Annotated in this window: 47 protein-coding genes, 1 tRNA gene and 1 pseudogene (1 of these 49 running past the window's edge); 33 read left to right on the forward strand and 16 right to left on the reverse strand. The window is 46.4% G+C overall.

From position 1 onward, the window contains the following. The first annotated feature begins 3 nt into the window (after positions 1–3). From HUU58_06630 to mutS, 4 genes and pseudogenes are all read left to right on the forward strand, one after another. Positions 4–399: a hypothetical protein gene (locus HUU58_06630; protein ID NUN45342.1), complete on the forward strand. Its 396-nt coding sequence runs from the start codon at positions 4–6 to the stop codon at positions 397–399. Positions 400–537: 138 nt separating this feature from the next. Continuing rightward, entirely contained in the window at positions 538–1,254 is a 717-nt protein-coding gene (locus tag HUU58_06635; protein NUN45343.1) for a hypothetical protein, read from the forward strand. Between the two features lie 798 nt (positions 1,255–2,052). Further along, positions 2,053–2,136: pseudogene (locus tag HUU58_06640) on the forward strand (peptidase M4). 197 nt (positions 2,137–2,333) lie between these two features. Further along, positions 2,334–4,943 (forward strand): DNA mismatch repair protein MutS, encoded by a 2,610-nt coding sequence (gene mutS, locus HUU58_06645; protein ID NUN45344.1) that lies wholly within the window; start codon positions 2,334–2,336, stop codon positions 4,941–4,943. Here mutS and recG read toward each other — a convergent pair. Then, positions 4,940–7,054, reverse strand: a complete 2,115-nt coding sequence (gene recG, locus HUU58_06650) for an ATP-dependent DNA helicase RecG (protein ID NUN45345.1) — start codon at positions 7,052–7,054, stop codon at positions 4,940–4,942. The genes mutS and recG overlap by 4 nt on opposite strands. A gap of 94 nt (positions 7,055–7,148) precedes the next feature. Between recG and HUU58_06655 the strand changes: the two genes are divergently transcribed. Continuing rightward, the gene (locus HUU58_06655) at positions 7,149–7,553 is read left to right on the forward strand and encodes a response regulator (GenBank protein ID NUN45346.1); all 405 of its coding nucleotides are present in this window, start codon (positions 7,149–7,151) and stop codon (positions 7,551–7,553) included. A 6-nt stretch (positions 7,554–7,559) separates the two neighbouring features. On the opposite strand, the gene HUU58_06660 is transcribed toward HUU58_06655, so the two are convergent. Both HUU58_06660 and serS read right to left on the reverse strand, forming a co-directional pair. Beyond that, entirely contained in the window at positions 7,560–8,720 is a 1,161-nt protein-coding gene (locus tag HUU58_06660; GenBank protein NUN45347.1) for a hypothetical protein, read from the reverse strand. A gap of 52 nt (positions 8,721–8,772) precedes the next feature. Further along, complete coding sequence (serS, locus tag HUU58_06665) at positions 8,773–10,047, reverse strand: serine--tRNA ligase (protein NUN45348.1); 1,275 nt, start codon at positions 10,045–10,047, stop codon at positions 8,773–8,775. A gap of 233 nt (positions 10,048–10,280) precedes the next feature. Here serS and HUU58_06670 point away from each other — a divergent pair, with 233 nt between their 5' ends. Then, the gene (locus HUU58_06670) at positions 10,281–12,167 is read left to right on the forward strand and encodes a M1 family metallopeptidase (GenBank protein ID NUN45349.1); all 1,887 of its coding nucleotides are present in this window, start codon (positions 10,281–10,283) and stop codon (positions 12,165–12,167) included. A gap of 11 nt (positions 12,168–12,178) precedes the next feature. On the opposite strand, the gene HUU58_06675 is transcribed toward HUU58_06670, so the two are convergent. Further along, positions 12,179–13,492, reverse strand: coding sequence for a DUF58 domain-containing protein (locus HUU58_06675; protein NUN45350.1), 1,314 nt, complete (start codon positions 13,490–13,492; stop codon positions 12,179–12,181). 110 nt (positions 13,493–13,602) lie between these two features. Here HUU58_06675 and HUU58_06680 point away from each other — a divergent pair, with 110 nt between their 5' ends. After that, the gene (locus tag HUU58_06680) at positions 13,603–14,007 is read left to right on the forward strand and encodes a hypothetical protein (GenBank protein NUN45351.1); all 405 of its coding nucleotides are present in this window, start codon (positions 13,603–13,605) and stop codon (positions 14,005–14,007) included. Positions 14,008–14,065: 58 nt separating this feature from the next. Here HUU58_06680 and HUU58_06685 read toward each other — a convergent pair. Continuing rightward, a tRNA-Ser gene (locus HUU58_06685) sits at positions 14,066–14,152 on the reverse strand. Positions 14,153–14,383: 231 nt separating this feature from the next. On the opposite strand from HUU58_06685, the gene HUU58_06690 reads away from it, so the two are divergent. From HUU58_06690 to HUU58_06700, 3 genes are read left to right on the forward strand one after another with little or no spacing between them, the layout of a single operon-like run. Further along, positions 14,384–15,361, forward strand: a complete 978-nt coding sequence (locus HUU58_06690; protein NUN45352.1) for a YihY/virulence factor BrkB family protein — start codon at positions 14,384–14,386, stop codon at positions 15,359–15,361. Beyond that, positions 15,358–20,229 carry a sigma 54-interacting transcriptional regulator gene (locus HUU58_06695; protein NUN45353.1) on the forward strand — a complete coding sequence of 1,624 codons (4,872 nt, stop codon included), beginning with the start codon at positions 15,358–15,360 and terminating at the stop codon, positions 20,227–20,229. The genes HUU58_06690 and HUU58_06695 overlap by 4 nt, the downstream gene beginning before the upstream one ends. A 13-nt stretch (positions 20,230–20,242) precedes the next feature. Then, entirely contained in the window at positions 20,243–21,967 is a 1,725-nt protein-coding gene (locus HUU58_06700; GenBank protein ID NUN45354.1) for an ATP-binding protein, read from the forward strand. Positions 21,968–21,998: 31 nt separating this feature from the next. Here HUU58_06700 and HUU58_06705 read toward each other — a convergent pair whose 3' ends face one another. Beyond that, entirely contained in the window at positions 21,999–23,207 is a 1,209-nt protein-coding gene (locus HUU58_06705) for a cytochrome-c peroxidase (protein NUN45355.1), read from the reverse strand. Positions 23,208–23,272: 65 nt separating this feature from the next. Beyond that, positions 23,273–24,193 (reverse strand): hypothetical protein, encoded by a 921-nt coding sequence (locus HUU58_06710; protein NUN45356.1) that lies wholly within the window; start codon positions 24,191–24,193, stop codon positions 23,273–23,275. Positions 24,194–24,533: 340 nt separating this feature from the next. Between HUU58_06710 and sppA the strand changes: the two genes are divergently transcribed. The 12 genes from sppA (at position 24,534) to umuD (ending at position 35,071) form a co-directional block, all read left to right on the forward strand. Continuing rightward, positions 24,534–25,421, forward strand: coding sequence for a signal peptide peptidase SppA (sppA, locus tag HUU58_06715; GenBank protein NUN45357.1), 888 nt, complete (start codon positions 24,534–24,536; stop codon positions 25,419–25,421). A 4-nt stretch (positions 25,422–25,425) separates the two neighbouring features. Further along, positions 25,426–25,722, forward strand: a complete 297-nt coding sequence (locus tag HUU58_06720) for an integration host factor subunit beta (GenBank protein ID NUN45358.1) — start codon at positions 25,426–25,428, stop codon at positions 25,720–25,722. A gap of 234 nt (positions 25,723–25,956) precedes the next feature. Further along, positions 25,957–26,274: a hypothetical protein gene (locus tag HUU58_06725; protein ID NUN45359.1), complete on the forward strand. Its 318-nt coding sequence runs from the start codon at positions 25,957–25,959 to the stop codon at positions 26,272–26,274. A gap of 35 nt (positions 26,275–26,309) precedes the next feature. Next, positions 26,310–28,490, forward strand: a complete 2,181-nt coding sequence (locus HUU58_06730) for a TonB-dependent receptor (GenBank protein NUN45360.1) — start codon at positions 26,310–26,312, stop codon at positions 28,488–28,490. 163 nt (positions 28,491–28,653) lie between these two features. Further along, positions 28,654–29,382: a tRNA pseudouridine(38-40) synthase TruA gene (gene truA / locus HUU58_06735; protein NUN45361.1), complete on the forward strand. Its 729-nt coding sequence runs from the start codon at positions 28,654–28,656 to the stop codon at positions 29,380–29,382. A gap of 149 nt (positions 29,383–29,531) precedes the next feature. Beyond that, complete coding sequence (locus HUU58_06740) at positions 29,532–30,122, forward strand: lysophospholipid acyltransferase family protein (GenBank protein NUN45362.1); 591 nt, start codon at positions 29,532–29,534, stop codon at positions 30,120–30,122. Between the two features lie 41 nt (positions 30,123–30,163). After that, complete coding sequence (locus HUU58_06745) at positions 30,164–30,583, forward strand: BlaI/MecI/CopY family transcriptional regulator (protein NUN45363.1); 420 nt, start codon at positions 30,164–30,166, stop codon at positions 30,581–30,583. Further along, positions 30,580–31,512: a M48 family metalloprotease gene (locus HUU58_06750; GenBank protein NUN45364.1), complete on the forward strand. Its 933-nt coding sequence runs from the start codon at positions 30,580–30,582 to the stop codon at positions 31,510–31,512. Before HUU58_06745 ends, HUU58_06750 begins: the two co-directional genes overlap by 4 nt. Before the next feature lie 51 nt (positions 31,513–31,563). Continuing rightward, on the forward strand, positions 31,564–32,028 hold the full coding sequence (locus tag HUU58_06755; GenBank protein NUN45365.1) for a hypothetical protein: 465 nt from the start codon (positions 31,564–31,566) through the stop codon (positions 32,026–32,028). Between the two features lie 10 nt (positions 32,029–32,038). Next, complete coding sequence (locus HUU58_06760; GenBank protein ID NUN45366.1) at positions 32,039–33,304, forward strand: hypothetical protein; 1,266 nt, start codon at positions 32,039–32,041, stop codon at positions 33,302–33,304. 82 nt (positions 33,305–33,386) lie between these two features. After that, entirely contained in the window at positions 33,387–34,628 is a 1,242-nt protein-coding gene (locus tag HUU58_06765) for an MFS transporter (protein ID NUN45367.1), read from the forward strand. A 47-nt stretch (positions 34,629–34,675) separates the two neighbouring features. Further along, positions 34,676–35,071, forward strand: a complete 396-nt coding sequence (umuD, locus tag HUU58_06770) for a translesion error-prone DNA polymerase V autoproteolytic subunit (protein NUN45368.1) — start codon at positions 34,676–34,678, stop codon at positions 35,069–35,071. 74 nt (positions 35,072–35,145) lie between these two features. Here the strand turns inward: umuD and HUU58_06775 are convergent, their stop codons facing one another. The 3 genes from HUU58_06775 to HUU58_06785 all read right to left on the reverse strand — a co-directional run bounded on the left by HUU58_06775 (position 35,146) and on the right by HUU58_06785 (position 38,392). Further along, positions 35,146–35,613: a hypothetical protein gene (locus HUU58_06775; GenBank protein ID NUN45369.1), complete on the reverse strand. Its 468-nt coding sequence runs from the start codon at positions 35,611–35,613 to the stop codon at positions 35,146–35,148. Continuing rightward, complete coding sequence (locus tag HUU58_06780; protein ID NUN45370.1) at positions 35,597–36,202, reverse strand: hypothetical protein; 606 nt, start codon at positions 36,200–36,202, stop codon at positions 35,597–35,599. The genes HUU58_06775 and HUU58_06780 overlap by 17 nt, the downstream gene beginning before the upstream one ends. A gap of 102 nt (positions 36,203–36,304) precedes the next feature. Beyond that, positions 36,305–38,392 (reverse strand): T9SS type A sorting domain-containing protein, encoded by a 2,088-nt coding sequence (locus tag HUU58_06785; protein NUN45371.1) that lies wholly within the window; start codon positions 38,390–38,392, stop codon positions 36,305–36,307. A gap of 434 nt (positions 38,393–38,826) precedes the next feature. Here HUU58_06785 and HUU58_06790 point away from each other — a divergent pair, with 434 nt between their 5' ends. The 11 genes from HUU58_06790 (at position 38,827) to HUU58_06840 (ending at position 50,627) form a co-directional block, all read left to right on the forward strand. Then, positions 38,827–40,101 carry a Y-family DNA polymerase gene (locus HUU58_06790; GenBank protein ID NUN45372.1) on the forward strand — a complete coding sequence of 425 codons (1,275 nt, stop codon included), beginning with the start codon at positions 38,827–38,829 and terminating at the stop codon, positions 40,099–40,101. A 169-nt stretch (positions 40,102–40,270) separates the two neighbouring features. Beyond that, positions 40,271–42,691 (forward strand): hypothetical protein, encoded by a 2,421-nt coding sequence (locus tag HUU58_06795; protein NUN45373.1) that lies wholly within the window; start codon positions 40,271–40,273, stop codon positions 42,689–42,691. Positions 42,692–42,775: 84 nt separating this feature from the next. Next, the gene (locus HUU58_06800) at positions 42,776–43,831 is read left to right on the forward strand and encodes a helix-turn-helix transcriptional regulator (GenBank protein ID NUN45374.1); all 1,056 of its coding nucleotides are present in this window, start codon (positions 42,776–42,778) and stop codon (positions 43,829–43,831) included. Between the two features lie 110 nt (positions 43,832–43,941). Beyond that, positions 43,942–45,444 carry a dienelactone hydrolase family protein gene (locus tag HUU58_06805; GenBank protein NUN45375.1) on the forward strand — a complete coding sequence of 501 codons (1,503 nt, stop codon included), beginning with the start codon at positions 43,942–43,944 and terminating at the stop codon, positions 45,442–45,444. Positions 45,445–45,590: 146 nt separating this feature from the next. After that, complete coding sequence (locus HUU58_06810; protein NUN45376.1) at positions 45,591–46,271, forward strand: SUMF1/EgtB/PvdO family nonheme iron enzyme; 681 nt, start codon at positions 45,591–45,593, stop codon at positions 46,269–46,271. A gap of 215 nt (positions 46,272–46,486) precedes the next feature. Then, entirely contained in the window at positions 46,487–46,645 is a 159-nt protein-coding gene (locus HUU58_06815; GenBank protein NUN45377.1) for a hypothetical protein, read from the forward strand. A gap of 30 nt (positions 46,646–46,675) precedes the next feature. Next, complete coding sequence (radA, locus tag HUU58_06820; GenBank protein ID NUN45378.1) at positions 46,676–48,094, forward strand: DNA repair protein RadA; 1,419 nt, start codon at positions 46,676–46,678, stop codon at positions 48,092–48,094. 1 nt (position 48,095) lies between these two features. Continuing rightward, positions 48,096–48,443 carry a hypothetical protein gene (locus tag HUU58_06825; protein ID NUN45379.1) on the forward strand — a complete coding sequence of 116 codons (348 nt, stop codon included), beginning with the start codon at positions 48,096–48,098 and terminating at the stop codon, positions 48,441–48,443. Between the two features lie 16 nt (positions 48,444–48,459). After that, the gene (locus HUU58_06830; GenBank protein ID NUN45380.1) at positions 48,460–49,167 is read left to right on the forward strand and encodes a YebC/PmpR family DNA-binding transcriptional regulator; all 708 of its coding nucleotides are present in this window, start codon (positions 48,460–48,462) and stop codon (positions 49,165–49,167) included. Positions 49,168–49,191: 24 nt separating this feature from the next. Beyond that, positions 49,192–49,737: a DUF4416 family protein gene (locus HUU58_06835; GenBank protein NUN45381.1), complete on the forward strand. Its 546-nt coding sequence runs from the start codon at positions 49,192–49,194 to the stop codon at positions 49,735–49,737. After that, entirely contained in the window at positions 49,734–50,627 is an 894-nt protein-coding gene (locus tag HUU58_06840) for an ATP-binding cassette domain-containing protein (GenBank protein ID NUN45382.1), read from the forward strand. The genes HUU58_06835 and HUU58_06840 overlap by 4 nt, the downstream gene beginning before the upstream one ends. 249 nt (positions 50,628–50,876) lie before the next feature. On the opposite strand, the gene HUU58_06845 is transcribed toward HUU58_06840, so the two are convergent. The 6 genes from HUU58_06845 to HUU58_06870 all read right to left on the reverse strand — a co-directional run. Next, on the reverse strand, positions 50,877–51,287 hold the full coding sequence (locus tag HUU58_06845; protein NUN45383.1) for a hypothetical protein: 411 nt from the start codon (positions 51,285–51,287) through the stop codon (positions 50,877–50,879). Positions 51,288–51,542: 255 nt separating this feature from the next. Then, positions 51,543–52,991, reverse strand: a complete 1,449-nt coding sequence (locus HUU58_06850; protein NUN45384.1) for a 2-oxoacid:acceptor oxidoreductase family protein — start codon at positions 52,989–52,991, stop codon at positions 51,543–51,545. Beyond that, the gene (gene vorB / locus HUU58_06855; protein NUN45385.1) at positions 52,988–54,376 is read right to left on the reverse strand and encodes a 3-methyl-2-oxobutanoate dehydrogenase subunit VorB; all 1,389 of its coding nucleotides are present in this window, start codon (positions 54,374–54,376) and stop codon (positions 52,988–52,990) included. The genes HUU58_06850 and vorB overlap by 4 nt, the downstream gene beginning before the upstream one ends. Before the next feature lie 10 nt (positions 54,377–54,386). Beyond that, on the reverse strand, positions 54,387–55,691 hold the full coding sequence (locus HUU58_06860; GenBank protein NUN45386.1) for an acetyl-CoA hydrolase/transferase family protein: 1,305 nt from the start codon (positions 55,689–55,691) through the stop codon (positions 54,387–54,389). Between the two features lie 194 nt (positions 55,692–55,885). After that, positions 55,886–57,295, reverse strand: a complete 1,410-nt coding sequence (locus HUU58_06865) for a HAMP domain-containing protein (protein NUN45387.1) — start codon at positions 57,293–57,295, stop codon at positions 55,886–55,888. After that, positions 57,296–57,671: the 3' portion of a response regulator transcription factor gene (locus tag HUU58_06870; protein ID NUN45388.1), read on the reverse strand. 296 nt of this gene lie beyond the right edge of the window; the window shows 376 of its 672 coding nt (coding positions 297–672); its start codon lies off the right edge, out of view; the stop codon is at positions 57,296–57,298.

A 57,671-nucleotide genomic window follows, 5' to 3' on the forward strand; every position in this document is an offset into this window, starting at 1 on the left:
TTTATGATAGTACGCACAGCATATATGTTGATATGGTTTAGCATGATGACGCTAACGGCGTGTGATATAGGTGAGATGTTTTCGGATGAAGGAACGGATGATTTTTTAGAATCGCAGCTTGGCGGCGGTTCCGGCGGAGACGGATCGGCAACATTTTATACGGAGATCAATTATTCCAGCTATATCTATATTTATGTGGACAATAATTATGTTGGTATGTTGACCCAATATTATAATTCAGGAAATTCACCGTCTTGTGGTGCGAATTCCGGTGGCGCAGTGACAATCACCAATGTCAGTTCGGGATCGCACAACTGGTCAGCGTCGGATGGCTCTTACTCTTGGTCAGGAACCTTTTACGTGTCCGATAACACGTGCTCAAAAATTAAGATACAATAAACGTTAACTAAGTATTTTTACGTAATTCTAGTTTGGTGTGATAGTCGTCACACTAAGTATTTTATTAACGCATACCTTGTAATTGGTTACTCGTTATTATCATTCGGTTCATCCATTTGAATTACTAAGGAACTCCTCATGCGTCTTGCGATGAAGACCTCGATTGTTTCAGCACTAATCATGATGTCAATTTTAGCTTTGTCTTGTGCCGATGACCAATCTGTCGATAATAATGTATCGGTAAGTTTTGCGGGTGATATACCGCCGCTATTGACTAAAGGATTAAAAAAATCCGCTTCGCATGTTACAATTGACACAGCCAAAATTCTTATCAAATCTATCAAATTAGGCGGTTCGGGGCCCAGCGATTCGTCTGATTTTAAAACAGGTCCTTATGTTCTTTTTATGACCGAAGGTGCATCGCTTAAAACATTAAGCGCAGCAAATGTGCCGGAAGGCGAATACGATCAGGTTAAATTTGAAATTCACCTGCCTTCACAAAACGAATCTGTTCCGGATCCGGATTTTCGCGACGGTTCGGGAGGAAATGAAAGGTATTCTGCAGTGATTATCGGTCATTATAACGGCATTCGTTTTGTTTTCAAATCAAAAAGCACAGTCAATGTTCAGTCCGATATTTCACCTTCCGTTATCGTTGCCGACAGCGTGGGCACAGCTAATTTGACGTTGGGAGTGAGTACGTCAATTTGGTTTACTGACGGTGAAGTCAATCTTGATCCAACGAATACCAACGCCAGCAATGTGGCAAAGATCGAACAAAGCATCCGTAATTCGTTTTATGGATTTCGAGATAACAATAAGGACGGTGATGCCGATGTACAGATTGAGAGGTAGAATTTGTCTGCTGTATTGCTAACGCGCAGCATTCGTATTATTATGATGCATCGTAAGTAAGTGTGTTGATAGGATCGGGGGTTTACCTGTTTACACGCAGGTGAATGTATTTCACGCTATTAAAAATGAAAAGGAGTTTGTATGAAAGCGTTTCGTTTGTACTTGTTCACCACAGTGTTTGCAGCGTTTGTTGTTTCGTGTGGTGACTCTTCATCGAAATCGTCACAAAAAGAGGGAACGACGTTGAGCATGAAAGCCGACATGAGTATTCCTTTAGCCAAATCGGCCGCCGGTGACACAGTGACATTAGATTCGGCGAAAGTTCTGTTAAAACGTATGAAGTTTGAAAGCACTACGGATGAAGATTCCGCTGATTTTAAAATTGGACCGTTTATCGTGCGTATTGATTTGACGGGTGGTGTAACCAATATTACCACAAGTAAAATCCCTAACGGAACGTACGATAAAATCAAATTCAAAATTCACAAACCCGAAGACGATGAAGACATCGCCGATCCTGATTTTAAGACAGGAACATCGGATGACGAGCGCTTTTCGATTGTGGTTTTTGGTAAATACAACAATGTTCCTTTCGTCTACAAAAGTAAAAAAGACGTAGAACAAAAATTGGACATTAATCCGCCGCTGGTAGTTTCAGACAGTACGACAAATACCAATGCCACGTTACTTGTGACGCCGGCGGTTTGGTTTTTGAAAGACGGTCAATACCTGAATCCGAACGCCGAAAGCGATCGTGATGATATCGATGACAATATCAAAAAGAGCTTTAAAAAAGTGTTTAAAGATAACGATCATGACGGCGATGAACACGATGATGACGATGACCACGATGATCATGATGACGATCACGGCAATGATTAGTAATTGTTGATCGATATTTTTCCAGGTCTAAGCGAGTATTTTAAATAATACTCGCTTTTTTGTTTTATAGCGGGGATTTCAGTAGAAGCGTCGGCGTATGCTTTTATATTTTGAATAAATCCGTCTTTGTAGCTATACTGGCCTTCCAAAAAATAGAGAAACAGGTAATGTCCGCTCCCAAAGATTCGACGCCGCTCATGCGGCAATATTTTGAGATCAAAGCCAAGTATCGCGATACGATTCTTTTGTATCGCATGGGAGACTTTTACGAAACGTTTGACGAAGATGCGCGTACAGTGCATAAAGTTCTCGGTATCACTCTGACCAAACGCTCCAACGGCAAAGCGTCCGAAGTAGCGCTGGCAGGTTTTCCTTATCATGCGCTGGATAGTTATCTGCCTAAATTGATACGTGCAGGATTTCGGGTCGCCGTGTGTGAACAAATGGAAGATCCGAAAGCGGCTAAAGGCATAGTCAAACGTGATGTGACGGAAATCGTCACGCCGGGTACAACGCTTTCCGAAAAAATATTAGACCAAAAGACCAATAATTTTCTCGCTACGGTCGTCACCGAACGTCGCGACGACCAAACAATATTTGGCTTGGCGTTAGCTGACGCTTCGACGGGGGAGTTTTTTGTCGGAGAATTTCGTGAAAAGGAATTTCTGGATCAGCTTAATTTGTTTATTCCGGCAGAAATGGTTGTTCCTTTTTCTCTGTATGAAAACATGCGCATGTTGCTCAACCGCATCAAACATCGTAGTGTTCTCACGCGTCAGGAAGATTGGTTATTTTCTTTTCAATATGCGCACGACGTTTTGATGGCGCATTTTAAGACGCATTCGCTCAAAGGGTTCGGCGTGCAGGATTTTACGGTCGGCCTCTGTGCCGCCGGAGCCGGACTGCATTACCTGCGTGAAACTCAACGTACCGATGTCGGTAATGTTCGTCACATTGGTCGATTGGATGATGCAACCTACATGACCTTGGATGCGGTCACTCTGCGTAATTTGGAAATACTGCAAGCTACTGCAGACGGTTACACGCACGGAGGGCTTTTTTCCGTACTCGATCATACCGAAACGGCCATGGGTGGCCGCATGCTCAAACAATGGGTAGTGCGTCCTCTGAAACATACCGAAAATATTCGGAAAAGATTGGATGCGGTAGAAGAATTGACCGCCGAGCATGGCGCACGGGACAAAGTGCGACAAACGTTGTCGCGCATCATGGACCTCGAAAGAATCATCGCCAAGGTGTGTGCCGGGCGCGTCAATCCGCGCGAAATTCGTGCGTTGTGCGAATCGCTCAAGCAGATTCCCGAATTGATAAATAACCTATCCAATTTTAAATCCGACGCGATACGCGGTGCAGTGCAGGCGATACATGTATTAGACCAACTGACGGATCATATTGATAACGCCTTGGTGAACGAACCCTCGGTACAAATCAAAGACGGACAGGTTATTCGTGAAGGGTACAATGAAGAATTGGACGTGTTGCGTCGAATGGCTTTTGACGGGAAAAGTTATATAGCCGGTATTCAGCAACGCGAACGCGAACGTACAGGGATCGCATCGTTGAAAGTACAATTTAATAATGTCTTCGGTTATTACATAGAAATCACCCACACGCATAAAGACAAAGTGCCGCCGGATTATATCCGTAAGCAAACGATGACGAATGCGGAACGATTTATCACACCGGAGCTGAAAGAATACGAAGAAAAAATTCTTACCGCGGAAGATAAAATAATTCGCATCGAAACGGAATTATTTGATGCAATACGCAAAACCGTGGCGCAAACGGCAGCAGAAATTCAAATCAATGCACAACGGATTGCAGAACTGGATTGTTATGCTTCGCTGGCCGAAGCGGCGGTACAAAATAAATATGTCAAGCCTGTCGTTGACGATAGCGCAGCACTTGTCATCAAAGCGGGACGTCATCCTGTAGTCGAACGTATTCTTCCCCCGGATGCGCCTTTTGTTCCCAACGATCTGCAGATGAATGAAGAAGAGCAAATACATCTGATAACCGGCCCTAACATGGCAGGAAAAAGCTGTTATCTGAGGCAAGTAGGATTGATCGTATTACTGGCGCAGGTTGGAAGTTTTGTGCCGGCACAGTCGGCGGAGATCGGCATTACGGATAAAATCTTTACGCGCGTCGGGGCTTCGGATAATTTACTCGGCGGTGAAAGTACGTTCCTTGTCGAAATGAATGAAACGGCGAATATCCTGAATAATGCCACGTCGCGCAGTCTTATTCTTTTAGATGAAATAGGTCGCGGTACAAGCACTTTTGACGGGTTGTCCATTGCTTGGGCCATTACCGAATATTTGCATCAACACCCGGCCATACGTCCGAAAACCCTGTTTGCAACCCATTATCATGAATTGATAGAACTCGAAGAGCTTCTCCCGCGCGTAAAAAATTACAATATGATGGTAAAAAAATACGATGATAAAATTGTTTTCGTGCGTAAAATCGTCCGCGGCGGAAGTGACCATTCATATGGCATTGAGGTAGCCAAACTCGCGGGGTTGCCGGCATCGGTGATTACCCGTGCACGAGAAGTCATGGGTAATTTGGAATCGCACAACATTTCGGCGCACAAAGATAAATCCGAACTCGCGGGCACATCCGGCGATCAGAGTACGCAGGCTCAATTTACGTTATTTGAAGATGGTATGGGTTTACGTTTAAAAACCGCATTAGAAAATCTGGATGTTAACAGTCTCACGCCGCTGGATGCGCTCAATCATCTGAACAAGCTCAAAGCCATTCTTACTGAACAACCTTAGCCGATCTGACTCAAATCCATCCGATCACGGTACGCCTCCAAAAATTTTTTCCGAACGGTTTTATGGGTAGCGCTACGCAGTTGCGGATCAAGATTTACTATCGTAAAGGCGGCCTCTTTGGCAAGCGCCATCAATTCGCGATCTTCCACAATATTGGCTAAACGCAGTTCCGGCATGCCGGATTGTTTGGTTCCAAAAAATTCACCCGGTCCTCGCAGTCGCAAATCTTCTTCCGCTATTTTAAATCCATCCGTCGTTTCTTCCATGATACGCAGTCGTTGTTCGGTTTCTTCCATCAGGTGATGTTTGCCGACCATCAGTATGCAGTACGATTGATCGGCGCCGCGACCTACACGTCCGCGCAACTGGTGCATTTGGGTAAGCCCAAAGCGTTCGGCATGTTCGATGACCATGATCGTCGCGTTGGGGACGTTGACACCGACTTCGATCACCGTGGTGCTCACGAGTATGTCCATAGCTTTCTTTTTGAAGTCGGCCATGACAGCTTGCTTTTCAGCGCTGCTCATTTTGCCGTGCAGCAATCCCAATTTCAGGTCGGGAAATTCGTCGGTTTGCAAGTGTTCAAAATTTTCGGTGGCCGCCTTCAAATCTAATTTTTCTGATTCTTCGATGAGCGGATAGACAATATAACATTGCCGCCCGTTGCGGATTTCCTGGCGTATGAATTCGTAAATTTTCTTTCGCGCATCTTCGCGACGAATCGCCGTTTTGATGGGTTTACGTCCGGTGGGCAGTTCGCCGATCACGGAAATGTCCAGATCGCCGTACATCGCCATGGCCAAGGTGCGGGGAATCGGTGTGGCCGTCATGACCAGTACATCGGGGATAATGCCTTTATCCAGAGCTTTGGCACGAATTTCTGCTCGTTGCATGACACCGAATCGGTGCTGTTCGTCAATTACGACCAACCCTAATTTGGCAAACTCCACATGTTCCTGAAAAATCGCATGCGTACCGACAACGATATCAACCTGGCGTGTTCGGATGTCTTCGATGATTTTATTGCGCTCTGATTTTTTCTGCCCGCCTTTGATCAGCACCGCCTGGATACCCATACCCCATAGATAATCCTGAATGACATAGTAGTGTTGCTCGGCGAGAATTTCCGTCGGCGCCATAAAAGCGGCCTGGTAACCGCTTTCGACGGCCGATACGATGGCCAATAACGCTACGACGGTCTTACCGCTGCCGACGTCACCTTGGATCAATCGGTGCATCGGTTTGTCGGAGCGCATATCGGCATAAATTTCCTTGAGTACTTTGCGCTGTTCGTCGGTGAGTTTAAATGGTAATTTTTCGGCGAGCATTTTGGCTTTATCACCGGAATTAATAAATGGAATGCCGATTTGTGCATGGATGATCTGGCTTTTGCGGAAAGCCATCATGAGTTGAAGGTAAAATAATTCCTCAAATTTTATACGACGGACAGCGTCGGCAAGATCCTCGTGCGTGGAAGGATAATGAATATGGCGTAATGTTTTATCCAGCGGGGCAAGGGATAAATTATGAAGAAGTGATGCCGGTAACGTGTCTTCGACAAGGGATGCACAGTCCAGTACGGTAAAAATCAATCGCCGAAAACCGCGGCTGTCAAAACCCATACGCTTGAGCGATTCGGATGAAGGGTACTGCGGGATAATCGAGCCCGTATGCATGAAGTTAACATTTTCATCGGCGTCCAGGCGATCAATTTCCGGATGTGCGATTTGTATTTCCCGATTGTAATAATCAATCTTGCCGTACACCGCTAATGTTTCGCCGACTTCAAATGCTTTTTCGAAATACTGTGCTCCACGAAACCATACCAAGCTGATGGAGCCGGTCGGATCACTAAGAATGAGCCTAAAACGCGAACCTTTACCGCGGTGATTGCGAATCAGGGCAAAATTTTCCACTTGTCCGATGATGGTCACTTCCTCGTGAATACGTGCCTGACGTATACTGGTGATTTTGCTGCGGTCCAGATACCTGCGCGGATAATAATGGAGTAAATCCCACACGGTATGTAGGCCGATACCGGACAATGCTTCCGCACGTTTGGGGCCGACGCCTTTAAGAAATTTTATTTCAGTATGGAGATTTACCTGCATGCCTATAACGGTATTACGATCGTATTTTTTCGAGGAAACACATTGCTTACGAGGCCGCTGCTTCGTATTTTAACCCGTAAATTGAAAGAAAATCATGATGATGTCAACCGAAGTCTCCGAAATCAAAAAACAGCACACGGTTTTGATCGTTGACGATGAAGACGAAGTGCGCGATATGTTACGGCGCATATTAAAGTTGTCATCGTACCGGGTGCTCGAAGCACAGAATGCGCAGGAAGCTATGGAAGTAGCTGTCCGTGAAAAACCGGATGTCATCACGATGGATATTATGATGCCCGATAAGGACGGCATCACGCTTTGCGAAGAAATCAAAGCCAATCCGCAAACCAAACATATACCGGTTGTCATGGTGACGGTCGTCGGCCAGCGTCAGCGCGCAATGACTGCAGGCGCCGATTATTTCATGAATAAGTTTTTCACCATTGATGAACTGGTATCGGTGATTGATAAACTTATCGCTGATAAACAAACCGCTTAAAACATGCTACCCCACAATATGAACTTTTGTGTTTTTTCCGATACCGATATAGTTTGATTTTTCCTCTGTCTCTGCCAGTTGCACCACGTCATAACGTTCAATTTTCCTAAATGCCGAATTGTCGTCGGATTTATCGCGTTTGTTCATACTGTACGCACAACGTCCGCGGTCATTGCAACCGAAAACCCGTATTCTTCCTTTTTCTTCAAACCGTTCGCTGACAACCCGTACAGTAGAGAGAAAATCACGATTTCCGATCGTTACATCGCTCAGATGGATATCGCGTTTGCCCATGACGATATACGTGAACTTGAGCGACTGGCGAATATGGCCCGTCATGCCATCCAGTACACGAATAAATTCAGGCCGTTGCCACGGTACATCATGGTGACACCAGTCGGTTTTCTCCGTAAGCGCGGGGCAAGGGTTGCTTGTAAAACAAGGGCTGTATAAAAACCAGCCTTCCTTTAGCATGCGATCACGAAATGTCAGAAGCCGCCGTGATAAATCCATCAGCGCCGGTTCGATCCAAATCACCAAACCATCCTGAGCCAACGCCGCATCAAGCCAAGGAAGAATATGCGATTCGGCATCGGGTTCCAACTCATTGAGGACATTGCCTGCGGTGATTAAATCAAATTTATTTTCGGACGGTACCGCGTGATTAAGATTTAAGATTTGTGTACGAAGCGGATAGGGCAGCGCGAGGGCTTTGTAAAACGCGGATAATGTATCCAGTGACGAAGAAGCGTAATCCGATGCCGTCAGCTCGGCTGTCAGCGTTGTTTCGTTTTTCAGCCAATAGGCCAGTCCCAGTAACATGCTGCCGGTTCCGGATCCTGCATCCAAAACGCGGAGATTTTTTTTCTGATTAAAAAAATCCGACTTTTGGATTTCTGCAAGCGGGATGTGAATCTTAGGAAAATTGATGCTGCCGTAATAAAGCAGATATGCGTCACGAAAAACTTTTTGATCGAGATAGATCCGGCGAATAAATTCGGAACGCTTGTTTTTTTTCTTAAGTCCCTCTGAGATATCCGTGATCGCCTCAGCAAAAGGCTTGAGTGTGCGTGGAATCGGCTCGTCAAGGTGAAGTTGCAAAAAATCACCCAGGCGCTGAATATAATCGTCCGGCAAATAAAGCATTACCCAATTTCCCGTTCGCAAAGAAATCCGAAATAATATAGAACAGTAAAGTTCGGCGATCCCGTTGCGATCATTATGTCGTAGCGCTGATGATATCCATGCCCATATATTTGCGCAAGACCTGCGGCACCATGATCGTGCCTTCATCCGTCTGATAATTTTCCATAATGGCGGCGACGATACGCGGCAAGGCCAAGCCCGATCCGTTGAGCGTATGCACAAACTCCGGTTTTCCCGTTTGGTTGTCTTTGTATCGTATATTCATGCGCCGTGCCTGAAACGATTCAAAATTGGAACAGGAGGAAACTTCCAACCAGCGTTTTTGCCCTGCGGCCCAAACTTCTAAATCGTATTTTTTAGTTTGCGTAAAACCCATATCTCCGCGACACATCAGCAGTGTGCGGTAAGGCAACTGCAATGCTTGCAATAAACGTTCGGCATCCATTCGCAGTGATTCGAGTTCATCGTACGAGGTATCAGGGTGAACGAATTTTACGAGTTCTATTTTGTCAAACTGATGCAAGCGGTTCAGTCCGCGCACATCTTTGCCATACGAACCGGCTTCACGTCGGAAACAAGGGGTATAGGCGGCATATTTGATTGGCAATTGTTCCGCTTTCAGCGTCATTTCGCGATGGATATTGGTAACCGGCACTTCCGCGGTAGGAATCAGAAAAAATTCATCGCGTGTCACGACATACATCTGATCTTCTTTATCGGGTAATTGACCGGTACCGGTTGCCGAATCGGTATTGACGACGATCGGTGGTTGCACTTCGGTATAACCATTATCGGCCGCGGAATCCAGGAAGAAATTAATCAATGCCCGTTGCAGTTTGGCACCGGCGCCGCGGTAAACCGGGAAACCTGCACCGGCTATCTTGACGCCCGTTGCAAAATCAATCAAGTTATGTTTTTCGGCCAATTCCCAATGCGGTTTGAGTTCGAAATCCGCCGTCGGCAGCGTGCCCCAAGTAAAGATTGTTTGATTGTCTTCCGGTGAACTGCCTTGCGGCGCGGAAGGGTGAGGTACATTAGGAATGGTCAGCAATACATCGCGCAGATTTTTTTCGATCACTTTGAGCTGTTCATCCAGAGCTTTGATTTCTTCGCCGACAGATTTGGTTTCGGCGATGACGGCATCGGCATTTTGTCCGGCTTTTTTGAGTTTGGCCACTTCTTCGGAAGCTTTATTGCGTCGGGCTTTCAGATCCTCGACTTTACGAATAACAACTTTGCGTTCGTCATCCCAACGAATGACGGCATCCACGTCGGCTTCAAACTTTTTTTCTTTGGCCGCGGTTTTTACAAGCTCCGTATGGTCACGGATAAATTTCAAGTCTAGCATATTTCCTCAAAACATTTTGCAAGTGTGAACGTACTGTATATTGACTATACGCCAACATATCAAAACTTGCCGTGTAATTCAAATCGAAATTGGGGATCCCAAGGTATGCATAGCGGTTCAGGGTCTGCAGTTTACTCTTGCACAAAGTGTCTTTGACGAATATCTTTTTTCTATAACCATCGAAAAATTCAAAAGAGGTTCGCATGTATAAAACGATGTCCGCGTTGATCGTTATGGGTTTGTTTTGGTCGGCCTGCCGCCCGTCGGCTTTACCCCCGTTGCCCAAAGTATATGATCCGCATTCCAATGCCCGCGCCGACCAGGCGTACGTAACACATATGGCGCTTAACGTACGTGTGGATTTTGATAATAAGCAGATTTCAGGCAAAGCTACCTTTGATGTGGTGGTGTCCGATAAAAACACGTTGATGCTGACCTTAGATACGCGCGGCCTGACGATTGATTCTGTCAAGCTGGATCAGGAATCGTCCATGGCCAATTACGCGTTGGATGCGGATATTCCGAATTCCGATTATGCGAGTGATAGTTCGGCCATACAAATATCGTCGGCGCAAGCCACGATGGGTCAAGCCCTGCGTATATTCGTAGCACCTACAACTAAAGAAGTGCATGTATATTATCGTACGGGTCATGAAGCCGACGCTTTGCAATGGTTGGCACCCGCGCAAACGGAAGGTCAAAAGAAGCCTTTTTTATTTACACAATCGCAACCGAATCTAGCAAGGACGTGGTTTCCCTGTCAAGATAGTCCCGGCATACGCATGACGTACGAAGCGCGCGTACAAGTACCGCCCGGTTTGATGGCCGTGATGAGCGCCGAAGGCGATACCATTTTGCATGCCGACGGTATCTATCAATTTCGAATGGCACACGCCATACCGTCGTATTTGGTGGCGTTGGCGGTCGGTGATTTTGGTTTTCGATCCTTGGGACCTCGTAGCGGCGTGTATGCGGAACACACGATGCTAGCGCGTGCGGCTGCAGAATTTACCGATGTCGAAGCGATGATCGCCGCGGCCGAAAAACTGTATGGGCCTTATCTGTGGGGACGTTACGATCTGATCGTACTTCCGCCGAGTTTCCCGTACGGCGGTATGGAAAATCCGATGATGACTTTTGCTACGCCGACGATCATTGCAGGTGATCGTTCGCTGGTTTCTCTGGTTGCGCACGAATTGGCACACTCATGGTCCGGTAATCTTGTCACCAATGCGACATGGGGTGATATATGGATCAACGAAGGTTTTACTACATATTTTGAGCGACGCATTGACGAAGCCGTATTTGGCCGTTCATTTTCCGAAATGGAAGCGCATCTGGGGCATCAGGATATGCAAGCGGCATTAAAAGAATTGGGTACGGAAAGCCCATTGACCAAACTGCGATTGGATCTGAATGATCTGGATCCGGATGCCGGTCATTCCGGAATTATTTATGATAAAGGGTATCACTTTTTGCGTTTTATGGAGGAGCAGATCGGTCGTGATAGATGGGATGCTTTTCTCAGGAAGTACTTCGCCACATTTGCTTTTCAATCCATGACTTCGGAACGCCTGATGAATTATATGCGCACGGAGCTCATTCGCGGCGATCGTGCGTTGGAAGAAAAACTCCAACTCGATCAGTGGATATTGGGTACAGGTTTGCCGTCGGTTTGCCCGGTGCCGCAATCGGATGCTTTTACTAAAGTCGAAGAAGAAGTAAAAAAATGGAAGTCGGGTGTACCCGCAAAACAACTACTGACTTCATCGTGGCAGACCCAACAGTGGATGCACTTTTTAAGGTTGTTGCCGGAGAATATGAAAACAGCGCAACTCACAAGTTTGGATGAAGCTTTTAACTTTACGCGTTCGGGTAATGCAGAAATACAATTTGAATGGTTCCAACATGTGATAACGCATAAATATACACCCGCTTACGCGCGTCTGGAACACTATCTTACGCATATCGGGCGGCGCAAATTAGTATTTCCATTGTACCGTAAGATGGCATCCGATCCGGAAATGCGCATCATGGCCAAGCGTATTTACGCTGTGGCGCGGCGGGGTTATCACCCGGTGACGTATGGTTCTATTGATGAAATTTTGTTAAAAAAATAGAGAAAAAATTTTCACAAACGCCCGCGGGCTTTGATGTCAAGATAGAGGTTGATCACGGCGGAATGGAAATGATCCGGCATGGCATCAATTACGAGTGCGCCGCGTGAGCGCGCAAAGGCGATGGCTTCATCGCGTTCGCGCAAAAGTTCAGCCGTTACGCCTTTTTCAAAAGCCGAGTCACTTTGCGTTACCGGTCGCTGGAGTACCTCCGTCAGCGCTTTGTCTTTCATCAAAATGAATACGGGCAGATGTTTAGGGTACAGTGTAGCCATACTGCCGAGCAGAATTTGAGACGAATAGCGATCCACGATTTCCGTAAAAACTAAGATTAGAGCGCGGTGTCTTTGGCGTCGCTGCAGCCATTGGAAGGCTGTCGTATAATCCGATTCGGTTCGTTCCAGTTGAGCGGTATATAGACTTTCGGCTATAAGGGCTCGTTGGGATGCGTTTTTTTTAGGTAAAAGAAAAGAATGAACGGCAGAACCGAATAACATCAGTCCGACCGCGTCACCGTGAGCGATACATACTTGGGTCATGCGTGCCGCGGCGTTGACGGCGTGATCGAGTTTACTGAGACCAAACGCCTCGCTGCCCATGAGTCGCCCGGTGTCTATCAAGAGCATGATGTGTTGTGCGCGTTCCATCTGGAATTGATTGGCCATCCATTTCCCGCTGCGCGCGGAGGCCGACCAGTTAATTTTGCGGTACTCATCATCGGGGGTATATTCCCTCAAGCTTTCAAATTCTGTTCCTGCTCCGTAACGCCGGACTGAACGTTGGGAGGTCAAAACGTTTCGTTTGCTTACCGAGAGCAACGCCGGCTGAGTATGCATACGAAAATCGGGGTATACTTGAACAGTCTGCTCCGATGCAAACGCATAACGTTTGCGTACAAGATCGAAAAAGGCACCTTTTACTTCGATCGTAGTAGTATGAAATAAAAAAACACCGCGATGCATCGGATAAACGTCATACGTCAATCGGATAGCTCGTTGTGGTGGCAACGTATCTTGAAAATTTACTTCACGCATTTGCCATATGTCCGGCGGTTCATCGTGTATTCGGATAAACCAAGACCGCGTGGATCGGCTTTGAATTTCCAGTACAACGGTATTTCGAACGCCCACGGCCATTTTTTTCGGATAAGACCTGTGCACAGAAAATGATGATCGTACCGGGAATGAACGCAATTCGATGAGCAATCCGGTAACAAGTAATAGCAGCAGCATCCATCCGGCGAATATTAATGCCGGCATATAGGTGCCCAGGATAAAAGCCAAAGCCGCACCTACTAAAATGATGGAAGTTCTTTCCGTAAAAATCATAGCCTAAGTTCCACGAGATAAAGGCGAAAATCAAATAAAAAATCATTGCTCCGACAAAGACATGCCATTAGATTGCGTAACCGTCTTATCATTGTAGAAAGGAAAATCGTATGACACGTAAGTTATCCCGTGCACAGTTTCTTAAACTTTTCTCCGGTGTTTTTTTGTTTTTTGGTATGAGCCAATGGATGTTGTCCTGCGCGTCTGAAAAAAATTCTGATGATGACGATGGCGACAATGGTGGCGGGGGTACGGATCCGAAGCCGGATTGTATCAATGCAGGCACAAATATTTCGATAAGCGGAAATCACGGGCATACGTTATCCGTATCTAAAGCGGATGTGGCAGCCGGCACGGAGAAAACATACAACATCACAGGTTCATCGGCACATAGCCATTCCGTGACGATAACGGCAGAACATTTTGCGCAGCTTGCAGCGAATACTTCGATTGTTATTACCAGTACGCCGAGCGGCCATAGCCATCAGGTAACGGTAAGTTGTGCTTTGACTTGAGAAAACAAATTAGATATAAAAGATAAAACCCGGTTTTTTAGCCGGGTTTTTTTGTGGGCGGAGAGGGTGAGATTCGAACTCACGAAACCCTTGCGGGTTTACCGGTTTTCGAGACCGGCTCCTTCAACCACTCGGACACCTCTCCAAAGAAAAACTTCATTTTTTAAAAGCGGGTAACGATACAGAATCATGTTCTGAAAATCAAATATTTTTTAGATAAATTTGAATTTCCGAGATGCAAAATAGAGTGTTTATTACTAAGGTATCGATGTATTTACTTTCATAATGAGCAAAGTATGTATGACGAAATTTCCGTCAAAACTTGCATACGTAAATAAATGTTTTTACTTTGTTTTAAATCAAAATTAGTGATTCCATGAAAAAGACGACGATAGCGATAGTCAAAAAATTTCGCCGCTTTATTGTTTGGTGGATCGAATTTTTGGGTTGGTTATACAAAACGCCCGTGATGTATTATTTACAGCAACTGCAGCAACGTATTTTTGATCGCCATAAACTTACAACCAATGCAGCGGCCATTTCTTTTTTCTTTTTATTATCCATTATCCCTTTGCTTTTTATTGTGCTTTCGATTATCGCGTCGTTTGTGCAATCGCCCGAAGAAGCGCAAGCCTATATTTCGGAAACCTTGACGAACCGGGTTCCCGACACGGCGCGTGATTTTGTGTTACAATTGATTCAGAAAAGCAATCTTACCGAATCCGTCACATCGATACTTGAGAATAAAGGCTGGATCAGCCTTGTCAGTATTGGTTCGCTACTTTGGACAAGCAGTGGTGCGTTTGCCGCGATCGAAGATGCAATGTCTACGATATTCGGTGTACGGGGCCGAAACTACTTTGTCAGTCGTTTAGTCGAAATGGGTATGGTCGTTCTCATCGGCTGCCTCTTTCTGCTTTCGAGCCTGATCAGCGGGATTATTCACTGGCTACAGGAAAATCATATCACTTTTTTTCAAATTGATTTTTCAAACCTACCGTACGTTTGGGATATTATTACAAACGCTTTGCCGTATGTGCTCATCGTGCTGACGTTTTATGTCACGTATAAAATTTTACCCAAAACAGAAATCTATGATCGTGCGGCGATGCTCGGTGCGCTGGTAGCGAGCGTGCTGCTGGAATTGACGCTTTATGGTTTTAGTTATTATGTGCAGAATTTTGCAAAATATAATGTGTTTTACGGATCCGTTGCCGGTGTGGTGATTTCTGTTTTTACGATTTATTTGGCTTCCATTATTTTACTTGTCGGTGCGGAAATAACCGAAATTGCCAATACGCGTTTGGAGAACGAGCGCGAATTGGCGCAGACCATAAGAGAGTTTGAGTCATGACTTCATCCTCCCTACCCGTACTTCATCCGCGTTACGATCTGACCGAAAAAATCGGTGAAGGCGGGATGGGTGTCGTCTATAGGGCGTGGGATAAAATCGATCGCTCGACATTGGTTATCAAACACGCGCCGGCGGCAACGATTAATGATACCTTGCATAATGCCTATCTGCGTGAATTTGAATGGATGTTTCGTGCACATCATCCCGGCATGATGAAGGCGTTGGCGTGGGAGAAATCCGAAGACGGAGGTTTCTTCTTTACGATGCAGCAGGCGGCCGGGACCGATCTATATCAAAAATTAAAAGATCGCAGATTTTGGACCCAAAAAAGATTCGATAGTTTTATCAGGCAAATCGTTTCCGTTTTGTCCTATGTGCATGCGCACGGCATGGTGCACGGTGACATCAAGCCAGAGAACATCCTGATCGAATCGGCCGGCGACGATTGCAAGGTTACATTGATAGACTTTGGATTCATTCACCCCTGGTCCAATCCTCCCGTTTCACGTGATCATCAAGGTACGTTGGCTTATACGGCGCCGGAGATTCTCAAAAAGGAATCGTACGATCAACGCAGCGATGCGTATGCTCTGGGCGTGGTGTTGTATGAATTGGCCACAGGCATCAACCCATTTGCGGATGAAAACGTTGTTAATATCGTCGTGCATCATCTGCAAAAAAACATTACGCGCGTTGATTCGGATTTTGAATGGTGGTCGCAAGATTACGAAAAAATCATCGTTTCTCTCTTGGCTAAAGACCCGCGCCAACGGTATCCTCGTTTGGAAGATGCATTTAAGAAATTGATGGATCAAAATGTAGTATTGCCTCCGTTGTTGTGCCACCGTTTTGCCGAACCGCGGTCGGTATGGCCGGATCTTTCAGCGCAGCTTCAAACGGATCATCGTGCGCCCGTTGTTCTTCGTGCCGGTGAGGGGATGGGCGCGACCACCATGCTGCGCGAACTCTATGTACGAGCGATACTTTCAGGATCTTCTGCACAGTATATACGCCTGGATCAAGCAGCCTCACTGTGGGAGGTACTTTCCGGTTTTGTTCCTCCATCGGTTTTGGAAATCCTGAGCGACACGGATCGTGCAATCGAAGAAATTTTGAAAACGATAGCGCCTAATGAAATTTATATTTTGGATCAAGTGCGTTTGGATGTACCCGGTGTGATGGATTTTCTATCGCGATTCACGTACACACTTTCCATGAAGTCGGGTTCTGTGATTCTATCAACGACCGAACTTCAAACTGAAATTTCTTTTCCTGCAAAAACATTCGTATTGAAAAACTTAGAATCCCAAGATGTAAAACATTTCTTGAGCACGTGGCTTTTTGACGAAGACGTTGATGAAAAGACTGTTTCGCGCATGACGACGTGGACAAACGGACATCCCGGCTTGTTATACGAAGCTACACGCGATCAGGTGGAAAAAAGACAACTGGTTTTTGAAGAACGTAGCTGGCGGTTGACGCCCACAGCTGAATGGAAACCATCTTCCGATTGGTCGGAAAAATGGGAAGCCAAAATCAAAATGTTAACCGACGACGAAATTCGTCTTATCCGATGGATGGCTGTCGCAGACAATGAAATTCCGGTTTTAGCTTTGACCGCACTTATGGAAAGCATAGATGCCGACCAAAATATACCGCGATTGGAATTATTAGGTTGGATTCGTCGTAAAGAGAATTCTGTTAAAATTGCTGCTCCGGGCCTTCGTACTTTTCTGATTCAAAAAGAGACCGAAGCGGAGCGCCGCGCTATGCATGATAAGCTTTTGTCATGGTACGAAAAAAATGCGGCGGATGCAGTACCGCAGTTGGCCTACCACGCATTTGAAGGGAATAATCCGGAGAAGTCGGTTTCTTATAAACTGCAATGGGCCGAACGTGAGGCGTCGCGTTGGAATTATGCGGAAGCTTTGCGTCAATACGAAAATATTTTGCCATTGATCGCCGATGTGGAAAAACAAACTGAAATACTGTTTGCGATGGAGTTACTGGCGGATCAGTTGTCTGATCGTAAATTGCAAAACACGTTATTGTTACAAATAGAAAAGCAAACCCACTCAGCTCATCCGCGTTTTGTGTCGTTTATCATACGTCGCGCATTGTATTTGGAGCGAATAGGTCAACCGGACGAAGGCGTGTTGTTTTGTCAAAAACATTTGGAATCTGACGTCATACAGACCAAAAAAGACAGAGCAAGAATCCGCCGGCAAATCGGAAAATATAAATATCAGAAAACATTATTTACAGAGGCGCGTTCGGATTTTGAAGAAGCGGCACACATGGCCGGTGAAACGGATGATATAACACTGCAGATGGAATGTCAGAATAGCCTTGGTACGGTATATGGTTCGCTCGGCGAATATGCACTTGCAGAGAAAGCGTTTCGTGAAGTATTGCGTCTGGCGCGTAAAACGGAAGCGATGGCTTCGGAAGTATCGGCTTTATTTAATCTGGGTCAAATAGCGTTTCGGTGCGGTGCGTTGCTGCAAGCTTTGACATGGTACGATGAAGCGGCTAACCTTTTATCACTCCATCCGAATAACAGTCAGCTGCTCCGTCTATATCTTTATCGTGCCTCTGCCCGAATACGTTTGCGGCAATTTGAAATGGCTTTTGAAGAATTACAAAGCGCTACGGCAAAAGCGATGACTTTAAATGATCGCATCGCTTTGCAACGTATCCTGCAGTCTAAAGGTGTTATTTATCGGAATGTAGGTTTGTACGAAATCGCTCAAAGCGAATTACTTCAGGCGATTGAGGTAGGCCAAAACACGAACCCGCTTAACACGCATATTGTCAAACTTGAATACAGTCATGTACTATTTGAGCTTGGAAATCGTGCGGAAGCACATCGTTATTGCAAAGAGGCGATTTTGTTTTTTGAGGAAAAGAAGGAAGATGTGTGGTTATGTTATGCGCAAAGTGTAAACCTGATTCTCCATGAATACGATTATTCCGGCGACGAAACATGGTTGCAACTGGATGCATTATCTTCCAAAATTCAGGATCATTCCGTCCGATTATTTGCCCAGCATGTTATTGCACAAAGCTTGGTTAAGAAAGGCAATTACGACGAAGCGCTCATTCGCCTTCAAAAAATCGTTGCAGAGATCGAGGGTCAGCATCAATACGACTATTCCGAATCGCCAATTCATTGGCTGCATTATCGAATTCTCAGAGCGTTGCACAAACCCCGGTATGAATTGGCTAAGGCTATGGACAACGCGTATCGGACGATGCAGGCAGACTTGGACAGGCTGCATAATCCCGCATGGCGCACGGCATATGAGAATATATCGCTGCATTCGACCATCCGAGCCGCGTACGAAGATTTCTTCAAAGAAGAACGGGAAACGGATATTCGGTCATTTCAGCAGCTGTACGAAATCACGCGCGATATCAACAGTATCCTGGATCCGGAGAAACTCTTTGAAAAAATCATGGACGGCGCATTGCTCAACGCCCGTGCGGATCGCGGATTGATTTTATTGCGTAACGAAGAAACCGGCGGGTTTGACGTACGTGTCGCCCGCAATGTGGATTCGGATTCGATGGCCGATCTGACGACGATCAGTCAAAGTATCGTGGACGAAGTATATGCCTCCGGCGCATCCATGGTCACGTCGGATGCGAATTCCGATATGCGGTTCAAAGAACGAAAAAGTATTGTAGCTTATCAGATTCGCTCCATTTTATGCGTACCGCTCAAGTTGCGCGACCATATTATCGGTGCGGTGTATGTGGATAAACGTTTTGACACGCATTACTTCAATTCCGCCGACCTTAAGTTTATGGAGGCGTTTGCTCATTTAGCGGCGATCGCGATCGCCAACGCGCAGGATTATGAAAAGGTGCAGTCCGAAAACGATTCGCTGGTACACGAAAACCTGGATTTGCGCAAAGCGGTCGAAGAACGATTTACGCGATTTAATATTATCGGAAAAAGTAAAGCGGTGGATCAGATATACCGCATGATCGAGCATGCAGCTAAAACGGATGCACCGGTACTGATCACGGGCGAAAGCGGTACGGGCAAAGAATTGGTTGCCCGGGCCGTTCATCATCAAAGTCTGCGTCGTCGTAATAAGTTTGTGGCCGTAGATTGCGGTGCTGTGACGGAATCGCTTTTGGAGAGCGAGCTTTTTGGTTATAAAAAAGGCGCGTTTACCGGCGCGTTTACCGACAAAAAAGGATTGTTTGAAGAAGCCGACGGCGGGACTATTTTTCTTGATGAAATTACTAATACAACCTTGTCGTTTCAAAGCCGGTTACTGCGCGTTTTACAGGAGCAGGAAATTCGCCGCGTGGGTGATACGATCCCTCGTAAAATAGACGTACGCGTCGTTGCTGCCACAAACAAAGATGTACGTCAACTGATCACGGACGGTCAATTTCGGGAGGATTTGTTTTTCCGAATTTCTGTCATTCCGGTATTTTTGGCACCCCTGCGTGAGCGTCGCGAAGACATTCCGCTTCTGATTAAGTATTTTGTCGAGAAATACACGCAGCCGGGGCGTATGATGGAAGGTCTTTTCGGTGATGCACTACAGATTTTGACGGATCATGATTGGCCGGGCAATATTCGCGAATTGGAAAATACCGTACAGCGGTTGATGATTTTTTCGGGTAAATCTAAACTTGGTCCATCGGATGTTCGAAAAGCAATGCAACCCTCAGCCGCGCCGTTGAAGTCATTGGAAGATTTTGAAAAAAATTTATTCGAATCCGAACGAAAATATTTCGAACGGGTTTTGGAACACGTCGGCGGCAACAAATCCAAAGCCGCCGAATGGCTTGGTATCAAACGAACGACACTCAATGATCGGTTGAAAAAATTAGGCATTTCATAAAACAAGAGGATACATGAATTCAACCAGCTGGCCGGTATGGGCGCAAGATATGGCCCGAAAAATCCAATCGAAAACGACATCGCAATTTATTTTGTACAATAATGTGCGGGATCTGATGGCTTTAGAAAATCCAAAATTTCCGGGTCAAATGGATTACGTCGCTGTCGGTGATTTTTTAGCCGGGTCGGTGTTTAAAGAACGCAACACGGTTTTGTTTTACGATATTTCAAAAGGCGTGTACTTTCTTGACAGTTCGATGCAGGCCGAATTTTTTAAAACCATGCAGATCACGCAGCAGGATCTGATGAAACTGCCGAGTTACGCGCTCAAGGCCATTGAAATATATATCCGCCTCAGTGTGGAAAAAAAACGTTCGGTAGCCGTGATCATTGATCACGCGGAAACGGTGATCCCTGCGACACTGACATCGGCCATGTCACTCGAAGATCGAAAATGTTTAGTGATGTTACGCAAATGGGCTAACGATCCCAGTTACATCAAAAATAATATTTCGATCGTATTGATTACCGATACGCTCAACGATCTCAATAATCGCCTTGTACGCAATACGTCCACGGATAAAGTAGAAGTGGCATACCCCGACGAATCCGAGCGTATTCATTATATCCGTTATTTTATTGATGAAGAGATACGCGAGAAAGCGCCGAGGCTTTTTGCCGACTATGCGTCCGTTACACCGGAGCAAATCGCGCATACGATGGCCGGTCTTAACCGTCGGCAACTCAAAATTTTATTGGCTTACGCACGGGAAAATAACAAACGTATTGATTTTGCCTATCTCGTGGCGATGAAAAAGGAAATCATCGAAGAAGAATGTTTCGGCATGCTCGAGATCATCGAGCCGCGCCATGATCTGAACGCGGTCGTAGGTTATGACGCGATCAAAAGCAAACTTCGCAACCTGGCTGCCGCCATCAAAATGGGTAAATTTGATGCCGTACCGATGGGTTATCTGGTAAGTGGTCCGGTGGGCACGGGAAAAACATTTATCGTGTTATCCTTTGTCGGTGAGATCGGCATTCCATGTGTCAAATTTCTCAATTTTCGAGAGCAGTGGCAGGGGGTGACGGAAGCGAATCTGGAAAAAATACTCAATCTGCTTCGGGCTATGTGGCCGATCGGTGTGATCATTGATGAAGCGGATGCGTTTCTCGGAGACCGGGATCAGCAGGGCGACAGCGGTACGAGCAATCGGATTTTTGCGCAACTAGCCAGCTTTATGGGGGATACGTCATACCGCGGCAAAGTCATTTGGTTTTTGATCACATGTCGCCCGGATCTATTACCGATTGACATGAAGCGGCAAGGTCGTGCGGAAGAACATATCAGCGTGTTTTATCCGGAAACATCAGAGGAAAAAGAATTATTGTTCCGTTCGATGACCCGGCGGCTGAATGCAAAAATCGATGAAAGCATACATTTGAAAGATGTGTTTGATATCCATCAGACGGTATCCGGTGCCGATATGGAGGCACTGGTGACACGTGCCAAACTTCAGCAAGCCATAGTCGGTGCCGATACGGTTACGGTAGAAATGCTGCGTTCGATTTTTCAGGATTTTATTCCCACGAACGATCCGGAAAGTGTTGAATTGCAAAACCTGGCCGCCGTGATTGAGTGCACCAGCAAAAGCTTGCTGCCGCAGAAATATGCAACCATGGATCGCAGCGAAATCCGCAGAAAATTTGACGAACTGCTCAAACGGTACAATCAATAAATTTTCATTTTCCGATCTTATGTAAAAAACATTACGGCTGCGTTCCAAAGGGATCGCTCCAACGGGCATCGGTATATACCTGTGTGCCGGATAATGTTTTCAGAAAAGCGATGACGGCGTTGACTTCAGCGGAGGTCAGGTTGAGTTTCTGGCCAAATCCGTTGGGTTTTAATCGAGGATCAAGGAGTGTATTATTGGCGCCAACTGTGATCGTTCCATAATGCCCGATAGCCGCTTGCAGCGTCGTGATCACACCGGTGTGCATCATCGGTGTATGGGGTTCGCCGTCCGGCCCGGTCAGATCACGCAGTGAGGGTGCACGGGTATTGGTCACATCAAACCCGTCGGCATTGAGCTTCCCGATAATGGCGTTGTTTCCACTGTTGGGATCAATGTCAAATTCCGGTGCTCTATGACACCCCGCACAACCGAGCCCGCCGCTCGTGCGCTCTCCGGAGGCATTAAAAACAGGCGGTGTGATAAAAAGTGTTTTGCCCTGATTTTCCTGCGTTGTAAAATTGGGAAAATTATCCAGATCGGAAGCCACCTGCGCGCGTCCTGCATCGTAACGCGTATCAAAAGATTGGATGCTGCGAATAAATTGCCCCATACATTCCTGCAAACATGCTTCCGTTATAGTTTCGTCGCCATAGGCCATATCAAACAATTCACGATAATAATCTATCGCCGATAATTTAATTAATAATGAATCAAAGCCTGGTCGATCGCTTTCACCGCTGAAACCCATTTCTGCATGATCTTTGATCGGCCGTGTTGTTTGATCCTCAAGGCTGACCGCTCGTTCATCCCAAAAAAAACGGGTTTCGGATGCGAAACGTGAATTGACCAAACGCATGGAATGCCGGCCTGTCAGTCCGCCCTGAACACCGCGACTGGCGAGTGCCGTATCACCGAAAGCGAGCGACTGATGATGGCAGCCGGCGCAGGAAATCGAATTATCAAAACTGAGATTTTTATCGTAAAAAAGCACCCTGCCCACGGTTGCCTTTTCATTGGTAATTGTGTTGAGGCCGGTGTTGTCTTTGGTAATATAGGTAGGAATCGCTTGGTCTTCATAATTGGCCAGATTCTTTACATCAATTTGCTGACCGAATTTCGCCGCAATGGCCGGGTAAGATTTGGATAATGTCGTTTCATCAGAATTACCGCATTGGCAAAAACTAAATGACAAAAGTCCCCAGCTGATCCATTGTATTCCGCGAGCGATTTGTTTTTTCATATTAATCTTTTTTATCATGGCATGGCCTTCAAACAAGCGATGCGCATAATTTTTTTTATATGGTTTTATTCTTCGACGAAGTATGGAATTAAGATCATAAACGAATCGTAAGGTTTATTGATGTTAATACTGAGCGAAGACGGTGTCATAAAGTCAATTACAAGCTGGTTAAAACCGACTTTATGTGTTGGTTTTAGAGTTATAGTTCGTTCGTAACGACCGCCTAAGAACGCATTCATATTAAAACGCGCACGTTCACGTGTTTTATTTTGACCGTTAAGCACCGAACCCATCGGACGATCCAGTAAATTGGATTTATTGAATGCGCGCACGGTAACGCTGATCGAGTCGCCGCGTTTGACGCTAAACGGGCGACGTGTGTAGAATATAAAATCAGTGGCATTGCCGATCACGATGGTGTCATTGGCCGTTCTAATAATAAGCGAATCCATTTCTAATTTTGAGTTCTCTGAATAACCGAAGGCGCCGGAAATGCTGGTGTGAACCCATTTGTTATCGCGTTTGGCAAAAGTAATAACACGGTTCAGAGAATGTTCGAGGGGTTTACTGACCTGCACCTCATTGGAATCCCGGATATTCAGATAACCTTTCAACGTATGGGTAACCGCTACAGCGACGGTGGTGTCAAAATCTTCAGGGAAAAATTGGAATGTACGTTCGATACTTTCGATCTTACGCCCGAAACGCGGAAGCAAAGCAGCCAAAATACTTTCCGAAGCAGCATTCTTTTGTGGTGCTGATATTTCCGATGAATCGTTGACTACATCTACACCGTAGGCCAATTGTTCGTCCTCTTTGATGATTTGTTTGATTTCATCCTGGACGGTATCTGTAAAATCGTCTCCACTAATGCTGCATCCGCCTAAAAACAACAGCAAAAGCAGTATCAGTACGGATAATCCAGAGATTTGCAGAATCTCACTGCGTAAATTTAAATTGGTAGTAGAATAATCTTCTTGTTTCATAAGAACACCTCCGGCCTGAATATATATCAAAATGCATGCCGTATTTAATTATATGTTTTACATTGTTTTAATTATCGAATCGCTGAGTTTTTGACGGAAAAACCGTCTATTGAGTTTAACTTAAAACGCAAGCATATGCAATTGCTACGTGATAAAGCAGATTGTTTATGTGTTTTTCCAAATTTTTCATGAAAAGCATGTCTTTGAAAGTATTTACAATATCAATTGACAGTAGCCTTGAAAATGATATATTTACACGCTGTAATGGGTATAGTTCGGTTAAGTAACATTGAATTAAAAAAAAATAAGTTTATAAAATTAAGTTTACAAAAATAGAAGTATGAAAAATCGTTCGACATGGATTTTGCTTTTGGGTTTTTTGTCGTGTTTTGTCGGGCTGATCATTTACGTCGTATATCGTGTAGCGGAGCCGGATGTAAATTTCGGTCGGCGCGTCGCATTGATCGAACTCGAAGGTACGATCGTTGATTCGCGTGATATAGTGCGCCAGTTCAAAAAATACCGTGATGATAGCTCCGTCGAAGCGATTGTATTTCGCATCGAGAGCCCCGGCGGCGGTATCACGCCTTCACAGGAAATTTTTGACATCGTCAAAAAAACAAAAGCGGCCGGAAAAAAAATCATCGTTTCGATGGGTAGCGTAGCGGCGTCCGGCGGATATTATGTCGCATGCCCTGCGGATACGATTGTCGCCAATCCCGGCACGATCACGGGAAGTATCGGCGTGATCATTCAGTTTCCCAATGTGGATAAACTTTTGGATAAAATCGGTGTGGATTTTACGACGATCAAAAGCGGTACGTTCAAAGATATTTTGAGTCCGTATCGCCCTATGAATCCGTCGGAATCCGAGTGGATGCAATCGTTTGTGATGAATGCGTACGGACAATTTGTACGTGCGGTCGCGGATGAACGCGGCTTAGATACGGCGTATGTACAACAATATGCGGACGGACGTGTGTATACGGGTGAGCAGGCGTTGCAAATCAAGCTGATTGATGTGATCGGTTCGTACGACGATGCGATCCGTCTGGCGGCGGACATGGCAGGCATCGAAGGTACACCGAACCTCGTCAAAGAGAAAAAACACAAGCCTTCGTTTTTTGATCTGTTGTTTGAAGAAGATGCAGAGAGTAAAATCGAATCGGCGCTGAGTATTCCGGGTTTCAAAAGTTACCCGGTGGTGAGTTATAAATACGGCATCTGAGTATATGGCAACCAATACGACAAAAGCGGATATCATCCATCGCATCGCGGAGGCCACGGGCATTACGCGATTTGATACCGATGCGGTTATCAATGCGTTTATCGCCGTGATCCATGAAGAACTACAGCAAGGCCGTGAAATCGAAATCCGCGGGTTTGGTAGCTTTCGTATTGCACGACGCCCGGCGCGTACAGCACGCAACCCTAAAACCGGTGCGGCGGTAGATTTACCGGAGCGCCGTGTACCGCAATTTAGGCCATCGAAAGAATTGAAAAAATCGGTCAACGAAATCCGATCATAACATATAACACACAAAAAAAGAAAGGAACTAACCATGCCCTGCGGAAAAAAACGCAAAAGAAGAAAAATGGCTACCCACAAACGTAAAAAACGTCTTCGTCGCGACCGCCATAAGAAAAAAGGCCGCTAGTTTTTTGATTTTTTAGCTGATCGTTTGTACTATAAGTCCCGTTGCACTAACGGGACTTTTTTTGTTACTACGATGAACAATTTTTTTATATCTCGACAAAAACAAGTGCACCGGATCATAAAGGAAATCACGGCACTTTATTTGGTTGTCTTTTTTTTAGCCGTGAGCGGTCGCCCTTGTTCGGAAGGAGTCGGCAATACCGATAACCGCATGACGATCCGGGTGCAGGATGAAAACCACGAAGAATCCTGCACCGATAGGTGTTCGCCGATGGACGGTTGTGCGTGCTGTTCGCATTATTGTATTTGTTTTTATATCAAAAAAATGCCGCTTCATTTTTATTTTACGACATACCGGCCGGCTTCTACGGACGTACCCATTTCCCTATATAACAGCAGAATTTTTCAACCGCCGCGTGGATAACGTTTTTAACGTTTATTTACACCAACGGAGATGATATGAAAAAATGGATTTTATTATGTATGACAGGGATCGGTCTGTCCGTACCGCAACTGTTAAATGCACAACATGCGCTCACAGTAAAAGTAACCGATTCCGAATCGGGCGAAGCGGTACCCGGTGCACAAGTGCATATTATGGGTACAACCCAAGGCGGCGTTTCGAATGCGGAAGGCATTGTACGACTTGAAAATATCGCCGAAGGCATTTACCGGCTGCGCATCACTTCCGCAGGTTATGAGGACGTGATTATGGAGATTCAGTTACCGCGCACGGACGCGAACCCGATCCCCATTGTACTGGAACATGCCTCGCATGAAGGCGAAGAAATCACTGTTACGTCCACGCGTTCCAGTCGAACGATCGAAAATACACCGACGCGCGTCGAAGCCATCGCTGCGGAGGAATTGGACGAAAAGGCCAATATGCGCGTGAGTGATATTCGCATGCAACTCAATGAGAGTACAGGCATTCAGGTTCAGCAAACGTCAGTTACCTCCGGTAATGCGGTATTTCGTATCCAGGGTCTTGATGGCCGTTACACACAATTGCTCAAAGACGGTTTCCCGCTGTACGCCGGTTTTTCCGGCGGGCTCAGCATCACGCAAATACCGCCGCTTGATCTTCAGCAAATCGAGATCATCAAAGGCAGTGCATCTACGCTATACGGCGGTGGGGCTATTGCAGGGCTGATCAACTTGGTAAGCAAAACGCCGCAGGAAAAACCTGAGACTTTACTGATGGTCAACGGTACCACGGCCAAGGGTTTTGACGGCAATATCTATCACGCGCGGCGAAATGAAAAAATAGGGTATAGTGTGTTTTCATCAGCGCATACCCAAAGCCCGTACGATGCCGATGAGGATGGGTTTTCAGATATTCCTAAAATTCATCGCTTTGCGTTGAATCCCCGGGTTTATTATTATCCGGGTGAACGAAGCACACTGATGCTGGGATTTGACGGCGTTTTGGAAAGAAGGAACGGCGGCGACATGCAGCGCCTCGAGAACGGAAAAGATTCGATGCACACGTATATCGAAAAAAACCGTTCACGGCGCCTGTCCACACAGATGATGTGGCAACAACCTCTTTTCGGGCGAGCCACGATGACATTTAAGAACAGTTTCAGTTTTTTTGATCGTGCGATTGTGCTGCAGGATTATCGTTTTACCGGATACCAACAATCTTCTTTTTCCGAATGGACGTTGGGATATACGCATAAAAATAATTCCTGGATCATGGGCATCAACCTGTGGACGGATCGTTTTGATGAACAGAAGCCATCCCTAAAACGTGATTTTCATAGCCTGACATCGGGAGTATTTGTCCAACATCAGGCGGAGTGGAGTGAAGATTGGTCATCCGAAGCCGGTCTGCGTTATGATCGCGATAAAGACTACGGTTCGTTTGTACTACCTCGTTTGTCCGTAATGCGCCGCTGGAATGCTTCGTGGACATCGCGGCTCGGCGGAGGACTTGGTTATAAATCGCCGACGATATTCAATGAAACATCGGAAACGCAGTCCTATCGTAACATCCGCGGTATTCAAAAAAATCAACTTAAAGCCGAGACATCGCTTGGCGGAAATTTTGATATCAATTATCAAAATGTTTGGGCAAAACGATTCCCTGTGTCGCTCAATACCATGGTGTATTATACGCGGTTGCGGCACGCGCTGACGTATGACAAAGATTCGCTGGCGTCGGGCGCGTACGATTTGATCAATTCCGACGGGCATATTGATACACGCGGTACGGAGATCAACGGAAAAATCAGTTACGAAGCATGGAAATTATTTGTCGGTTATACATGGGTGGATATAAAGCGTCATGAAAACGGCGGTACATCGCATATACCGCTATCGGCTAAACACCGGCTTGGGCTTGTACTCGTGTATGAAGAAGAGGCACGTTGGCGTGCGGGTATCGAATCGTATTATACCGGTCATCAGTACCGCAGTGATGGCCGTTCTACAAATGATTTTTGGATTTTTGGTTTTATGATTCAGCGCACCATGGGCCCGTATGCCGTATTTGTCAATTTTGAAAACTTCACGGATACGCGTCAATCCCGCTTTGAAGCGCTGTACACCGGTACGCGAACCAATCCGGATTTTAAGGAACTCTATGCGCCGACGGAGGGTTTTGTGGCGAATGCAGGTTTAAAAATACGCTGGTAAGCATCACGTACCGGATATGGTTTTTTGATTTTGTAGTTGTTCGTTTGTACTATAATCCCGTCGAATAAAACGGCGGGATATTTTTTTAAATACTTCATAAAACGTCAACGAGTATATTTCATAGTATACGTCGTTTATTTTTAATCAGTAATACAATCACGGTATGCGCAACATACGTATAGTCGTAGAATACGACGGCACGGATTTTCACGGATGGCAATATCAATCGCACTGTCGCTCCGTACAAGGTACGCTGCAGGAAGCCGTACATCGCATCACATCCGAAAACATCGTCGTCGAAGGTGCGGGGCGTACCGATACGGGTGTGCATGCACGCGGACAGGTGGCCAATTTTAAAATAAATCACGCTATCGCTGAAGGAAGAATCGCGTTGGCACTAAACGCCGTCCTGCCGACGGATGTGCGCGTCATTTCGGCACAGGAAGCGCCGGATACATTTCATGCGCGTTTTTCGGCGCGGGAACGTCGTTATCGTTATCGTATCACACCGATGCCTGCCGCATTACAACGTCATTATTGTTGGTTTTATCCCCATGCGATGAATTGGGAGGCCATGCAAGCTGCGTGTGCGGAATTGATCGGTGAAAAAAATTTCAAATCGTTTTGTTTGTCAGAAACCGTGCTGCCGCATTATCAATGCGATGTCAAGTCGGCGGTATGGCTGATGGAAAATGATGTCCACGTGTTTGAAATACGGGCGAATCGTTTTTTGCATAATATGGTACGGGGTATCGTCGGAACCATGATCATGATCGGTCGCGGCCGTCTTAAGCCGGGTGATATCGCAACGATCTTAGCTAAAGCACATCGCCGCCACGCGGGATTTAATGCGCCGCCGCACGGTTTGTGCTTAGAGGAAGTGATTTACTGACGAGGAAAAATCACATCATTGCCGCCACACAAAACTACTTCATTTCTATATGACAGCGTGTCCTATTCGCAGGTAAACTTCATAATAATTTCCTTTGCAGCTAAGTGATTTATGCGCGTACATTGAGGGCGAACATACTTCGTTGTGCTATGAAAATTCCTAAACTCAGCAGCGACATACCTACATTTGGTAACGCTCTATCCCGTAAAATCGGTTATATGATTTTACGATCCATGCGTTGGCATATTGAGGGCGAAATACCGAATCTGAAAAAGATGGTAATTATCGGTGCGCCGCATACGACGAATTGGGATTTTGTAATCGGGATGTCGGCTTTAATGGCGCTCGGTGTTCGCGTGCACTGGATCGGAAAAGATACGATTTTCAAGTGGCCTGTAAAATATGTCTGGCAATGGCTTGGCGGGGAACCGGTAGACCGATTTCACGCACACGGCGTGGTAGAACAAATCGTTCAAAAATTTAACGCGCACGATCAGTTTATTCTCGGACTGTCGCCCGAAGGTACGCGAAGAGATATTCCAAAATGGCGCAGCGGTTTTTATCATGTGTCCGTCGGTGCCGGTGTACCCATATTATTAGTCGCATTTGATTTTCCGTCGAAAACACTGCGTATCGGCGAATTGTTTTACCCCACGTCAAATCCTGATTCGGATATGCTGCAGTTAACCGGGTACTTTAAGAACTTCCGCGGAAAATTTGTTAAAACGTGGCAGAATTAATTTTTTTTGAAACTTTAAAAACTACATAACGTAGTAGGATTATGTCTAAACATACATTTACATTTGATCCGCGCGGTAAAGGTTTACGCAAAGTGCTTGGCGATCTGGAGTCCGATATCATGGAAGTGGTATGGGAATATAAATCGGTCACCGTGCGTGATGTATGCACACACCTCAACAAAAAGAGGCCTTTGGCTTATACTACCGTGATGACGGTTATGACGCGGTTGGCAGAAAAAGGCGTATTGCGAAAAATCAAATCCGGCGCCGCGTTTGTTTATCAACCGGCACGATCACGGGAATCGTTCACGTTAAGCGCATCGGTTCAAATTTTTAAAAGCCTTTTTGATGATTTTTCAAAACCGGTAATGAGCGAACTGATTGATACGATTCATCGGGAAAACCCCGAACGATTGGATGAGTTGGCCGCATTGATAGAGAAAAAGAAAAAAAAGAAATGAATTACTTCGATATTATTTATACGGAGGTATTGACTTATCTCGGGTTTTTTGTTGTGAATCCGATTGCTTGCGCGTACGTCGCAATGTTGCAAACGGCACTCTTGATGAGCGCGGGTCTTATTGCGTTGGGTATTTATAAGCAAAACCGCACCATAAAAATGTGGAAAAAAAATTCAATACAACCCGATAAACGATGGATGGCCACTGTTGAAAAAATCAATCGCCGTATCGGGCTCTCTTCGCTACCGGGATTACGTTTTACCCATCAGGCGCTTCCTATTTGTACGGTGGGTTTTTTTAAACCGGTTATTTATATACCGGAACCGATGGTGCGAAATTTAACAGATTCCGACCTCGCGATGATTGCAGAACATGAACTGTGGCATATAAAAAAACGCCACAATCTGAAAAAATTAATCATGCGTTCATTGGGGCTCGTGGGTTCGCTTTGGTCGGGTTTTGCAACCGGACTCGCACTGACCTATCGTGTTTTGGATCAACGGTATGAAATCATCGGATTTGTGCTTTCGTTTATATTAGGTCTAATTTTGATGCGCGCATTCCGTCGTTATGTTATACCGTATTTTGATTTGTGGTGCGAGTATGAATGCGACGATGCTTTGCAGATGTGTCGTAATCAGCGACAAACTATGGCGGCAATGCTGGTTCGATTGGGAAAAATGAATATTGTTTCCGATCCGATGCGGGACATGATCCGATGTGCAGCGGTTTCGCATTTGGAGAAGCGCGTTCGACGGTTAATCAGTGAACCCGCATCAAACGCGTTTACGCCTTATATTCGCGGTGTTCTATACTTCGTAGCGATAGTATTGATCGTCAACGTGATCAACATCCACCGCGCACATAATTTCCAATGGGTTTCCGGCCACGGCAAACGAATGCATTTGTGCGCGGGGCAATGTAAATAATTTTTTACCATACATTACTACACTATGTAGTAGAAAATAAAAAGGAGATTCATGAAAACACTACTCATGATCGCGTTTCTCGTGCCGTGCATCGGGTGTCGGGTCAATCCTGATTTGGAAGCGGAAAAAACGGAGCTGTTACGCTTACACGAAGCACAACGACGTGCCCATTTTGATCGCAACGTAGATCCGATGACGGAAGGGCATGTACCGCAACGTATTCAAATCAACGGAGGAGAGTTATCCTACACCACGCCGGAGCAAACGCGTGCCCGGTTTGAGCGTTATTTTGGTCGTGTCGAATTTCTTCGTTGGGATGATACGATCGAACCGATCATTGTGATTTCTGATGATGCTACGTTGGCCAATACATTTGTTCAGAAACTCGTTGTGGTGTCTTATCAGGATGAGCGCGGCGCCAAACAATTGGATACAACCCGGTTTGCCTGGACAACGACTTACCGAAAAATAAACGATCAATGGCAGATGATCGCTGTGACTTCCACCCGAAAATAAGGAGATGAAAATGGTACGAATCGGATTGTTTTGTTTTTTGTTTCATTCCGCGGTTGCTCAAAATGATATTATGCATTTGTATCGTGATGCGATGGCATCAATGATGAAAAAAGATTTCGAACATGCGGAACAGAAACTCCGAACGCTGGACAGTCTTATGCCGGATGACACGGAAATTTATTTCCTCCGAGCGCAGGTTTTAGCTCACATGGGTGATCATGCTAAAGCAATGGGCCTGTTGAAGGCGAGTCTAATCATGGGCAGCGATATGCTTTTCACAATCGGTAAAGACAGCGCATTTGCAGGTTTGTGGGCCGACTCCGAGTTTCAAAATTTACTCAAAGAAATTGAACAGCTTAAACGGCCCGTCCATCACAGCCGCGATGCTTATCTTCTTACAGAGCGGGATTTGATACCCGAGGGCACGGCCTACGATGGACATACCGGGCAACTTTTTATTAGCAGTACCTATAAAAGAAAGATCAAACGCATTTATCCGGACGGGCGCAGCGATGATTTTACCAAGGAAGGCCAAGACGGCTTGCTCGGCGTAGTCGGGATGGAGGTGGATTCCGTGCGGCGAATTTTATGGGTTAATAGCTGTAATAATCCGAATATGCCGATACGGGATAGTAATGCCGATGCACGGGTTCCTGCGCGGGTGCATAAATTTGACCTTACGACAGGACGTCTGCTGCAGCGGTATGATGCCCCGGCGGGTTCACATTTTTTCAACGATCTTACCGTCACGGCGAAAGGGGATGTTTTTATTACCGATACCGAATCGGGAGAAATCTGGCAGATCGCCTCTGAACGCCATACGCTAGAAATATTTTTGAAACCGCAGAACGTGCTTTTCCTCAACGGCATTACCAAGTCGCCGGACGATCAATGGCTTTATGTTGCCCATGCGGCGGGAATTTTAGTTATAGATATTGCTACACGCCGGTATGAGCCTTTGAAACATCCGCCGTTATTTCCGCTCGGAAGCATTGACGGGCTGGCTTTTTACAAGCAATCGCTCATCGCGCATCAGTCGGGTGTCGTTGGACGAATCAAACGAATTTATCTGGATAACGATCTGCGCACGGCCACACACGCAACGGTTTTGGAAGCGCATAATCCGCATTTTGATCAACCGACGACGGGCGAGATCGGCGGTTCGTTTTATTATTACATCGCCAATGCGCAATTACGGAGCGGGTTTAGGAATAAAAAAATCAAACCTTATCACGAACTCCGAGACGTTGTAATTCTGAAAATCCCTTTGGAGTAAATCATGCGCATACCGTAAAAATCGTCCTTTGAAATTCATGCTACGCTGTGTATGTTGGCGAAACTAAACATATACACAACTTATGGCCATTCCGCATCCCTGGCGCGGTATACATCTTCTGCCGAAACCGATTTGGGTACTTTTTTGGACGACCTTAGTCAATCGCAGCGGCATGATGGCGTTGCCGTACTTGGTTCTTTATCTTACCAAAGAATTGCACTATACCGCTGAGGACGCCGCGGCGATGATCGTCGTGTATGGCATCGGGGCGTTTTTAACCGGGCCGGTAGCCGGTAAAATTTCCGATCGCATCGGTGCACATCGCATCATGATTTTATCTTTGGTTGCGACGGGCATGGTTTTGGTGACTATTCCGTTGGCGCATGAATTTTGGGCTGTGGCTTGTCTCACCGTACTATGGGCCGTCGTAAGCGAAGCTTTCAGACCGGCGAGCCTTGCGGTCGTGACCAATTTGGTTTCCGTTGACCAACGCAAATTAGCTTTTGCCGTCAATCGTCTTGCGATCAATATCGGCATGAGTATCGGTCCCGCCGTCGGCGGATTTATTGCACTCTATTCGTATCCGATGTTGTTTTATGTGAATGGTATATTTTCGGTGTTAGCCAGTCTGGTGATGATGTTTTCCCGTTGGCCGGAAGCGCATTCGGCACACGCTGCGGCCGCGCTTCATCGTGAAGCGGAATCGGACATGCATCCGTGGCAGAATCTTTCATTTATGTATTTTTTGATTCCGCTATTTTTGATCATGTTGATCTTTTTTCAGATTGATGCGACGGTGGCGTTGTATCTTGTTCGCGACATGGCGTATCCGGAATCCCATTTCGGGTTATTATTTTCGGTGAACACGGTACTCATCATTTTTCTCGAAGTCTGGATCAATATACGTATGAGTCACTGGAAACACCGGCATGCGCTCAGTCTCGGAGCGCTTCTGATCGCGTTGGGTTTCGGATTGATGGCTTTCAGCGGGCATATCGGCTACATTGCTTTTACTGTGGCTGTGTGGACATTTGGTGAGATGATTCTTTTTCCCGGTTCGGCGGCGTATGTATCGGATATCGCACCGGCATCGCGGCGCGGAGAATATATGGGCTACTATCAAATGACGTTTAGTCTCGGATTGATCATCGGGCCGTGGCTGGGTGTGCTGTTGTATGAAGCGACCGACGCGCCTACATTATGGTTGACGACATTGGGTGTCGGTATCGTGGCGACCGGTATGCTGCGTTTGGTCAAAGAGCCGCCGACGGTAACGATGAAAGTTTTATCGGAGGCAAAACCGGGCGGTACGGATAACCCATGAAAAAAGAAAAACCATCTTCGGCGTTTGAAATCTTTCCTGCGGACATCATGACCGCGCGTCATACGCCGTTGGCCAACGATACGGTTTCGGCGGGGTTTCCTTCGCCGGCGGATGATTTTGTAGATAGGATGTTGGATCTCAATGAGCATCTGATCAAAAACAAAGCGGCTACGTTTCTTGTGCGCGTGCGCGGCACGTCGATGATCAATGCAGGTATTCATGACGGCGACATTCTGATCGTGGATCGTTCGCTGGAAGCGTCCAACGGAAAAATCGTCATCGGCGTAGTCAATGGGGAGTTCACCGTAAAGCGCATTCAAAAACGCGGCATGGATTTATATCTCATGCCGGAAAACGATCAATTTCAGCCCATCCGCATTAACGAAGATATGGATTTCAAAATCTGGGGTGTCGTAACGTATATCATTCACAAGTCGCCGTGACCGTGTATGATTGTAAGGCACGCTATTCAAACAAACTCAATTTATCGGATTTATTCTTAGTAGCACTGGCAAAATTATAAACTCGGATTCAACGATATTGCGACAGAGATCGAAGCGGCAACAAGAGCGATGAGGCTTAGGGTAATTAGCAACGTAGCGGTTTCAGATTCGCACAATCCTTCTTTTTGAATAATTTCAATATTTTTGATTTGTGTGCGCTTGAGCCAAATACTATCCACATTATTTCCAAGCGCTCTTTTATGACGGGGTGTAAAACGATAACCTGTATCTTCTTTTTGAATTGTACCGGTTACAGTTATAAGCTTATTTGAATCATCTGTAAAAGTTACTTTCAGCGTTTTTTTTGAGGTGATAGCGGCTTGTATTTGGGCTTCTGATATTTCGGGTGAAGCGGTTGAATCGTATGCTATTGTCGTAGTTATACCGCAACCCAAAACCGCTGTAGTTAAAATTATCAACACGTATCTCATGGTAGTCTCCAAGCGATCGTAATGCTTCGCATTTTTAGAATCTAAAAACAAAGTTATCGTACTCATCCATTTCTTTTAGAGGGATTGATGAGCCGTTTTTTAACGTATAATAATCGGAATTTTCATCCATGATAAATTCTATAACCAAAACACTATCACCGTTTTTGAAATGCTTATATGGAAATCGCCCAACTTCAAACGGCCAATCGAAGCGCGCGTCACTCGACGTGTCGCACCACGCCGTAACGCATATTCGGTTGCTATTCGTAAATGGGCCATTGCTCCTGGGTATCTTCAAACTGAATTTTCGTACTACTGTACTATCATCCAGAATTTCAAGACCTGCATAAGGCGGATAATCTTGGATAAGAATGTATGGCTCGTACTGTGGCGGCAGTATAATGTCGGAATAAAATACTTTAACAGTATCGGACGTATTATACGCTGAAAGTTCATTTTCAATACTGCCGGACATAATAGCACAAACCCCAAAAGAGTAGTGCTGCATGGATGCAGGTATGATTACTTTTCCATTAACAATATCATAATCGTTTTGTTTATCCTTTTTGGCTTCGCAGGAAATCAGAAACGGTAATGCCGTAAATAAGAAACAAGTTGTAGTATCGCACATTTTAAACATAAAAATAGCCCACCTTATTTTAGAATGAATGACTTGATTTTATGTATCATACATCGACTACTATCCATGTACTCATACCCAAAATAAAGTGGGTATAGGCGTTTATTTGATCAATGTTAGTTTTTTACTTGAAGAAAACCCAGGTGATTCTAATCTGTATATATAAGTCCCCGATGCAAGGCGACTTGCATCAAAAGTAACCTGATAAAAACCAGGCTCCTTAGTACCATTTGCTAAAGTTGCTACTTCGCGCCCCATCACATCATATAATTTCATAGTGATATTTGCCTTGAAGGGCACAGAATAAGCTATCGTCGTTGATGGATTAAATGGGTTAGGATAATTCTGTCCAAGTTCAAACGATACAGGAATGGCCGTTTCACCTCTAGGGATTGTCTTTTCTATAGGTAAACTACAGCCCTGATAATTGATAATCCTTGTTGCGATCACTGATTCCTGTCCGCTTACCACTGAAACCTGAATATTGTATTGACAATAAGAAATTGGAATAGATATGCTTTGAGTTGTGTATCCATTTTGCCAAGCGTAGCTATAGTTGCCGTTTCCTCCTGATGCCAATGCAGTATATGTTCCAATGGCTCCTTTTGAAGATACAATTGAAGGGCCGTCAATACTCACAACTAAAGGCCCTGGGGGAGCTATAGGATATATTTCGTCGATTATTGGGCGAACTAGTTCGCTTGAAAATTCATCGTGATATTTGTTGGTACTTGTTTGATACGTAGCATGAAATTTCGAATTTCCATTTACAATGTCCATAGCACTATTGTAAGGGATAAATGTAGCGTTAGCATATCTAGTGAGGGTAAAAGTACCAAAGAAAACCTGTCGTCCTTGATAATCGGTAATTGATTTAGGCAAGTAAGATCCAGCTTGTGCGGTTTCATTGGTCAAATACATATAATCTTCCGTGCCGCAGAGAGCGTCAACACCAAATATACCTGTGTACTTTGCTTTTACCCAAAGTGAGCCCGAGGGTGAAGAATTGGGAGAGCCATTAGAGAATGATATCCCAACATTTCTAGTCAAATGAGGGTAACCATCTCCGTTTAACGAATTCAATTCAGTATAGAAGGAACTATGCATGGTTCCGTTTGCATCAAAAACATTGCTTGTTAAAAGTTCTTTGGCTGCATCACAACTAATACCATAATGACCAAATGTACCAGTTGCACTACAGTTAGTCGGTTGTTTGACAAATATTTGGAAAAAATAATGTAAAACAGCTCCTTGTTGAGGAGAATCGATGGAAAAGAACTTTGATGCTTTTAATGGAGTGTTTGAAGCTTCAGCCTTGGCAAGCGCATATCTTGCTATAACACCACCCATGCTCATCCCAGAGACAACTATGTTTTTGTTTGAATTGATAGAAGAAATAAATTGAACGGCTGATGCTAATACAGCTGCGTTATTTTTTATACTTTGTCCGCCAAATTTGTAATTTAAAATATATACTTTTGCGCCTCTGGCCACTAAGGAATCAACAAGTTGTTTACCTGCGTATCTTAATCTTTCAGAATTACCTGTATTATAAGCGTCAATTCCTTCAGACAAAAGAACGGGAGTCCCATTAGGACTACCCTCCCATACCGTAAGTCGGTTTCCGTAATTATCAAAATATAGTTTTTGCGCCACAGGCACCACGAAAACAGTATGGGTTCTAGTATATGAAGAACCATCAACAAACCAAAACTTAACGCTTAAAGAATGTTGGCCTGGAGAATTAATAAATGAAGGGACTTTCCAACCTGTTGCGTTTGTACTATTGTTGCTAGTACTCCAAATTGTCGACCAACTTCCATTGTCGTATTTAACATCACAACGCTGAAATATTTGATTATTAAACGTGTGAAAATTGATCCATCCATTTCCTTGTTGTAAATAAATATCTGCGGGTTGGGCTGAAATTAGACTAATATGTACACCCTGTTTACGATTTGATTCTTCATACCAGTTGTATGAGGCACTAGTATTTGGTGTTGAACCAATATATACATAGTGAGCATTAGCATACTGCCAGTCCAAAATAGTCGTTCCCTGTGCATCACTTGACATTTCTGAAGAGTTTTCGGCTCCATAAAATACGTTTGAAACAGAGTTTGGATCCATAGCGTAAACTATGCTATGTAGATTTAATGAAACCCATATAAAGAAAAGAAATCTTTTCATAAAATTCCTCATTTTTGGGGAACAAAAATTGCAAATGTATAGTTAATAGTATACATTTGAATGGGAAGACAGTATTACATTTTTAATTCAAAACCTCCAGTGCTGAATTAGGTAATATTGATCTTCCTTTTTTGTTCCATTGTTTAGAACTACTCTTTAATACAATCTACGAGCTGCCTTAATGTAGTATACCCAATGAATGAACTCACCTCCTTCATGCCATAAAAATATAATCATTCCCCTTCCGTGGAATTGGAATTGGAATTGGAATTGGAATTGGAATTGGAATTGTTTTATAGATATTCCCTTCCCCCGTAAAAAGATAGACAGTAAACGAGGACATGTCAAGAATTTTTTTGGCTAATTAGTAGCTTATAACAGCTTTTTTTTGTAAAATCGCTTTTATCATAGTTGATAATATCATATTGCCATCCATGCTTCGCCACGAATCAATATTCGCCTTAATTGATTGCAATAATTTTTACGTTTCATGCGAACGTGCTTTCCAGCCCAAATTGGAAGGTAAACCGGTCGTGGTGCTTTCCAATAACGACGGGTGTATCGTGTCGCGATCCAATGAAGCCAAAGCACTCGGTGTGCCGATGGCCGCACCGTATTTTGAAGTCAAAGGGCTTTTGGATAAACATCATGCGCATGTTTTTTCGTCCAACTACGTGCTTTATGCCGACATGTCGCATCGTGTCATGCAGGTGCTTCAACGTTTCACGCCCGATGTGGAAGTGTATTCCATAGATGAAGCATTCATAGATCTCAGCGGTTTTACGGAAGATCTTACGACGTACGGCGTCAAGATCAAGGAAACCATCTCGCGTTGGACGGGCATTCCCGTATCCGTCGGTATAGCCCGTACCAAAACATTAGCCAAAATCGCAGCGGAAAAAGCCAAAAAATCAAAAAAACTCAAAGGGGCGTTCAGCCTGGTGGATTCTCCGTATCTGGAAAAAACGCTTGAATTGACCGAAGTCGGTGATGTATGGGGCATAGGCCGCAGTTCGACCGCGCATCTGCAGTCGCACGGCATTTACAACGCGTTGCAATTTTCGAAAGCCAACCCCGCGTGGATCAAAAAAACAATGTCTATCGTCGGTCTGCGTATCGCGCAGGAACTGCGTGAGGTATCGTGTTTGCCTTTGGAGCAGGTACGTGAACGCAAAAAAGGCATTACCACATCGCGTTCGTTTAGCCGGGCGGTCACGTCGCTGGAAGAGATGACCGAAGCTATGGCGACCTACGTGGATCGCTGTGCAGAGAAACTGCGTGAAGAGGGCGCCGCTACGAAAACGCTGGCCGTGTATCTGATGACCAATCGTTTTACGGACGATCATTATTATTATCACAAAGTCGTGACGCTGCCTGTACCGTCGGATGACACCGGCGAACTCATCGCGTACGCGACATCTGCATTGCGCAGCATTTTCAAAGAAGGTCTTCGGTATAAAAAATGCGGCGTGATGTTTACGGAACTTATTCCCAAAGAAACCGTACAAACGGACATGTTTGACCGCATATCACGTGAACGCTCCTCCCGACGTATGGAAGTACTGGATGCGATCAATGCGCGAATGGGCAACGGTACGCTGCGCTATGCGAGCGAGGGATGGAAAAAAGATTGGCACATGAAATGCGAAAACCGTACGCCGGAATATACAACGCAGTGGGATCAACTATTGACGGTCAGCGCGGAATAAATTCATATCTGAAGCGGCGTTCATATCCATAACGCAAAAATGCTGCGAATAGCATTTGCATATCACATCCGTTGGCGTTAGTTTTTACGGTCGTACGAGAACATCATATCTTTATTTTCAAATAAAATAAAACTCAAATACCTAAAGCCAAGTAACAAAGGTCAGACTGATGCGTTATCTTTTTGTATTCTTCACATTTTTATTAAGCATGTCCGCGGCGTATGGACAATATACCGAATATCCCACGGCACGTTATTATCATGAAAAAGAAATCACACCCCGCGAGCATACGATCAATATCGAACGTATGAAACTGGACGTGCAGTTTGATCCGCCCAAAGGTCTGGTCAAAGGCAAAGTCACGCACGTTTTCAAACCGCTGCGTGCATCCTTAGATCAGCTTTATTTTGACGGAGTCAATCTTCGCGTGACCGACGTGACGATCAACGGCAAAACGGCCCAATTTGTCAATTCCGGGCAAGGCATTACCGTTTTTGCCAAACCGGCCTTGACATGGAACGATGTCCGGGACAGTATCACTTTTACTTACGAAGCCAATCCGCGTAAAGGTATTTATTTCGTCGGATGGAATGACAGTACCAAACGTATGCGGCGTCAGATCTGGACGCAAGGTGAGGAACGCGACCATCGCCACTGGATACCTATGTATGATGATCCCAACGATAAAGTGATTCACGAGACCTCGATCACGTTTGATAAAGCGTACCGTGTCATTGCTAACGGTAAACTGCAAAAAGAAAAAGACAACAAAGACGGTACCAAGAGTTGGTCGTATGCCATGAGCCTACCGCATGCGCCGTATCTGCTGATGCTGGCGATCGGACAATATGAAGTTAAAAACCTCAAATCCAAAAGCGGCGTTCCGATTCAGTTGTGGTATTATCCCGATCAGGCCGATCGTATCGAACCGACGTACCGCCATACCGTTACGGCGATGGATTTTCTAGAAAAAGAAATCGGCATCCCTTATCCGTGGGGTGTTTTTGCCAATATACCCGTTGCCGACTTCGTGACGGGCGCGATGGAAAATACGACGGCTGTTTTATTCGGTGACTTTTGGTATGTAGACCGCCGTGCTTTTAATGATGATAACTATGTGGATACCGATTTTCATGAACAGGCGCATCAGTGGTTTGGCGATATGATCACGATGTATGACTGGAAACATCTCTGGCTGCAGGAAAGTTTTGCGACGTACTACGGCAAACTCGGTATGTATCATGTGTACGGCGAAGACATGTATCAGTGGAAACGCCGTGAAGAACAAAATCAGGCAATCAATGCATCGGAAAACAATCGTCTTCCGATCACGCATACGCAAGCCGGCACGGCACGCTTTTATCCTAAAGGGTCGGCCGTCATAGATATGATGAATCATGTCTGGGGTCGTGATGCCGTACGTCGCGCTGTATATCATTTTTTGAGTCACAACCGTTATAAAAATGTGGAAACCTACGACCTGATGCGTTCGTTTATGGATACGCTGGGCGTCGCACCGCAGTGGTTTTTTGATCAATGGATTTATCGCGGCGGTGAACCGCATTACAAAATCAGTTATCTTGATCTGCGCCGTACTTCGGGCCGTCAGACGGAAATCACCGTGCAACAAACGCATAAGACCGATGAGCTGACGGGGCTTTTTAAAATGCCGATTGATTTTGAGGTACACTATGCTGACGGTACCAAAGATAGCGTGCGTGAATGGATCGAAAACACGGTGACCACCGTGGTGGTTCCCAATACCCATGATAAAGAGATCGCCTTTGTGCTTTTTGATCCGGGCAGTTGGGTCACCAAGTCCTATGAATTTGAAAAACATTTTGATGAACTGGCGGCACAGGCACTACAGGCGCCTAATATGATCGATCGTTACGATGCGCTTGTCATGCTGCGTGCGTACGACCTGCCGTCCAAACGCGAACTCCTGATACGCGTTTACGATAAAGAAACATTTCACGCGCTCAAAGCCGAAGTCGCCGAACAACTGGTCCATGATGAAGATGAAGCCGGCAGGGCTATTATTCGTCGCGCGATCACCGATACTTGGCCGGAAGTGCGTAAGGCGGTGATCAATAATGTCGGCCGCATTCCGCAAACCATGCTGCCCGATTTCGAAAAACTATTGTCGGACAGTTCGTACAACGTCGTACGTGTTGCGCTGGCACGCCTGATCAATCAATATCCGGTCCATGCCGATCGTTATCTGGATATGACCAAAGATCAATACGGATTATCCAATGAAATCAAAATGGATTGGCTGGAGCAAAAAGTCAATCGCGGTGATAAAGATGCGTTGATGCAGATCGTGGACTACAGCAGCAACGCATACGAATTTGGTACACGGCGCAATGCGATGAGTGCGCTCAAGCGGCTCAATTATTTAGACGATAAAGTCATCGGAAATCTTTTGGATGCTGCGCTCAATGCCAATGAATCGCTGAGTAACCGTGCGAAAAATATTTTGGATTATTTTACGGATCAGAGTCCGTATCGTCGCCGCATCCAAGCCTACTACCGTTCACATACATGGGAAGACTGGCAAAAGGATATTTTACAAGCGTTGTTGTAAATGTGATCATTGGCTCGGTATGGTGAATGATGAAATCAGGAATGAGTAAATTTAAAAACGTAAATAAGGAATGAGATTCTTCCTATGACCGATCAACTGAATGCCTGGCTTTTGGCTGCCGGCGGATTTCAAACCATTTTCTTGTCTGTTCTCTTGATGCGCCGAACGACAGATCGTGCTAAACCGTGGCTTGTTTTACTTATGGCAGCACTGGCAGTCCAGATTTTTTCAAAAGCCGCAGCAAAGAGCTGGATGATGCATCATGCGACTAGTTTATACCAATTCTCATATTTGTTACCGTGGTGGGTTCCGATTTTTCTTTACGGATATGTACGGGTCGCGATGGGAGAACCTGCTTGGAGGAAATTTGATTCGCTCTTCCTTGTTTTTCCCATTGCCGGATTCTGGCTCTCATGGATGGGTTTGCGATGGGGCTACGACCTGCTTTCGAGCGTATGGATCGCAGGATCGATTCAGATCGTACATTTGGGTGTCCTGACTTGGAAAATGCTTCAACTTGTCAGGGAAAAGAACGCCGAACGGTTTGTACGTCGCTTTGTGATTGCTATTGTAGCGGCGGAACTTCTAATAATCTTCGCCCTTCATGCCGCGACATTTTTCTTTTTGGACTCGCCCGTGATTCGACTGTTCTTTCTGTCGTTGAGTGTCTTTGTTTACTGGGCTACATTTGAAGCGCTTCGACATCGAACTGAGTCCGTACAGCCGAGTGATAAATATGCTCATTCCGGTCTGTCGGAAGCGGATGTGGGGACATTGTATGGTCGGATCCATTCCTCCATGTTGTCCCATAAACTGTTCTTGGAGCCTGATCTGACCATCGATCGTTTGGCGTCTGTCGTCAACCTTCCTCGTCACCATATTTCACAGGCTATTAATTCTGTCGAAAAAAGAAATTTTTATGAATTTGTTCAACAATTTCGTGTCGCGGAGGCCGTTCGACTCCTGCGGAGCCCTGAACACGATCATCTGACGATTGCCGCGATTGCCTACGAATCCGGATTCAATTCACTCTCAAGTTTCAACGACGCTTTCAAAAAAATCGTAAAAACCACACCTTCCGCATTCCGCCGGGACAGAAACACGCTTGTAATTACTACCTATACCTTCGATGCTGCTTAAATCGTACAAATTTTTACCTTGATATTCTCCCGAACTTATCGGGACGGATGAATTATAGCGTTTGATGACGTATCCTTATATTAGAAACAATGAAGAAAGGATATATGTTCATGAAACGGATTGTGGCAATTTGGATGTTTCTCTATAATGGGTTTGGAGTGTGTCAAGATAAGCCATTTGTTTTTCGTCCGCCGAACACGACAGGGATTGTTGTCAAGGCGGATATTTTATTTAGTCAGGCGGACGGCAAGGAGCTTTTTTTTGATCTCTATCAGCCGCGGGAGTCACGGAATAGGCCGATTCTGATCTTCCTCAACATGGTAGGCGGCCCGCAACGAACATGGGGAATCTACAAAGGATGGGGAATAGCCGCGGCCGCGGACGGGTTGGCGGCAATCAACTTTGACACCCGTTCCGATCGTGCGGAGGAGGTTTTTGACTCCCTGATCGAATATTTGAGAAAGAACGGACAATCGCTCGGAGTAGATCCCGATCGGATTGCTGTGTACGCAGCTTCAGCTAATATGAATCGAGGGATGAGACTAATGATGGATTCGGCTCGCACATATCTGAAGGCGGGTTTGGCTTTTTACGGGAATTCTGAAATTAACTCCTTTCGTATGGATCTGCCTATACTGGTGATTCGATCAGGTTTAGACAATGTTTTGACGAATTCCGCAGTTGACTTTCTGTTTAAAAAAGCCATTCACGCAAATGCTCCCTGGAGTCTGATCAACTACTCAGGCGGACACCATGGGTTTGAAGTGGAGGATCCGAACGATTACTCTGTTTACTTGATTCGAACAGTTCTTCAATTTGCAAAAAATCATTTGGAAAATCCAAAACTTCATGAATCGGGTCTCGGTGAACTTGTAACTCCACTTGCTAAACTTCTTAGAGCAGCGTCAGATTCTGTGCGAGCTACACCGCAAAAGGGGGCGGCGTGGCAAAAGTTGGCAGTTTATCAAGTTCGTTCCGGTCAATACGCGGAGTGTTTGGCGTCGTACCGAGAGGCCATTCGCCTGGGATCCTCAAATTACGGTGATATGGGACTCAAAGCTCTGGAAGCGGCGGCCATGGCGGGAAACACTGAGGAAGCGATTCTGTGGACGAGTCGCCTTCAGGAAGTGGGCTGGATTGCAAACTGGAATATCCTCGAAATTCCGCAATACTCTTCCCTGCAAAAGAATTCAGACTACGTGGCTGCCTATGATAAACTTCGGCAAAGATCAAATCGATTTTTATTGCTTCATGTTTTTTCAGAATTCGGTGTCGATTCAGCGCGGGTCGTCTTGGCCCGAGATATATCGCTTTATCCGAAGATCGCTCCCTATTCGGAATTTTCATTGAACTGGATAGGATACCAGCTTTTGAATCGTCAAAAAACAAAAGAAGCGCTCGACGTTTTCAACTGGATGCTGCGGGAGTATTCTCCATCTCTTTACGGCATGGATGGTCTTGCCGATACGTATGAGGCAATGCAGGATCGAAAGAATTCCGAATTATGGACCAAGAAATGTCTGGACGCGCTGAAATCAAGTAACCTTTCGGAATCGGCCATCAATGGTTTTCGCAAGAGTGCGGAAGATCGCTTACAGAGATTAAAAAAGTGAAACGAAATATGAAAAAAAGTTATAAATATGTTTGCCTGATGCTGTTTGTTGCCTTGCAGTCTTGCGAGACTGATCCCAATCGAGTATTGAGCAAGCTCGGAATTCCTACCCCTCGGCTCATTAGGATTCAGGGAGGAAAATATGAAATGGGGTCGGACAGCCTTGCCGAAGCTTCACCCGTACATCGTGCAGCTGTGAATGAATTCTGGATGGGGGAGACGGAAGTGACGGTTGAGCAATTTCAGGCCTTCGTAGCGGAGACGGGATATATCACAGAACCCGAAACCCTTGGCGGCGGTTGGATTCGCGATTCAGCCGGCTTTACGAAGAAATCTGACGCGTCGTGGAAAAATCCTTACTTTGCGCTGGTCAATGCTCAGCCGGTTGTTTTCGTCACCCGCCGGGATGCGGAGGCCTATTGTATTTGGTTGAGCCGGCGATCCGGATTAGCGATCCATTTGCCCTCGGAGGTTAAATGGGAATATGCGTGTCGTGGAGGGCAGAGGATAGAGTTTGTCAATGGTTGGACGGCAGAAAATAGCGGGATGCGAATTCATGACGTGGCTCAGAAAGCGCCCAATCATTTCGGGTTGTATGATATTCAGGGCAATGTTTGGGAATGGACAGCCGATGATTATGCCAATTACACGAAGGAGAGTGTGGCCGATTCCGCCCGGCGAAATGATGGCTCGCGCGGCGCTGTGATGCGAGGCGGGAGTTATGCGTTTCCGGTATCATTCGCATCCGTTTTTTTCAGGCAGCCTGGCCACGGCGCAATTGCACGAGCTCAAGACCTTGGCTTTCGGGTCGTTATTTCTCCTGAGTGAATTTCCAAAAAAAACACTATGAGTTTTATAGCGCGTGATTGTATAAAACAGCCCGAATGCGGGTAACATTAGCTCGAAAAGCAATCAACTCGTAGTTAACCTTGATATAGGTATACATAAGAATGTAATTATCGATCATAACAAACCGATCTGCAGCAACTACGCCGTAGAAGTGTTTACGCTTTCAAATTCTGTGAGATGATGCGCGCGGCGCCGTGGCGCACGTAGCCCACGCAAAGCGCCAAAGGCGCTGCGGAGGCCGACAGCCCGAAGCCAGCCCGACCCGACACGCCACAGGCGTGACGGGGCACGCCCAAGTGATCGGTCGTCGTATCGGTGTGTTTTTAGTAGAAATTCTCGTGCTATCGTATTAGATTGCGCCGCATTTGTAAAACAGCGGTGTCATGGCTAAAACCAAATCTTATTTTGTCTGCCAATCGTGCGGCTACAAGTCCAGCAAATCGCTCGGACGCTGTCCGGAGTGTATGACGTGGAATTCGATGGTCGAAGAACAATCGGCTACGGAATCGTCCTCGGCACGCACGCCGGATAATATACTCAAGCAGTTCGGCGCGGTGGACGCTTCGACGTATGCGGATTTTTCGGAAACGCCGCAAACGCTGGATCGCATCGAAGTGCGACCGGATCACCGCTTAGTTTCCGGTATCACCGAACTGGACCGCGTGCTGGGCGGCGGTATCGTCAAAGGGTCGCTTGTTTTGGTCGGTGGCGAACCGGGTATCGGCAAGTCCACGTTGCTTTTGCAGATGGCGGCCTATCAACGCGCCAAAACGCTGTACGTCTCCGGCGAAGAATCCGTGCAGCAAATCAAATCGCGTGCCGAACGCATCCAGGCTCCGCACGGCGGCATGCTGGTCGTCGCGGAAACCAATCTTCATAAAATCCTGCAGCATATTTTGCAAACCAAACCGCAGGTCGTCGTGATTGACTCCATCCAGACGCTGTACCGCGATGAAATGGAAAGCGCACCGGGCAGTGTCGGGCAAGTGCGCGAATGTACGGCCATCCTGATGCATCTAGCCAAAACGCACGGCATTTCGATATTCCTCGTCGGCCACGTGACCAAAGACGGTATGATCGCCGGCCCTAAAGTTTTGGAACATATCGTAGATACCGTGTTGCAGTTTGAAGGCGATACCAATCATCTTTTTCGCATTTTGCGCGCCGTAAAAAATCGTTTTGGTTCAACCAACGAAATCGGAATTTTTGAAATGCGGCAGGAAGGTTTGGCCGAAGTAGCCAACCCATCGGAATTATTTTTATCGGAACGCTACCTCCATCATTCCGGTTCCGTCGTAACGCCGGTCGTCGAAGGTTCGCGCGTGCTTTTGGTCGAAGTGCAGGCGCTGGCCAGCGTGACCAACTACGGCATGCCGCAGCGCACGACATCGGGCTTTGATCTACGCCGCCTGCAACTGCTGATTGCCGTTCTCGAAAAGCGCGCACGTATACCGCTCGGGCAATACGATGTTTTTTTGAATATCGCGGGCGGATTAAAAACGGATGAACCGGCGATCGACCTTGCTGTGGCCCTGGCCGTCGCATCAAGCCACCGCGACTTCGTCGTGGATCCGTATACGGCGGTCATCGGTGAAATCGGACTCGGCGGCGAAGTACGCGCCGTCAGTTTTGCCGAACGACGGGTGCGGGAAGCGCTCAAACTGGGATTTGAAACCGTGATCCTGCCAAAAAGTAATATGAAAGACGTGAGTTTTGTAAGCGGCGTCAATCTGATCGGCATTCGCCGCATCGAAGAAGTTTTAGACGCGGTCACCGCACATACCGGACGCACGGAGTCCTGAGATGTATCTGCGGGATTGGATCATCGCTTTGCATGAAAAAAAACGATTTCCGGCGCATCTTTGTTTGGATACCGGATGCACGCTGGTCATCGAAAAAATCAAACCGCTGGTGATCGTGCTGAATGCGCTGGTGGATAATCTGCGTTCGGTGAGCACACAGGAAATACACATTGATCTGGATGCGCATCAAAAGAAGGATCAACTCGTATTGATCGTACATACTGATCGGGAAACCAAACCGGTTGTGAAGACAATGATCACCGATGCCATGCATGAAATCGGCGCCGAGTTTTATGAAGAATTCATGCCGAAGCAATATTTGAAGTATCAATTGACATTTTCACGATAAATAAAGGACGAAGACCATGGGTCGTATTTTTGAAAAACGTAAATACAAAATGTTTGCCCGTTTTGACCGGATGGCAAAAACGTTTACCCGTATCGGTAAAGAAGTGGCCATTGCCGTCAAACAAGGCGGCCCCGATCCCAATACCAATCCCCGTTTGCGCGCCGCTATCGCCAATGCCAAAGCCGCCAATATGCCCAAAGACCGCGTGGATGCCGCGATCAAACGCGCTTCATCCAAAGATGAGAAAGAATTGCAGGAAATCATCTATGAAGGATACGGCCCGCACGGTATCGGCATGATCGTCGAATGCGCCACGGATAATCCCACGCGTACGGTGGCTAATATTCGCATGTACTTTACCAAACACGGCGGCACGCTCGGTTCCTCCGGTTCGGTTGCGTTTCTTTTCGAACGTAAAGGCGTTTTTAAAATCGGTAAAGAAGGCGTGGACTCCGACGAACTGGAACTGGAAATGATAGACTACGGTGCGGAAGACTTTGCCGTGGATGATGAAGATATCTATATCTATACGTCTTTTGGCGACTTTGTCAAAATGCAAAAAGCGCTCGAAGAGAAAAAACTCAACGTCAAATCGGCGGAATTGCAGTATATTCCATCCACGCAAACGGATGTCAACGAAAAACAAGAAGAAGACGTCATCAAATTAGTCGAAGCCATCGAAGAAGATGACGATGTACAAAATGTTTTTCACGCCATGAAATAATCGCACGGAACGGGTTTTAAAAAAATGGGCGCGATCCTCAAACAAGAACCGGTCAAACTGATCTGCGGATTATTTTGGAATCCGGAGGTCAACCCGGAAACGATCTACCGCGTGATCGAAGCGGAGTGGGGTCCTATGGATGCGCGTTCGCCGGTTTTTGATTTTGATTTTACGGCGTACTATCAAGACGAGATGGGCGCGGTGATCCAAAAACAGTACGTGTCCTTCGAAAAACTGGTGGATATCCAAGCTATAACAGATTACAAAATTCGCTCCAATGCGCTTGAAGATCAGCACTTTACCCGGGACGGAAAACGTGCGGCCAATATAGATCCCGGCTATATCGCCGATGCCAAACTCGTCATGGCGACAACTAAAAATCTGCCGCACCGCGTGTATATCGGAAAAAATATTTATTCCGATCTGCAGATGATGTATAAAAAACCGACTTTTTTTCCGATCAGTTGGACTTTTGCCGACGTCAAACAACCGGCGTTGATCGAATTTTTTAATCACGTGCGCGAAACGTATATCCGGCAAATCAAAACCCTACGCCAAAACGAAGTATGAGCCTCGCCCTGCATCATGTCGTCAAATCCTACGCTGACACAACGGCGGTCAAAGGATTGTCTTTCGAAGTGGAGCGCGGTGAAATATTTGGCCTGATCGGGCCCAATGGCGCGGGTAAAACCACGACCATGCGTATGATCATCGGCATGATCAAACCCGACGAAGGCCGGATCACATGGCTCGGCGAACCTTTGCAGGCGTCGTTTAATGATCGCATCGGATATATGCCGGAAGAGCGCGGGCTCTATCGCCGCAGCCGCGTGCTGGATACGATCGTTTTTTTTGCCAAACTCAAAGGTCTGTCTAAAAAAACAGCGTTGGCCGAAGCGCATCGCTGGCTTGAAAAAACGGAACTCTCCGCGTATGCCACGCATCGTCTCGAGGCACTCTCCAAAGGCATGCAACAAAAAATACAGTTTATCTGTACCGTGCTTCACAAACCGGAACTTGTGATCTTAGATGAACCGTTTTCCGGACTCGATCCCGTCAATCAAAATCTCATGCGTGCATGGATACGCGAACTGGCGGATGCCGGTATGACCGTGATTTTTTCAGCGCACCAGATGACGCATGTCGAAAAACTCTGTCGTCGTATCTGTATGATGCATCACGGCGTACCTGTACTTCATGACACGATCGCAGCGATACGACGTCAGCACGATGACGGACGCATACGCCTGACCGGTTCCGCAGAAGCCCTGCGCGAAGTGCTGAACACGATGGCATGGTCATCCCTGCACATTTCGGATCAGATATTGGACGGCATTCCGCCGGCCCCCATGTCATTTAATCAGATATTACAACGTATTGCAACACTCGACGGCATCGAAGGTATCGAACGCGTTCATCCTACGTTGGAAGATATTTTTTTGAAAGTGACGAAGAACTAGAGCGATGGGAGGCTACATCGGAAGGCATCTGCCTTTGATTTACAGAATTTCATTGTTTGACATAAAAAATTTGCTGCGTAGCCGGGTTAATAATTACACGAATGAGCAGATTGATAACCAAGATAAAAATATAAACTTTCCCTTGGGTACACACACTCTCTTAGCAGCTAGATTCCTCTCGCTATGAAAAAAGTATGTATAGTGATCACAGTCTCAAGTTATTTGATTTCTCCCAAACCCTTTACTGTGTTATAATGTCGGCTTTCGGTAAATCGTGAGCGCGTGTGTCACGCCGCCGTCGCATGCACCCATGTGAACATGACCGGCTAACGTGTCAGGGTGAGTGAGCGTCATGTCAATATCCGGTGAACAATAGGAACCATGCGCATGCCCGGTAAACTGATCACCGTCCATCGTACCTTCGATCGTACCGCTGTCGCCGCCGCCGTCACTAAACTGATCAATCACTCGAAAATAGCCCGATACGTTTTCAGCATCTTGTTCAAGCTTCATCTCAATGTATGAATCGCCTTCGCCGGTAAATACGGTTCCCTCCCATTCACCGGCAATACTTTCGTATGAACTGTCGTCCGAGCAGGATTTGAGCATTCCTAATCCCAGAGCTACGATGATGGTTATCTTCATTGATCTGAGCAGCATAAAAGCCTCACAACGTGATTTGAGCCGTAGCATGATTGCTAGTGCTGGCCTGATTAAAATACGAAATCGGCGCTATTTGCGGCATGAGCAGTGTCACTATAGATTTGCTACACGAGGGACTGAAGAAGATGGATATAAAATAAGCGACACGTACAAAATGTGCTTTATGTCATGTTGTGGAGGGGCTTGTGTGTGACGGTAGTAAAAAAACTCCCCTTCTTACGAAGGGGAGTCGTCCTACCATTAACCGGCGTATTACACCACGGGTTCACCGGGCTTGGCTATTTCGCCGTGGAATGCCCGGATTCCCCAATCAAAAGCTTCTTCGTTGAGCGGGATCATGGCGCATTTGTCTTTGAGCGCCTGACGAATGGCGGTAAGGAATGTATCTTTGGGAAACATCTGAGTCGCCGCCTGGAGTGCGCCGAGCGCGACGATATTTTTGACCATCGCCCGGCCAAGATCCATACCGATCTGAGTAAAAGGAATGCCATACATACGTACACCGTGATTAAAGTTAGGTGGATTGGGGATCACGGAGCTGTCGTATAAAATAATACCATTGGCAGCAACCTGCGGACCAAATTTGAGAAGGCTTGGCGCATTAAATGCGATGAGGACATTGGGATGCGGTGAAGCAGGGGAAAGCACTTCCTCTTCCGCGATGTGTACATCCGCGTAGGACGTGCCGCCGCGCGACTCGGGTCCGTAGCTTGGAATATGAGTTGCATCAAAACCTTCATTGATACCGGCGCGGGTGATCAGCATAGCTGCCGTTTGTGCGCCGTCACCGCCGGACCCTGCGAGCTTCAGCGCGATATCGTGCGGTGCGATGTGGTGCGGGAACGCCGTACAAAAACGTTTTTCCTTTTGCGATGAAGCGTTGATCTTTTCCATCATCTTGGCTGCATCAAAATTCGGTTCCTCCAGCATAAACCACGGTTCGCGCGGCACGTCTTTTTTTACGCCCAGCGGAAATACAGCCGTCATTTCTTTTTCTACCCAGGCTTCCGCTTCCGAAGGTGTCATCTTGAGATGCGTGGGGCATTCCGATAAAATCTCGACGAACGCAAATCCGCGGCCTTCGACCTGAAGCTGCAAAGCTTTTTTGATGGCTTTTTTGGCATGCACGCGCTGTTTGCTGTCGTACAAAGCGACACGTTCGATATAGACAGGCCCGTCCATCTGCGCGAGGATTTCTGACATGCGCAGCGGCATACCCATCATCGTATCGCGGCCGTGCGGTGAGGTGGATGTTTTTTGTCCCATCAGCGTGGTGGGCGCCATTTGGCCGCCGGTCATACCGTAGATTGCATTATTCACAAAAATCACGGTGATGGGAATGCCCAGTTGCGCGGCCTGCATGATTTCTGCCAAGCCTATGGATGCAAGATCGCCGTCACCCTGATAACTGATGACGATCGAATTGGGATTGGCCATCTTATGAGCGATCGCTACCGACGGAGCGCGTCCGTGTGCGGCTTGGGTATTACCTACATCCAGATAATAATACATAAATACGCTGCATCCGACGGGTGAAATCGCGATGGTACGATCCTGTATACCCAGTTCGTCTATCGTCTCGGCTAAAAACTTATGTGCCAAGCCGTGGCCACATCCCGGGCAGTAGTGGGTCGAATGACCTTTGAGTCCTTCACCGTGGGCGTGCCGCTCAAAATTTTCATAAAATACGCTCGTTTTCATGCGATCACCTCTTCCATCGATAAAACTTTTTCAACGATTTCGTGCGTTTGCGGAAGTACGCCGCCAAAATGACGGACATGTTCTACCCGCGGCATCGGCAGTTCGGCTTTGCTCATCGCTAAACGCAATTCGTCCTCCAGTTGTCCGTTGCCGGCTTCGACGCAGATGATCTGTTTGACGTGATACAAGAGCGGCTTGAGCCGATCTATCGGGAAAGGCCACAATGTGATCGGCCTGAAGAGTCCGACGCGCATACCCTGACGGCGCAATTCCTGTACAGCGCCTTTGGCCATGCGTGCGGGTGTATTGGCGGCTACGATGAGTACATCCGCATCTTCGCACCGGAAAAGATCGGCCTGCTGTTCATGATGCGTCATCTGCGCATACTTTTGATTGATCATCAGATTATGTTTTTCGAGATCCTGTTCGCTGAGTTGAATGGACGAAATCAGATTGCCGCGGTGCGCTTCGTCGCCCCATACGGCCCATGCCGGCAACCCGGGTTTGATCATGTGATCCGGCAATTCCACTTTACCGGTCATCTGGCCCATATAGCCGTCACCGACGACGATCACGGGATTGCGGTATTTGAAGGCAAGCTGAAACGCCTGCATCGTAAGATCCATCATCTCCTGCGGAGAAGACGGTGCCAGTACGATCGCATGCGTATTACCGTGACCGAGTCCGCGGCACACGAGTTTGATGTCTGCTTGTTCCGGGCCGATATTGCCCAGTCCCGGGCCACCGCGCATGACATTGACAAACACAGCGGGTAATTCTGCGCCGATCATGTAAGAAATACCTTCGAGCATGAGGCTAAATCCGGGTGACGAAGTAAACGTCATACACGGTAAACCGGCCGATGCACAGCCGTACAGATAGTTGACCGCCGCCACTTCGCTCACGGCCTGCACAAAAACGCCGTTGAGTTCGGGCAATAATTTCGCCATGAGTTCCGAACCTTCGGTAGACGGCGTGATAGGATAACCGTAAAAATGACGGCATCCTGCGAGCAGCGCGCCGATCGCGGAAGCGTACGTACCTTTGATGACAAGCGGTTCGCTCGGTGGCAATGCGATCAGGCGTGCCGCGATATCTTCGGCAGGTTGCGAGGAAGTGGGGCGCGGACCGTTGAGCGAAAACGGATCCACCATTTCGACAAAAGGTTCGTTTTCCAGCGGTCGTAACCCAAAAGGTTCGGGACAGGCGCTGATACAGAGCCCGCAGCCGGAGCATTCTTCGAGATGCAATTCGATCGGTATCATCCCGCTGACGGGATGCACTTCGTGCCCGGGTGTGATGCAGCCTTTGGCGCAGGCTTCGACGCAACGTTCGCAGCCTTTACAAAATTCGGGCATTACAAATGGTTTAGGTCTGGCTTTCATCGCCGTGTCCTTACTTAGAATTATATTTGAATCGTTCGTGCGCCGCGCGCGCAAGTTCTTCCCGGAAATCCGGGTGCGCGATGGCGATCAGCGCGTCGGCACGTTCGCGTAGATTTTTGCCATGAAGATAAGCTATACCAAATTCCGTAACGATATAGTGTACATCGGCCCGCGTCGTGACTACACCTGCCCCCGATTTAAGAGCCGGTGCGATGCGGGATGTTTTCCCGCCTTGTGCCGTAGCCGGCAGCGCGATGATCGGTTTGCCGCCTTTGGCGTAAGCGGCGCCGCGAATAAAATCCACCTGACCGCCGAATCCGGAGAAAATTTTAGTGCCGATGGAGTCAGCACAAATCTGTCCGGTGATATCCACTTCGATGGCGGAATTAACCGCGACCATATTTTCATTACGCGAAATGATGAACGGATCGTTGGTATAATCCGAAGGACGAAATTCGAACATCGGATTATTATCGATATAATTGTAGAGGTGTTTGGAACCGAGTGCGAACGTACCGATCACTTTTCCGGGATGCAGTGTTTTTTTGGAACCCGTAACGATACCGGATTCGATAGCTTGTATCACACCGTCGGAAACCATCTCCGTATGAATACCCAAATCACGTTTGTCGGCGAGCGATGCCAATACGGCATCCGGAATACCGCCGATACCAAGCTGGAGCGTAGCACCGTTGTCTACAAGTTGAGCCACGTATTGACCGATGCGTTTTTCCGTGTCGGTGATTTGCGGGCGCGGTAACTCCGGCAAATCTTCATGCACTTCGACAAGTTTGTGAATTTTGGAAACGTGCACAAAACAATCGCCGAGCGTGCGCGGCATGTTTTCATTGACCTGAGCAAGTACGATTTTAGCGGCACGTATCGCGGCCATCGTAGCCAGCGTTTCCACCCCGAGACTCATGTAACCGTGATCATCCGGCATGGAGGTCTGAATGATAGCTACGTCGAGTTTCTTTTCGCCCGAAGCAAAAAGTTTGGGAATTTCGTAGAGGAAAACGGGGATATAGTCGGCGCGTCCGTCATTGACGGCATCACGATCGGCCGGGCCTACAAATAATGAATTATGACGAAAATGCCCGGCCATTTCCGGTTTGGAAAGCGGGTCATCGCCGAGTAAAAGCACGTGGGTTACTTCGACATCGGTAAGTTCGTCTTTACGTTTTGCAAGCGCACTGAGCAGGACATACGATGTGGCGGCATTACCGCTCGTAAATACACGATCGCCGGGTTTGATGGCCAATACGGCCTCTTCCGCAGTTACCGTTTTGCGTTTATAATCTTCACGCCATCCCATATAGGTGTAAACTCCATAAAATCATTGTCAAATAGCAGGACTGATATAAGGTACAGTATTTGTTTACGGTGCGTTAGGATGGGAATCAAATGATCGGGTGATATTTATCAGGTGCGGAAATGAGAAATGCTAAAAAGTAGGAACTTAGTTGAAAATAGGAGCGAAATACACCATCGGAAGTATAAAAAAGTCGCTTATGACGATGCTGCGGGCAATAAAATCGAAATTGTAGTTCCGTGGCCTTGTTTGCTCTCCAGCTCGATTTTTCCGTCATGCAGTTCGACGATCATGCGTACGATGGCAAGCCCAAGCCCGGTCCCGCCGCTTTCCCGTGCACGGTCTTTATTGACGCGATAGAACCGTTCAAAAATTTTCGGTACATCTTCAGAGGGAATGCCCATGCCGTGATCCTGTACGGTGATTTTTGCATATGAATTCGTTGAAAGCGTAACACCCCGGGTTTCGATTTCGATCACGGAATCCGGTGGCGAATATTTGGAGGCATTGGTGATAATATTGAGAAATAACTGGCTCAGCAGATTTTTATCACCTTGGACATACAAGGGCGGGCATGGGCTCAATTTTATCGTCTGATGCCGCAAAGAAGCGATGGCTTCCCAGTCTTTAGAAAATTCACTGATGATGTCACCGACAAACCAGCGTTGTTTTTCGGTTACGATCTGACGTGCATCACCGCGCGCCAGCAGTAACAAACCGTCCACGATCTGAATGACGGATAACACTTCTTCCAAAAGATCAGACAGTACTTCGACGTAGGCTTCGGGTGTTCGTTCACGGGAGAGCGCCACTTCGATATTACCGCGCAAAATAGTCAGCGGTGTTCGCAATTCGTGAGAGACATTGGACGAAAATTCGTTGATCTGATTAAAAGAGCGATGAAGACGATCCAATAGTTGATTGAGCGTCGTAACGAGGTTTTGTATTTCTTCGTCGGGGCTTTCCAGGGTGATGCGTTGATCCAGATGTTCCAAATTGATGGTATCAGCCACACGGATGATTTCGATCATCGGCTTAGTGATCCGCCGTACAAAAAAATACGCTACGATGGTGCCCAATAAAATGACCACCGCCATTGAAAAAATCATGGTGTTTTCGAAAACGTCAATATAGCGGTCGGCAATTCTGAAATTATGCGCGGCTAAAACATACGCGGCCGGGCGTCCTTTGCGGTGGATCGGATAAATCACACATACGTATTTTTCATTTTCGACATCCAGTAAGACCGCATTCGCTTCCGGCGTGGGTTTGAATGGGTAATACGATTGAAACTCCACATCGGCTAGGTTTCGCGTTTTGCGTACCGTTTTAAATTGATTATCCGTGATAATGATATAGCGTGCGTACGGCGAGATTTTGATGTGTTCGAGTTCTTTCCATTCATCGGAATCTTCTACAGTGATCGAATCATCGGTAAAAGAAACAAACTCAGAGAACCGTTGTGATTCGGAAATAAGATCGGTTTCGATTTTTCCGGTGATAGCCGTACGATAGGCGATATAAAAAACCGTCGAAGTCGTAGCCACCAGAAAAGCACCGAAAGCAATAAAGCCGAGTATGAATTTCCATCGAAGCGATACGCGCATCTAATCCGGCTCCTTGAGCATATATCCGGCACCGCGAATGGTGTGAATCAAAGGCTTACGGGTTCCCGTATCAATTTTTTTGCGAAGATAGTTGATATAGACGTCCACGATATTGGTTCCCCGGTCAAAGTGGATATCCCATACGTGCTCGGTCAGTGAAGTGCGGGTCACAAGGCGATTTTTGTTACGCAGTAGATACTCAAGTATCGAAAATTCACGATTGGATAATTCGATCCATTGTCCGCCGCGGGTAACGCGCCGTTCGGAAAGATTCATTTCCAGATCATCCACGGTAAAAAGATCCAGCGTACGCGATCCACGGCGCATGAGCGCGCGTGTGCGTGCAAGAAGTTCGTTGAACGCAAACGGTTTGGTC

This window comes from bacterium (assembly GCA_013360215.1).
In the GTDB taxonomy this organism is placed as follows: Bacteria; CLD3; CLD3; order SB21; family SB21; genus JABWCP01.

Excerpts from the sequence above, each read along its gene's own strand:
- serS (NUN45348.1), bottom strand. The coding sequence starts at position 10,047 with ATGCTAGACTTGAAATTTATCCGTGACCATACGGAGCTTGTAAAAACC.
- HUU58_06695 (NUN45353.1), top strand. The coding sequence starts at position 15,358 with ATGACTTCATCCTCCCTACCCGTACTTCATCCGCGTTACGATCTGACC.
- HUU58_06840 (NUN45382.1), top strand. The coding sequence starts at position 49,734 with ATGAGCCTCGCCCTGCATCATGTCGTCAAATCCTACGCTGACACAACG.
- HUU58_06655 (NUN45346.1), top strand. The coding sequence starts at position 7,149 with ATGATGATGTCAACCGAAGTCTCCGAAATCAAAAAACAGCACACGGTT.
- HUU58_06710 (NUN45356.1), bottom strand. The coding sequence starts at position 24,193 with ATGAAACAAGAAGATTATTCTACTACCAATTTAAATTTACGCAGTGAG.
- HUU58_06850 (NUN45384.1), bottom strand. The coding sequence starts at position 52,991 with ATGAAAACGAGCGTATTTTATGAAAATTTTGAGCGGCACGCCCACGGT.
- truA (NUN45361.1), top strand. The coding sequence starts at position 28,654 with ATGCGCAACATACGTATAGTCGTAGAATACGACGGCACGGATTTTCAC.
- umuD (NUN45368.1), top strand. The coding sequence starts at position 34,676 with ATGACCGCGCGTCATACGCCGTTGGCCAACGATACGGTTTCGGCGGGG.
- HUU58_06740 (NUN45362.1), top strand. The coding sequence starts at position 29,532 with ATGAAAATTCCTAAACTCAGCAGCGACATACCTACATTTGGTAACGCT.
- HUU58_06755 (NUN45365.1), top strand. The coding sequence starts at position 31,564 with ATGAAAACACTACTCATGATCGCGTTTCTCGTGCCGTGCATCGGGTGT.
- HUU58_06720 (NUN45358.1), top strand. The coding sequence starts at position 25,426 with ATGGCAACCAATACGACAAAAGCGGATATCATCCATCGCATCGCGGAG.
- HUU58_06785 (NUN45371.1), bottom strand. The coding sequence starts at position 38,392 with ATGAAAAGATTTCTTTTCTTTATATGGGTTTCATTAAATCTACATAGC.
- mutS (NUN45344.1), top strand. The coding sequence starts at position 2,334 with ATGCGGCAATATTTTGAGATCAAAGCCAAGTATCGCGATACGATTCTT.
- HUU58_06630 (NUN45342.1), top strand. The coding sequence starts at position 4 with ATGATAGTACGCACAGCATATATGTTGATATGGTTTAGCATGATGACG.
- HUU58_06830 (NUN45380.1), top strand. The coding sequence starts at position 48,460 with ATGGGTCGTATTTTTGAAAAACGTAAATACAAAATGTTTGCCCGTTTT.
- HUU58_06865 (NUN45387.1), bottom strand. The coding sequence starts at position 57,295 with ATGCGCGTATCGCTTCGATGGAAATTCATACTCGGCTTTATTGCTTTC.
- HUU58_06795 (NUN45373.1), top strand. The coding sequence starts at position 40,271 with ATGCGTTATCTTTTTGTATTCTTCACATTTTTATTAAGCATGTCCGCG.
- recG (NUN45345.1), bottom strand. The coding sequence starts at position 7,054 with ATGCAGGTAAATCTCCATACTGAAATAAAATTTCTTAAAGGCGTCGGC.
- HUU58_06835 (NUN45381.1), top strand. The coding sequence starts at position 49,192 with ATGGGCGCGATCCTCAAACAAGAACCGGTCAAACTGATCTGCGGATTA.
- HUU58_06705 (NUN45355.1), bottom strand. The coding sequence starts at position 23,207 with ATGAAAAAACAAATCGCTCGCGGAATACAATGGATCAGCTGGGGACTT.
- HUU58_06845 (NUN45383.1), bottom strand. The coding sequence starts at position 51,287 with ATGCTGCTCAGATCAATGAAGATAACCATCATCGTAGCTCTGGGATTA.
- HUU58_06860 (NUN45386.1), bottom strand. The coding sequence starts at position 55,691 with ATGGGATGGCGTGAAGATTATAAACGCAAAACGGTAACTGCGGAAGAG.
- HUU58_06760 (NUN45366.1), top strand. The coding sequence starts at position 32,039 with ATGGTACGAATCGGATTGTTTTGTTTTTTGTTTCATTCCGCGGTTGCT.
- HUU58_06690 (NUN45352.1), top strand. The coding sequence starts at position 14,384 with ATGAAAAAGACGACGATAGCGATAGTCAAAAAATTTCGCCGCTTTATT.
- HUU58_06780 (NUN45370.1), bottom strand. The coding sequence starts at position 36,202 with ATGTTTAAAATGTGCGATACTACAACTTGTTTCTTATTTACGGCATTA.
- radA (NUN45378.1), top strand. The coding sequence starts at position 46,676 with ATGGCTAAAACCAAATCTTATTTTGTCTGCCAATCGTGCGGCTACAAG.
- sppA (NUN45357.1), top strand. The coding sequence starts at position 24,534 with ATGAAAAATCGTTCGACATGGATTTTGCTTTTGGGTTTTTTGTCGTGT.
- HUU58_06800 (NUN45374.1), top strand. The coding sequence starts at position 42,776 with ATGACCGATCAACTGAATGCCTGGCTTTTGGCTGCCGGCGGATTTCAA.
- vorB (NUN45385.1), bottom strand. The coding sequence starts at position 54,376 with ATGAAAGCCAGACCTAAACCATTTGTAATGCCCGAATTTTGTAAAGGC.
- HUU58_06805 (NUN45375.1), top strand. The coding sequence starts at position 43,942 with ATGAAACGGATTGTGGCAATTTGGATGTTTCTCTATAATGGGTTTGGA.
- HUU58_06810 (NUN45376.1), top strand. The coding sequence starts at position 45,591 with ATGGGGTCGGACAGCCTTGCCGAAGCTTCACCCGTACATCGTGCAGCT.
- HUU58_06745 (NUN45363.1), top strand. The coding sequence starts at position 30,164 with ATGTCTAAACATACATTTACATTTGATCCGCGCGGTAAAGGTTTACGC.
- HUU58_06675 (NUN45350.1), bottom strand. The coding sequence starts at position 13,492 with ATGATTTTTACGGAAAGAACTTCCATCATTTTAGTAGGTGCGGCTTTG.
- HUU58_06765 (NUN45367.1), top strand. The coding sequence starts at position 33,387 with ATGGCCATTCCGCATCCCTGGCGCGGTATACATCTTCTGCCGAAACCG.
- HUU58_06790 (NUN45372.1), top strand. The coding sequence starts at position 38,827 with ATGCTTCGCCACGAATCAATATTCGCCTTAATTGATTGCAATAATTTT.
- HUU58_06670 (NUN45349.1), top strand. The coding sequence starts at position 10,281 with ATGGGTTTGTTTTGGTCGGCCTGCCGCCCGTCGGCTTTACCCCCGTTG.
- HUU58_06730 (NUN45360.1), top strand. The coding sequence starts at position 26,310 with ATGAAAAAATGGATTTTATTATGTATGACAGGGATCGGTCTGTCCGTA.
- HUU58_06635 (NUN45343.1), top strand. The coding sequence starts at position 538 with ATGCGTCTTGCGATGAAGACCTCGATTGTTTCAGCACTAATCATGATG.
- HUU58_06700 (NUN45354.1), top strand. The coding sequence starts at position 20,243 with ATGAATTCAACCAGCTGGCCGGTATGGGCGCAAGATATGGCCCGAAAA.
- HUU58_06750 (NUN45364.1), top strand. The coding sequence starts at position 30,580 with ATGAATTACTTCGATATTATTTATACGGAGGTATTGACTTATCTCGGG.
- HUU58_06825 (NUN45379.1), top strand. The coding sequence starts at position 48,096 with ATGTATCTGCGGGATTGGATCATCGCTTTGCATGAAAAAAAACGATTT.
- HUU58_06680 (NUN45351.1), top strand. The coding sequence starts at position 13,603 with ATGACACGTAAGTTATCCCGTGCACAGTTTCTTAAACTTTTCTCCGGT.